We start from the raw sequence: 56362 nt of genomic DNA on the forward strand, positions 1-56362 counted from the left end.
GCCACCGTTCTCGGCTCCTGGCAATATGAAGGCGGCGGCGCCTTCCATTCGAACAGCGATATTTTCCGCATGAACAGCGCCGAACTGACCGGCCGGTCGATGAGGGATGCCGATATCCGCATGCTCGACCAGTCGCAGATCGGCCGGGTGCTGACCGGTGATGCGGTGGCGCTCCGTCATCGCGGCCCGGTGACGGCGATGCTGATCCAGAACACCAATCCCGCCAACATCGCCCCCGAGCAGCGCCTCGTCAGACGCGGCTTTGCCCGCAACGACCTCTTCGTCGCCGTCCACGAGCAGTTCATGACCGAAACGGCTGAGATCGCCGATATCGTCATTCCGGCGACGATGTTCGTCGAGCATGACGATATCTACCGGGCCGGCGGCCAGAACCATATCCTGCTGGGGCCGAAGCTGGTCGAGCCGCCGCCGACTGTGCGCACCAATCTCTTTGTCATCGAGGAACTGGCCAAACGCCTCGGCGTCGCCGATCGTCCCGGCTTCGGCTTCACCGCCCGCGAGATGGTCGACCGCATTCTCGAATCGAGCGGCCTGCCGGATTATGAGCATTTCCTCGAACACAAATGGTTCGATCGCCAGCCCGCCTTCGAGGAGGCGCATTATCTGAACGGCTTTGCCCATCCGGATGGCAAGTTCCACTTTCGCCCGGACTGGATCAATCAGCCGGCGCCGAACAAGCCGCCGGCCGCTATCGGGGTGCTCGGGCCGCATGCCGAGCTTCCGGCCTTCCCTGATCAGGTCGATGTCATCGAAGTCACCGATCCCGAGCATCCTTTCCGGCTGGCCACGTCGCCCGCCCGCAACTTCCTGAATTCGAGCTTCTCCGAGACCAAGACCTCTCGCCAAAAGGAAGGGCGCCCCGAGGTGATGATCAATCCCGCCGACGCCGAAGCCAATGGCATCGCCCATGGCGATCTCGTTCGCATTGGCAATAGCCGCGGCGATCTGCGCATCCACGCCCGCATCACCACCGAAGTGAAATCCGGCGTCCTGATCGCCGAGGGGCTTTGGCCGAACAAGGCGCATGTCGATGGCGAGGGCATCAATGTCTTGACCGGCGCCGACCCCGTCGCACCCTATGGCGGGGCGGCCGTGCACGACAACAAGGTCTGGCTTCGCAAGGACGCAGCATGATGCAGCCGACATCACGCGTGAAGATCGCCGGCGAGCAAACTCTGTCGAATGGGTGGACGCGGCTCGCCAGCTACCTGCTCGATTATATCGACCGCAAGGGCGCAACCCAGCGGTTGAAGCGGGAAGTCTATCACCGCACGCCCGCCGCCTGCATCCTGCTTTATGATCCCAGGCGCGACCTTGTCGTGCTCGTCCGCCAGTTTCGCCTCCCTGTTCATCTCAACGGCGATCCCGCCTGGACAATCGAGGTGCCGGCCGGCCTTCTCGATGATGATCATCCCGAGGCGGCGATCCGTCGCGAGGCGATGGAGGAGACCGGTTATCGCCTGCGCGACGCGCGCTTCCTGTTCAAATCCTATACCTCGCCGGGCGCCGTCACCGAGGTCGTCCACTTCTTCGCAGCCCTCATCGACACCGCCGACCGCGTGGCGGAAGGCGGCGGTCTGGACGAAGAGCACGAGGATATCGAGGTCCTTGAAGTCCCGCTCGACGCCGCCGCGGCAATGATCGAAACCGGCGAGATCTTCGACGCCAAGACGATCATGCTCTTGCAATGGGCGCTTTTGAACAGGGGCAAACTTCGTTAGCGGGTAAGGCGATCGAGACCTGGTTCGTCAAGTTACTTCGGGCGGATCGACATGATCCGCGACCCGTTTAGTTTTCCCCGCGAACTCGCATCATCTGCTGAAAGGCGCGCTGCTTCAGTGCAGGTACCGCATTGATGATGCGCATTACGCCGCGCGTGACAGCGAGTTGAAGTCTGCCGACAATCGGCCGATGGACCAGGTCGCTGGCATCCATCTGCTTTTTCGATTCTCGGATCGCTTCGGTACTGTAGCGAAGCATCTCGACTTCGTAGGCATGTATGGCTTGGACAAGCGGTTTTCGCCCTTGGTTCGCTTCAACCAGCATGTGTCCGAGCAGTGCGGCATCGCGAAGCGCGGTATTGGCGCCCGCGCCTCGTCCTGGCGTCATCGTATGGACGGCGTCACCGAGCAGAGTGACATTCGAACTCGCCCAAGGCGTCAGCGGGACGGCGGTTCTCATCCTGATATCGTGGATCGTCGAGGGCTCCGTCATCTGAATGAGCGCATGTAAGTGCGGATGCCAGTCCCGGGTGAGTTTCAAGCCCAGTTCTCTCAATTGTTCGCCGCTCAGACCGGTCGGGTCCCGCGGCCAGTTCTGCCGAGCTCCCCATACCCCCCAACCGACGCTGTCCTCGTCGAGTGCTTCGACGAAGTCCGGCCAACGAGCAATAAAACCTGGGTCGCTTCTAGTGCCGGCGAACTCGAGCGAGTGAATGATTGCGCCGAAGCCCATCGGCGCCATGATCAGCGACATGCCTTGAAACATTTTGTCCGACAGCAGAGCTTTCGTCGCGTCCGTCATCGGAATTTTGCCCCCGAGCGACACGATCCCCGTGTCTTCCAGACGCGCTTCCGGCAGACGTTGCTTGCGTACAGTCGAATTCGTGCCGTCAGCGCCCACCAGCACATCTCCCGTCGCGAGACTTCCATCCTGAAAGCAAGCTATGACCGACCCGTCGGCGCTGTTTGTGTAACTTTGAAGCGTCTTCCCGAAGAAGACGTCGTCTTCAAGTCCTCTGAGCAGAACCCGCCTCAGCGTCTTTCGAATGACGTTCTTTTCACCGTCGAGAGCGTTCGGGCCTGCATCATCGATATCGAAGCTCAGGACTTCGCCCAGTTGTTCAGTGAGCATGTTGAAATAGCGTGGCGACCTGGCGCAGGTGGCGACATAGAGATCGTAGAGTTCGCCGGGGACACAGGCTTTTAGCGCACGGCTTCCAGCCGGGCTGATGCCGACGCGATAACCACCACTGTCGGTGCTCGGCGCAAAGTCGCGCTCATATACCGCTATGCAAACCCCAGCCTGCTTAAGCAGATGTGCGAGCGCCAAACCGCCGGTCCCGGCGCCGATAATCAAAACCTTCATGGTGTTGGTCCTAGTCGAGTTTGGGGGCGATGGAGAATTTGGCGGCGATCTGTCTCAGCCACTCCTCTGTCCAGGTGATACGCTGGGCGCTGAGGTCCCCGACAATGCCACTGACCCAGGATAATTCGGCTGCGTGGATAGCTCGGAGATATTCCATCTCGAGAAGGAAGAGCCTGGGAACAGCCTGAGCTTCCTGCAAGACGTCGTCGATCCTGCGAAGTTCCGACTCGATGGCTTTTGCTCTGAGCTCAAGCTGGCTCGTCACATCATCAGGCGTAAGCAGCGGAAGAAATGACATCGCCGCGGGGAATTCCGGATATTCTCGCGTCAGGGTTGACAATATCGCCCGCATCCATTCCAGCGCGATTTCGCGGCCCTTCTCGTTTATCTCGTACACGGTTCGCTCTGGACGCTTGTCGTCCTGGACTGTTTTCCGCGGGATGATCAAGCCCTCGCGTTCGAGCCGCTGGATTGTTTGATAAAGGCTCGCCCTCTGCGTGACATTGATCACTTCGTCCTTGCCGCGCTCCTTGATGAGCCGCTGCATTCGGTAAGGATGCATTGGCTCTTCCATGAGCATTGCAAGGACGGCGAGCGCGACTGGAGAGCGTTTGATAGACGTCATAGTAATAATACTACTAGTTTATTTATAACTAGTCAATTCGAAGGCTCCAGGTCGCTGGATTCGAGACTCGCGCTGTTTGAAACGATGGTCGTGAATCCGCGCGGCGAGCGCATTCAACCAATTCCAAAGCGCAAGTTTCCGCTTTAAGGTGATCGCGCTCGAAATTTCATACGACTGTCACGAAGCGGTTTTATCCGCTGCGGCTTGTCAATCATCGGATGCGGTCAGGAGAAAGCCCATGTGGCTCAGCAATTTCACCCTCGTTCTCCCAAACGAGGTGGTGAGTGAAGGTGCCGTGCGTGTTGAGGATGGCGTCATCGCTGAGATCAGGCCGGAGCCGGTCGCCGCCGCTGCTGTCGATGGCGGAGGACGGCTGCTGATGCCCGCATTCGTCGATCTGCACGGCGACATGATCGAGCGCGAGATCGCCCCGCGGCCGAACGCGACGATGCCGATCGATTTCGGCATCCACGAACTCGACAAGAAGCTTGCCGCCGCCGGTGTCACGACCGCCTTTGCCGCCGTCTCTTTTGCGACCGAGAGCGTCTACGGCCATGTCCGTTCGCTGGAAACCACCTCGGCGGTGATCGAGGGCATCAACCGCCTGCGTGATGATCTGCTGATCGACCACCGCGTCCATGCCCGCTACGAAATCACCAATGTCGGTGCAGCCCCGGCACTCGAGCGCCTGCTGAATGCCGACCAGATCGACATGGTCTCGCTGACCGACCACACGCCGGGCCAGGGCCAGTACAACAATCTGCAGAGCTACATCCTCAGCATTTCCGAGCGCCGCGCCATTTCCGAGGACATGGCGGCGGAGATCGTCGCCAAGCGTATCGCCATGCGCAACAATCCCGAGATCGAGGCCAAGCTGAAGGAAATCGTCGCGCTGTCGCTGAGGCACAAGCTGTCGCTTGCCTCGCATGACGATGACAGCGTCGAAAAAGTCGCCGAGATGCATGATCTCGGCGTCACCATCAGCGAGTTTCCGGTCACGGCACCTGCGGCGGAAGAGGCGCGCCGCCGTGGCCTCTGGACGCTGATGGGCGCGCCGAACGCGCTGCGCGGCCAGTCGATGTCGGGCAATCTCAGTGCCCTCGATGCCGCCAGGGCCGGCCTGCTCAGCGTCATCGCCGCCGACTATCATCCGGCCGCCTTCGTGCCCGGCATCTTCAAGCTTGCCGACATGGTGGAAGGCGGCCTGCCGGCAGCCGTTGCCATGGCGACCGGCAATGCGGCCCGCTCGGCCGGTCTGTCGGATCGTGGCGAGATCGCCCTTGGTCAGCGCGCCGATCTCGTCGTGGTCGAACCGGGCGATATCAACCGCATCCGCGCCACTTTCCGCGCCGGCCGCTTCGTCTACAGCGACGGCACGCTGCATCCGCTGCGGGCTTTGGCGGCTTAGCTGCACGTCTGAGCGTCGAAGTAATCCCTCCACCACAGAATGACGAGATCCCGGCTAAACAGGTTTCTCGTCGACGGTACCCCGACTATCACATAACTCCGGAACAAGACTGCCGACGATGCGAAGTCAAGATGTCATCTGAGCCAAGATTGCTGCACAAGGAGTGGGGGCTGCTGCCGCTCGTTTTAAGTGGAATCGCGACAATATGTGTAATTGTCATGTCAATTTACTACGATAACCAATATGGTATCCCGAATGTTTATATAGGCGATAAATATATACAATGCGAAAAATCGGCCGCCTCCTTATTGAATGCGATTTTATTTGTATATAAATATCCAGGATTTGTTCTGATATTTATTTCTTTGATTTCTGTTGTTTTTTGTTATATCTACGATAGAGGTATTTTTGTTTTCGTTATAATATATTTTGTAATATTCAACTATCCATTTGCTACGATATTGAGTGGATCCAAGATTGTTTTAAGTCAAGCTTCGGTAGAGACGCTGTGTGAGAGGGGAGGTTACGGCTCGGTCGCGATTCACCTTCCTCTATTGTTTTTGTCCTCTTACGTAATCATTGGAAATATTGTTCTGGTGGCCAAGCGATGGCTCAGAAGGAGAATCAAGAATACCTGATACCACAGGATGGAATCAGTTGGCTGACCTCTGTGATTATTTTGAAGTCATAGCGGCAGGCGCTGCTCAATTCTTTCCGCAAGCTCCGGTGTTGAGACAGGAAGGGAAGACCTGAGAAAGTTACCGGCTTTCAGAAAATAGCGCAGCAATCTAAGCGCGGTCGCCGATCAGCGAAATCAGCTGTGCCTTGGGTGCGGCGGTCGAGGCCTCCGCGCCGACCGCCTTGCCGCCTTCCATCGTCACCCGGCCTTCGGCAAACAGCCGCAGCGCCTGCGGATAGATTTGATGTTCGATGGTGAGCACACGCGCGGCAAGGCTTTCGGCTGTGTCGCCCGAGAGAACCGGTACGGCCGCCTGGCCGATCACCGGCCCTTCATCCATGCCCTCGGTGACGAAATGCACCGTGCAGCCCGCGATCCGCATCCCGGCGTCGATCGCCCGCTGATGCGTATGCAGGCCGGGAAACAGTGGCAGCAGGGAAGGGTGGATGTTGAGCATCCGGCCTTCGTAACGCTGGATGAAGGTTGCCGTCAGTAGCCGCATGTAGCCTGCCAGGCACAGAATGTCGGGCGAAAGCTCGTCGAGCGCCGAAAAGATCGCCGCTTCATGCGCGTCCTTGCTGGCGTAGTCCTTGCGGGGGAAAGCGAAGGTGGCGATGCCTTCGGCATCAGCCTTGGCAAGCCCGCCGGCATCCGCCTTGTCGGAAATCACCCCGACGATCTCGGCCGGATAGTCGGCGGCCTTCGCCGCCGCAACCAACGCCATCATGTTGGAGCCGCTGCCTGATATGAAGACGACGACGCGTTTGCGCGGTGCGCTCATATCGCAAGCGTGCCCTTGTAGACCGTGCCGGCAGCGCCTTCGTCGCGGGCGATCATGCGGCCGAGCGTGATCACAGTCTCGCCCTCGGCTTCGAGGGCGGCCGAAACGGCCGCGACGTTCTCGACGGCAACGACGGCGATCATGCCGACGCCGCAATTGAAGGTGCGCAGCATTTCCCTGGATTCGACGCCGCCCGTCTTGGCGAGCCACGAAAACACCGGCGGCACCTTGACGGCGTCAAGATCGATCTCGGCCGCCAGATGCTTCGGCAGGACGCGCGGAATGTTTTCCGGGAAACCGCCGCCGGTGATGTGCGCCAGCGCCTTGATGGCGCCGGTCTCGCGGATCGCCTTCAGAAGCGGCTTCACATAGATGCGGGTCGGTTCGAGCAGGGCTTCGCCGAGCAGGCGGCCTTCGGCAAAAGGTGCGGCGGCATTCCAGTCGAGGCCGGACAGTTCGACGATCTTGCGCACCAGCGAGAAGCCGTTGGAATGGACGCCGGAGGAGGCGAGGCCGAGGATCACGTCACCCTCGGCGATATCGCCCGAGGGCAGCAGCTTGCCGCGTTCGGCAGCACCCACGGCAAAACCGGCGAGATCGTAGTCGCCGGAGGAATACATGCCGGGCATCTCGGCGGTCTCGCCGCCGATCAGCGCGCAGCCGGCCTCGCGGCAGCCGGCGGCAATACCGCCGACGATGGCTGCGCCCTGGTCGGGGTCGAGCTTGCCGGTCGCGAAATAATCGAGGAAGAACAGAGGCTCGGCGCCCTGCACGACGAGATCGTTGACGCACATGGCGACGAGGTCGATGCCGACGCTGTCGTGATAGTCGGCATCGATGGCGATCTTCAGCTTGGTGCCGACCCCGTCATTGGCGGCGACCAGAACCGGATCGGTGAAGCCCGCCGCCTTGAGGTCGAAGAGCCCGCCGAAGCCGCCGATCTCGCCATCGGCGCCGGGACGGCGCGTCGAACGCACTGCCGGCTTGATCTTCTCGACGAGGAGGTTGCCGGCATCGATATCGACGCCTGCATCGCTATATGTCAGGCCGTTTTTCCCAGACTGGCTCATGCTGGTCTCCGATGGCTATTTCAGGCGGCAAACGTGCCGCGTCATCTGCCGGTCGCAATTGCATGACAGGGGCGTTTATGCAAGCGTTGCATGGCAAAAGCCCCCAATTTCCCGCGTCTTCCTCCACCCTTTCCGGGATTTGACGAGACAGGGTTGACCATCTTTGCGCCTGCATCCTATGTGCTGAATGGCCGCTTCGGATCGGATGCGGCGTTTGGCGGCGGCGAGCAATCAACGGGGAAGCGATGCCACAGCATGTCAGCGGCAACAGTCTCAAGCGTCAGATCTTCTTCTGGCTGGCAGTGCTCGTCTTCTTCATCGTCTTTCTCTACGTCTTCAGCTCGATCCTGCTGCCGTTCATCGCCGGCATGGCGATCGCCTATTTCCTCGATCCGGTGGCCGATCGGCTGGAGCGTCTCGGCCTCAGCCGGATGATGGCGACCATCGGCATTCTGGTCGCCTTCGTCATCGTCTTCGCCTTAGCGCTGATGATCCTCATCCCCGTGCTCATCAGCCAGTTCAACGATTTCGCTCAGCGTCTGCCGGGTTATATCAGCCAGTTGCAGCAGTTCATCACGCAGGCGCAGAACTCGCTGCTGCCGGACTGGGTCGAGAACCAGATGGGCGCGATCAAGGACAATCTCTCCGGCATCCTGTCGGAGGGCATGGGGTTCCTCACCGGGCTCTTCGCGCAGATCTGGAATTCCGGCAAGGCGATCGTCGACGTCCTATCGCTGCTCGTCGTCACCCCCGTCGTCGCCTTCTATATCCTGCTCGACTGGGACCGCATGGTTGCCAAGGTCGATCAGTGGATCCCGCGCGATTATGTCAGCGATGTCCGCCAGATCGCCAAGGAGATCGACCAGGCGATCGCGGGCTTCATCCGCGGCCAGGGCTCGCTCTGCCTTATCCTCGGCATCTATTATGCCGTCGGCCTTTCTCTCGTCGGGTTGAATTTCGGCCTGCTGATCGGCCTCTTCGCCGGCATGATCAGTTTCATTCCCTATGTCGGCTCGATGGTTGGCCTCGTCCTCGCCATCGGCGTGGCGCTCGTGCAGTTCTGGCCGGATTATCCCTGGATCGGGCTGGTGCTCGTCGTCTTCTTCAGCGGCCAGTTCCTGGAAGGCAACATTCTGCAGCCGAAGCTCGTCGGTTCCAGCGTCGGCCTGCATCCGGTCTGGCTGATGTTTGCGCTTTTTGCCTTCGGCGCGCTCTTCGGTTTCGTCGGTCTTTTGGTCGCCGTGCCGGCCGCCGCGGCCGTCGGCGTCCTTGTTCGCTTCGCGCTTTCACGCTACCTTCAGAGCGATCTTTATTTTGGCGGGTCATCAAGCGGCCGCGCCCGGAAGACGAAATCAGTTCCCAATGAATGACGTCAAGAACGCTGATCCGAAGCGCAAGGCCGGAGAGCAGTTGCCGCTGGTCTTTTCGCACGATGCCGCAAGCGGGCGCGACGACCTCCTGATCTCGGAGCGTCTCGCCGCCGCCGTTTCGATCGTCGATGCCTGGCCCGCATGGCCATCGCCGGTCGTCGTGCTCGCCGGCCCGGTCGGCTCGGGTAAATCGCATCTTGCCCGCATCTGGCGGGACTTGAGCGGCGCCGTCGACATCCATCCCGAGCTCGGCTCGGATGCCGCCGTTGCCGCCGCCGCCGGCCCGGTGCTGTTCGAGGACGCCGATCGCCTCGGCTTCGATGACAACGCGCTCTTCCACGTCATCAACAGCGTGCGCGAAAACGGCACCAGCCTGTTGATCACCAGCCGTCTCTGGCCGATGTCATGGCCGGTTTCGCTGCCCGATCTGCGCTCACGCCTGAAAGCGGCAACCGTCGTCGAGATCGGCGAACCCGATGAGGCGCTGTTGTCGCAGGTGATCGTCAAGCTCTTCGCCGACCGGCAGCTTTATATAGATGACAAACTCGTGCTCTATATCGTCAACCGGATGGAGCGGTCGCTGAACGCGGCCCAGACGATCGTCGAAAGGCTTGACCGGCTGGCCCTGTCGCGGGGCACGAAAATCACCCGGTCTCTTGCTGCCGAAGTATTGAATGAATTGGGAAATTCGGAACCGGCCGATTGACTGTCACAGTTCCGTCGTCAAACTGATATAATTGCCTTTGGCGATTGAGAACGGGGTAAGCGGACAATGGATAGTGCAGTCGCAGAACATCAAGAACTCGCTCCCGAGATCAACGACAACACTCCCCCGCTGGAAGAGCTGCTCAAGAGCCCCGAGCGCTTCATCAACCGAGAATTCTCCTGGCTGCAGTTCAACCGCCGTGTCCTCGAAGAAACGCTAAATACCGAGCATCCGCTGCTCGAGCGCGTCCGCTTCTTGTCGATCTCAGCCGCCAACCTCGATGAATTCTTCATGGTGCGTGTCGCCGGCCTCGAGGGCCAGGTGCGCCAGAACATCGCCATCCGCAGCCCCGACGGCAAGACGCCGGCCGAGCAGCTCGACTCGATCCTGCAGGAGATCGACCATCTGCAGATGGAGCAGCAGGCCTCGCTCGCCGTCCTGCAGCAATATCTCGCCAAGGAAGACATCCTGATCGTGCGCCCCGGCGCCTTGAGCGATGCCGACCGCCAGTGGCTGGCCGCCGAATTCGAGCAGGCGATCTTCCCGGTCCTGACGCCGCTGTCGATCGATCCGGCCCATCCGTTCCCCTTCATTCCGAATCTCGGCTTCTCGATCGGCCTGCAGCTCGTCAGCAAGAACGGCCGCGAGCCGATGACGGCGCTGCTGCGCCTGCCGGTGGCGCTCGACCGCTTCGTTCGTCTGCCGGATGATGGAAACACGATCCGCTACATTACGCTGGAAGATGTCGCCAACATCTTCATCCATCGGCTCTACCCGGGTTACGAGGTGCAGGGTTCCGGTACGTTCCGCGTCATCCGCGACAGCGATATCGAAGTCGAGGAAGAGGCCGAGGATCTCGTCCGCTTTTTCGAAACGGCGCTGAAGCGCCGCCGCCGCGGTAAGGTCATCCGCATCGAGACCGACTCGGAAATGCCGGCCTCGCTGCGCCAGTTCGTCGTTCAGGCCCTCAATATCCCGGACAATCGCGTCGCCGTTCTGCCGGGTCTTTTGGCGTTGAACACCCTGTCCGAGATCACCAAGGCGCCGCGCGAGGATCTCAGGTTTGCCCCCTACAACGCGCGATTTCCCGAGCGCGTCCGCGAACATGCCGGCGACTGCTTTGCCGCCATCCGCGAAAAGGACATGGTCGTCCATCACCCCTACGAATCTTTCGACGTGGTGGTCCAGTTTCTTCTCCAGGCTGCGCGCGATCCTGACGTCCTGGCGATAAAGCAGACGCTTTACCGTACCTCCAACGACAGCCCGATCGTCCGCGCCCTGATCGACGCCGCCGAAGCCGGCAAGTCGGTGACGGCGCTGGTCGAGCTCAAGGCCCGCTTCGACGAAGAGGCGAACATCCGCTGGGCGCGCGATCTCGAACGCGCCGGCGTGCAGGTCGTCTTCGGTTTCATCGAGCTCAAGACCCACGCCAAGATGTCGATGGTCGTCCGGCGCGAGGAAGGCAAGCTGCGCACCTATTGCCACCTCGGAACGGGCAACTACCACCCGATCACCGCGAAGATTTATACCGACCTTTCCTATTTTACCTGCAATCCCGTCATCGCCCATGACATGGCGAATATCTTCAACTTCATCACCGGCTACGGCGAGCCCGAACAGGGCATGCAGCTCGCCATCTCGCCCTATACGATGCGCCCGCGCATCCTGCGCCACATCGAGGAGGAGATCCAGCATGCCAGGAACGGCGCGCCGGCCGCGATCTGGATGAAGATGAACGCTCTTGTCGATCCCGACATCATCGATGCGCTCTATCGCGCCAGCCATGCCGGCGTCGAGATCGATCTGGTGGTGCGCGGCATCTGCTGCCTGCGCCCGCAGGTGCCCGGCCTTTCAGAGAAGATCCGCGTCAAGTCGATCGTCGGCCGCTTCCTCGAACACAGCCGCATCTTCTGCTTCGGCAACGGCCACGGCCTGCCGTCCGATAAGGCGCTGGTTTACATCGGTTCGGCCGACATGATGCCGCGAAACCTCGATCGCCGCGTCGAAACCATGGTTCCGCTGACGAATCCGACCGTTCACGAGCAAGTCTTGTCACAGATTATGCTCGGCAACGTGATTGACAATCAACAAAGCTACGAGATATTGCCCGACGGTACGTCGCGACGCATGGAAGTGCGCAGGGGCGAAGAACCGTTCAATGCGCAGCAGTATTTCATGACCAATCCGAGCCTGTCGGGCCGTGGTGAAGCTCTGAAGTCCAGTGCGCCGAAGCTGATCGCCGGCCTGCTCGAAGGCCGCAACAACAAGTAAAACTGGACCTAAATGGTTGAATCTGAAGCCCAGGGGCGCCTTCCGGGGATCGCCCCGGTCTCCGTCGTCGATATTGGATCGAATTCCATTCGTCTAGTCGTCTACGAAGGCATGTCCCGTTCGCCGACCGTCCTGTTCAACGAAAAGGTCCTCTGCGGCCTTGGCAAGGGCGTCGCCCTTACCGGCAAGATGGATGAAGACAGCGTCGCGCGGGCTTTGGCGGCGCTGCATCGTTTCAAGGCTCTGTCCGACCAGGCGCGCGCCGCCACCATGTATGTGCTGGCAACGGCAGCCGCGCGCGAGGCGAGCAACGGTCCCGATTTCATCCACCAGGCAGAAACCATCCTGAACCGCAAGGTCCGCGTGCTTTCGGGCGAGGAAGAGGCGAAATTCGCCTCGCTCGGCATCATCAGCGGTTTCTACAATCCTGACGGCATTGCCGGCGACCTTGGCGGCGGCTCGCTGGAGCTGATCGATATCAAGGGTAAGGAATTCGGCAAGGGCATCACTCTGCCGCTCGGCGGCCTGCGCCTGTCGGAATATGCCGGCGGTTCGCTCTCCAAGGCCCAGAGCTTTGCCCGCAAGCAGTTGAAGACGGCAAAGCTGCTGTCGAAAGGCGAGGGGCGTACCTTCTACGCCGTGGGCGGCACCTGGCGAAACATCGCCAAGCTGCACATGGAAATCACCCATTATCCGCTGCACATGATGCAGGGCTATGAGGTGTCGCTCGAAGCGATGATGCTGTTCCTCGACCAGGTGGTGGCCGCGCGCGACTCCAGGGAGCCGGCGCTGCAGGCCGTTTCCAAGCACCGCCGGTCGCTGCTGCCCTTCGGCGCCGTCGCCATGAAGGAAGTGCTGAGCGCGATGAAGCCGTCGATGATTTCCTTCTCGGCGCAAGGTGTGCGCGAGGGATATCTCTATTCGCTGCTGTCGGAGGCCGAGCGCCGCGCCGATCCGCTGCTTGCCGCTGCCGGCGAGCTGGCGATCCTGCGTGCCCGCTCGCCGGAGCATGCTCGCGAGCTGGCCGAATGGACCGGCCGCATGATGCCCCTCTTCGGCATCCAGGAAACCGAAGAGGAAAGCCGCTACCGTCAGGCCGCCTGTCTGCTTGCCGATATCAGCTGGCGCGCCCATCCTGACTATCGAGGGCTGCAGGCGCTGAACGTCATCGCTCACTCTTCCTTCGTCGGCATCAGTCATCCCGGCCGCGCCTTTATCGCGCTTTCCAACTATTACCGTTTCGAAGGCCTGCATGACGACGGCGCCACCGGCCCGCTGGCCCAGATCGCCACGCCTCAGCTCATCGAGCGCGCCAAGCTGCTCGGCGGCATGCTGCGTGTCGTCTACCTCTTCTCGGCCTCGATGCCCGGCATCGTCAAGAACCTGACCTTCCGCAAATCGCCGAACCCGGACCTCGACCTCGAATTCGTCGTGCCTCCCGAGTACCGCGATTTCGCCGGCGAACGCCTGGACGGCCGCCTGCAGCAGCTGTCGCGACTGACGAACAAGCGGCTGGCGTTTTTGTTCGAGTAGGTCTGATTTGCGGCGTTGTGCCGTACCAGCCCCCCTCTGCCCTGCCGGGCATCTCCCCCACAGGTGGGGAGATCACAAGTGGCTTGAACTTCGTGCCCCTCCACCTTTTCGCCTTGCTGGACGCTCATTGTTTGGGGAAACCAGTGACCCCAGCCAATCTCCCCACTTGTGGGGGAGATGCCCGGCAGGGCAGAGGGGGGTATCACACGGCATGCCGCCAAATATCGACCGTCATAAACCAAAAGGGTGGCACCTCCGCGCCACCCTCCATATTCCTTATCAAACCCGAATTACTTCGCGTTCAAAAACTCGCCAACCTCAAGCAGGCTGAACTCGTTATTGTCGGCCTTGTCGACGGCGCGGCCGGCCGAGAAGGGCAGGTTGTTGTCGTTGCCGATGATGATATGCGTGGCGTCGACGCGGTCGACGTTTTCGATCGTCACGAACGGCATGTCGTAGACGCCGTCCTTGCTGCCGGCCTTCTTCTTGTTGTCAGGGTCCTGGATGTTGAGGAGGTCGATATAGCCGATCTTGCGGACGGCCTTGCCGACATTGGCATCGTTGAACTCGATCTTGTAGACGCGCTTCAGTTCGGCCGGAGCCTCGAAGCAATCCGGCTTCGGCTGCTTCGGGTCGGCGCAGGCCTTGCCCTTGGTGCCGGCGCCGCTGTCGCGCTCGATGACGAGTGCGGTCGTGTCGTCGAGCATGTTGAAGTCGCCGATCGACACGCCCTTGTCTTCGAACGGATAGAGCCAGCTGCGGCCGGTCCACTTCTTGGTGGCGACGTCGAATTCGATGACGCGGATGGCGGTGTGGCCATCGACCGTTTCCATGGTGCCGTCATCCTTGTAGATGGCGCCTTCGAGCAGGCCGTAGAGCTTGGAGCCATCCTTCGACATGGCGAGGCCTTCGAAGCCGCCGGAGCGCTTCAGGTTGAAGACCGGCATCTTTGCGGCCGGGTTGCCCGGCAGCTGGATCAGCGGATTGTCGGGCGAAAGCACCGGCTTGCCGTCGAGCGTCGTCGGGATGACGTCGGTCAGGCGGCCTGACGTGTCGAATTTCAGGATGTAGGGACCGAATTCGTCGCCGAGCCAGAAGCCGTCGGCAACCGGCTGGATCGATTCGATGTCGAAGTCGGCGCCGGTGAGGTAGCGCGTGTCGGTGCCTTCGAGCACGATCGGGAACGGAGCGATCTTGTTGGGATCGGAGAGGAAGAGGTTCTTGACGACTTCAGCCTTGTTGGCGGCCCAGTCGAACGTCATCTGGTGCAGGAAAAGCATGGAGTCCGACGAGTTGGCCTTCGAGCCGAAGCCGTTGTCGGAGAGCGTCCAGAAGGTGCCGTCGGTCATCGTCTTGATGCCGGAAAAACCCTGGATCGGCTGGCCGTTGAAGGGAAGCTTCAGATCGGTGATGCGGGCGCCGTCCTTGCCGGGAACGGTGCCGAGCGCTTCGGTGCGCTTGCGGTCCGCCGTCGTGAACTTGCCGGAATGCTTGAGGAATTCGGGGGCATCGGCCGGTGCCGGAACCATGGTGTTGGCAGGCAGGATCGCCTGGCCGGCGAGCTTGGCCGGAAACTGCTGCTGGTCGGCCGCAGCGGAGGTCGCGACCAGGATGAAAAGCGATACGGAAGCAAAAAGGACGGTCTTCATAATATCCCCGTGGAACGGATGCGAATGCTTTCCGCTTAGCAGGGCTTTGATGTCAGCGAATTGACGGTTGGGTGAAGCTTTGGTGACGTGCGGCCGAACCGCTGCTCAGCCGTGCAGAATGACGGCGGGCGTGTTCAGGACGGTCACCGCGCGTGAGGAAAGCGCCATGACGCCAAGCGCCTGGCCGCGGCCCCTGACGGCATGGGTGCCGAGATCTTCGCAGGAGATGTTGTCGGGAAACTCCATGCGCCGGGCAAGCTCGGCGGAGATCAGCACCGGCCGGTTCAGACTGCGGCAGAGGGTTTCCAGCCGGGCGGTGGTGTTCACCGTATCGCCGAAATAGCTGATTTTGTGATGGTCGACGCCGACTTCGGCGGTGATGATCTCGCCGCCGTGAAGGGCGGCGCGCAGCTTCGGCACCTGGCCGTAATTTTTCCGCCAGCCGGCGGCATTGGCGTCGATATCGGCGAGGATGTCGAAGATGCAGCGCACGCAGCGCGCATTCTTGACACCACGGGCAAGCGGCCAGGTGATGATCGCGGCATCCCCGACATAGTCGTTGATCATGCCCTTGTGACGCCTGACGGGCTCGGCGAAGGTCGCAAACAGCGAGCTCAGCAGCTGCTGCGCCCTGAGGTCACCGTGCTTTTCGGCAAAGGCCGTCGAATCGACGAGATCGATGAACAGGAAGACACGTTCTTCCCTGACCGGATTGCGGTAGCGGCTGACGAGCATGCTGAGGAAAACGTCGCGGCCGAGCAGTTCTCGCACACGCAGGACGAAGATCATCAAGGCGCAGACCGCCAGCGCATAGAGGAAGACCTCGAACGGCATGATGACGAGATCGAGGAGCGACGGCGGCTTCAGCATGCCGACCGACCAGAGCAGCAGGCCCGCGCAGGCAAAGCCGATGCTCATCAGGATCTCATAGATCACCAGCTCGGTGATGATGAAGGCGAAAGTCGGCAGCTTCTGGATGCGCCTGTAGAGCGTGCGCAACAGCACCTTACGCTCGAAAGCGATGATCGGCATGCCGATGAAAAGCGCGAAGATCGCTCCGATGACGGGCGTCTGGTTGGAATAGAACATGGAATCATAGATGACGCCGCTGGCCGCGAGGACGATCGCGATCAGGATCCAATTCTGCGTCGGAGATATTTCCCGCATGCCGCCTCTGCGCCGTGATGTTTCACCCAGCCATTGTTTCCGGCCGGAACCAACCGTCAAGCGAATTCGAAACGACGGCGCCGCGTCGTTCGGACGCGTGAAGCACGATGCAGCACTTGGAAGTGCTGCATAATCTATCCAACCTCAGAGGCTGACGGTTTCGACCTTCCGGTCGACGAAGCGCAGAGCGATGTCGCCCTGGATCAGCCGCAGCGCCGGCTCGCCGAAAAGATCGCGCCGCCAGCCGCTGAGGGCCGCGACATCGGCCTTTTCGCCCTCGGCGGCGATCCTGTCGAGATCCTCGCTGTTGGCGATCACCTTCGGCGCGACGCCGTGTTTTTCCGAAATCAGCTTCAACAGCACCTTGAGCAGTTCGACGGCAGCAGCGGCCCCTTCGGGCGCCTGCGCCTGGCGTGGTGCGTGCGGCATATCGGCCTTCGGAAGAGCAAGCGCCGCGTTGACGGCCTCGATGACAGCGGCGCCGGAAGTCGAGCGCTCCCAGCCTTTCGGAATGGTGCGCAGACGGCCCAGCGCCTCGGTATCCTTGGGCTGCTGCTGGGCGATCTCGTAGATCGCATCGTCCTTCAGCACGCGCGACCGCGGCACGTTGCGGGCGCGTGCCTCGCGTTCGCGCCAGGCGGCGACATATTTCAGGATCGCCAGCTCCTGCGGCTTGCGCAGACGCATCTTCAACCGCTGCCAGGCATCGTCGGGATGCATGTCGTAAGTCTCGCGCGCCTCGAGAATATCCATTTCCTCCGAGAGCCAGGAGGTGCGGCCTTCGCGATCGAGCTCCGCCTTCAGCGACAGGTAGACGTCGCGCAGGTGGGTGACGTCGGCCAATGCATATTCCAGTTGCTTGTCGGAGAGCGGCCGGCGGCTCCAGTCGGTGAAGCGCGACGACTTGTCGATATGGACACTCTTGATTCGGCTGACCAGTTGATCATAGGAGACGCTGTCGCCGAAGCCGCAGACCATGGCGGCGACCTGCGTGTCGAAGATCGGATGCGGAATGAGATTGCCGCGATTGAAGATGATTTCGATATCCTGGCGCGCCGCGTGAAAGACCTTCAGCACCTTCGGGTCGGCCATCAGCTCGAAGAAGGGGGCGAGATCGATGCCCTTGGCCAGCGGATCGACGAGAACTTCGGTCGTCGGGCTTGCCATCTGGATCAGGCAGAGCTCCGGCCAGAAGGTCGTCTCGCGCAGGAATTCGGTGTCGATGGTGATGAAGTCGGACTTGGCCAGCTCTTTGCAGGCGGCCGCCAAATCGGCGGTGGTTTCGATCATATCATTTCATTCGCAAGGAAAAGGTCGGTTGAACCTTCCTTCTCCTTTCGGTTCGATATGTCAATACAACAGCATACGCTTCGAGCATTGCTGGCGAAGAATCACGTCCAAACTGAGGCAAGGGCGAACCACGGCGCGACGCGCGGCCACGATCGTGAAGGCGCGCGGTCTCAGCTCACCCTGAGATAACTCGTCATCCCCGTCTTCTGATGCTCGATGATATGGCAATGCAGCAGCCAGTCGCCGGGATTGTCGGCGACGAAGGCGAGCTGCACCTTCTCGTCCGGTTGGATGAGATAGGTATCGGAGGTGAGCGGCATCACCTCCCGCGTCGAGGAGGAGATCACCGTGAAGCTCATCCCGTGCAGATGGATCGGATGCGTATGCGGCGTGGTGTTCTCCAGATTGAAGACATAGCTCCTGCCGAGCTTCAATTCCGCAAGCGGCGCCGTCGGATCGGGCGTGTCGCCCGGCCACGGCACCTTGTTGATGGCCCAGAAACTGTAGCCGAGCGTGCCGCAGATGCTTTCGACGGCGGCATTCTCGGCGGTGGCGCTCAGCACCAGCGGGATCTGTTCGGCGGTGGAAAGATCGGCCTTCGGCACCGGATTTTCGACAAGCGGCCCGAGATCGCCGATATCGCGCTTCAATGATGATCCGACCGCGCGCAGGCTGGCGATCGTCTTCGGCGTCGTGCCGCGGATATCTTCCAGCGTCGCGACCGCGCCTTCGCTATCCGGCATGCGCACGGCAAGATCGAGCCGTTGACCCGGCCCGATCTGCAGGAGGTCGAGGGGAAAACGCGTCGGCACCGGATTGCCGTCGATCGCAATCACCGTCGCATCGGCGCCTTCCATCTTCAGCGAGAAGATCCGCGTCACGTCGGTGATCGCGATGCGCAGCCGCACCAGCCCGCCGGCCGGCGCGTCATATTGCGGTTCCTGGTGCCAGTTGGCTGTGCGCACCGTGCCGTAGGTGCCGGTCTTGGCCGCGTCGCGCGGCCGGAAGGGAGCGATGAATTGCCCGTCGCCGCCGAGCCGCCAGTCACGCAGGTTCAGCACCACTTCGGCATCGAACCCCGGATCGGCTGGGTCCTCGACGACGATGACGCCGGTCATGCCGTGCCCCATCTGCGTCAGCGTGTTGCAATGCGGATGATACCAGAAGGTGCCGGCATCGGGTGGCGTGAAGGCATAATCGAAGCTGTCGCCGGTATAGATGTAGGGCTGCGTCATGAACGGTACGCCGTCCATGCGGTTGTCGATGCGAAGCCCGTGCCAGTGGATCGTGGTCGGCTCGTCGAGCCCGTTTTTCAGCCGCGCCGCATAAGGGCGTCCCTTGGTCATCCTCAAAACCGGCGGCATGCCGTCGTGGCCCCAGCTCATGATATCCTTGGTCGGTCCCGCCTCGGTCAGCATGGCCTCGGTCTTTACCGCCGTCAGCAACTGCGGCTCGGGAGCTGCCTCGGCAAGCCCGAATTTGCCGGCAATGCCAATGCCGGCGCCATAAGCGCCCGCGACGGCGGATGCCTTCAAGAGGTTGCGGCGGGTAAGCAGAGGCATGCGGACGCTCCACGGTGAGAATGCCGATCCTTTTAAAGTTGACCGGTAGCTTCAGCAATACGGCAAGCGCGGCCAAACTGCCGCAGCATGGCGGCCGCCGCCTCGCCATAAACGCGTGTCAAACGCCCGGCCGCGTGCGCCAAGCCTTGACAAATCGGAGCGTCCATGCGCTTTTCCGCCCGATTTTCTTGTCGGCGCTTGAGGGTCTTGAAACCCTTGCTGCCGTCTCAGTACATGCCAGGATTTGACATCATGCATCGCTATCGCAGCCACACATGCGCCGCACTCCGCAAGACGGATGTCGGCTCGACCGTCCGCATTTCCGGCTGGGTCCACCGCGTTCGCGACCATGGCGGCGTTCTCTTCATCGACCTTCGCGACCATTACGGCATTACCCAGGTCGTCGCCGATCCCGACAGCCCGGCCTTCAAGATGGCGGAAACCGTGCGCGGTGAATGGGTCATCCGCATCGACGGTCTCGTCAAGGCCCGCACCGAAGACACCGTCAACAAGACCATGGCGACCGGTGAGATCGAGCTCTACGCGCAGGAGATCGAAGTCCTCTCCGCCGCCAAGGAATTGCCGCTGCCGGTCTTCGGTGAGCCGGACTATCCCGAGGACGTCCGCCTCAAGTATCGTTTCCTCGATCTTCGCCGCGAAACGCTGCACCGGAACATCGTCAAGCGCACCCAGGTCATCTCCGCCATGCGCCGCGAAATGGGCAATGTCGGCTTCACCGAATATACGACGCCGATCCTGACGGCGTCCTCGCCGGAAGGCGCGCGCGACTTCCTCGTGCCCTCGCGCATTCATCCCGGCACTTTCTACGCGCTGCCGCAGGCGCCGCAGCAGTACAAGCAGCTGCTGATGGTCGCAGGCTTCGACCGCTACTTCCAGATCGCGCCGTGCTTCCGCGATGAAGACCCGCGGGCCGACCGCCTGCCGGGCGAATTCTACCAGCTCGACCTCGAAATGAGCTTCGTGACCCAGGAAGATGTCTGGAACACGATGGGTCCGTTGATGACCAACATTTTCGAGGAATTCGCCGAAGGCAAGCCGGTCACCAAGGAATGGCCGCGCATCCCCTATGACGAGGCGATCCGCAAGTATGGTTCGGACAAGCCGGACCTGCGCAACCCGATCGTCATGGAAGCGGTGACCGAACATTTTGCCGGCTCCGGCTTCAAGGTCTTCGCCGGCATGATCGCCTCCAACCCGAAGGTTGAGATCTGGGCGATCCCGGCAAAGACCGGCGGCTCGCGCGCCTTCTGCGACCGCATGAACGCCTGGGCACAGAGCCAGGGCCAGCCCGGCCTCGGCTACATCTTCTGGCGCAGTGAGAACGACAAGCTCGAAGGCGCAGGTCCGCTTGCCAAGAACATCGGCGAGGAACGCACCGATGCGATCCGCACCCAGCTCGGTCTCGGAGATGGTGACGCCTGCTTCTTCGTCGCCGGCGAGCCGGAAAAGTTCTACAAGTTCGCCGGCGAGGCTCGCACCAAGGCTGGCGAAGAACTGAACCTCGTCGACCGCGACCGCTTCGAACTGTGCTGGATCGTCGACTTCCCCTTCTTCGAGTGGAGCGAGGAAGACAAGAAGGTCGACTTCGCCCACAACCCGTTCTCGATGCCGCAGGGTGGCCTTGACGCGCTGCAGAACCAGGATCCGTTGACGATCAAGGCGTTCCAGTATGACGCCGTCTGCAACGGCTTCGAAATCGCCTCGGGCTCGATCCGCAACCAGTCGCCGGAAACCATGGTCGCCGCCTTCGAGAAGGTCGGCCTCAGCCAGCAGGATGTCGAAGATCGTTTCGGCGGTCTCTACCGTGCCTTCCAGTATGGCGCGCCCCCGCATGGCGGCGCTGCCTTCGGCATCGATCGCATCGTCATGCTGCTCGTCGGCGCGAAGAACCTGCGCGAAATCTCGCTGTTCCCGATGAACCAGCAGGCCCAGGACCTCTTGATGGGGGCGCCGAGCCCGGCAACGCCGACGCAGCTGCGCGAGCTCTCGATCCGGCCGATCCCGCCGGTCAAGAAAGACTGAGATCTCTGATCCCAAATGCAAAAAGCCCGGCGGCACAACCGCCGGGCTTTTTGCTTGTTTCACTCGCTCACAATGCCGCGTAGATCGCCTCGCGAAGATCGACGGTGAACTTGCCCCACATGCCCTCCAGCGTCGTGTTGGTCAGCGCCACGACGGTCAGCCCGTTGACCGGGTCGATGAACCAGCTATGGCCGTAGACGCCGCCCCATTTCAGCGTGCCCTTGGGGAAAGGGACGCCTGCCTCGGCCGGATTGGTGATAACGGACCAGCCGAAACCGAAGCCGGAACCGGGCTCGTGCCGCTGCCGGCGCCCGCCGGCCTGGTCGGTCGTCATCATCCGGACGGTTTCGCTCGAGAGCAGCGGTGCGCCACCCCTGCGGATGATGTCGAGGATGGCGAGCACGTCACCTGCCGTTCCCGCCATGCCGGCGCCGCCCGAATGATAGGAGGCGGGGTCGAAGATGCGGTTCGGCGCGAAGCGGATGGGACCCATCAGCGACATCACCACCGCATTCTCGCCCATCAGCGCCGGTTCCGGTGAAGCATCCATATAAGCCGCCGCCAGCCGGCTGCGGTCGCGAACCGAAAACGCGGTATCGGCAAGACCGAGCGGTTTCGTCACCAGATCAGCGACCGCGTCGCCGAGCGGCACGCCGGTTTCCGCCTCGATGACACCGCCCAGAACATCCATGGCGAGGGAATATTGCCAGTCGCTGCCCGGGGTGAAGCGCAGCGGCGCGCTGGCGATCCGCCGCAGGTTCTCGGCCAGCGGCAGTCCCGGTTCGTCGAGGCCGTCGGAAACGCCGGCGCTGATATAAGGGCCGCCGTCCTCTTCGGAGAAGCTGTAGCCGAGGCCTGCTGTATGGGTCAGCAGGTGGCGGATGCGAATGGTTGCTTCGGCGCCGTCGGGCAGCCTTGGACGGAAGTCCGGCAGCCATTGCGTCACCGCGTCGTCGAGCCCGATTCTTCCCTGCTCGACGAGCCGCATCGCGGCGATGGTGACGATCGGCTTGGTGATGGAGGCGAGCCTGAAGATCGTGTCCTCGTGCATGGCCAGACCGTTTTCGCGATCGGCAAGGCCGGCGGCGCGGCGATGGACGATCTCTCCGTCGCGGGCGACAAGCACCACCGTTCCAACCAGCCGTTTTTCGGTGAGCGCGCTTGTGATTGCCGCATCAACCGCTGCGGCAAGGGATGAATTCCTGTCGGCATCCGCCGTTTCGAGGGGAAGACTCATCAGATTAAATCTCCTATAATCACAATGACCGTTCCTGAATACAGCAAGGCGCCTCGAATTTCTAGAGTGATCATTGTGAAAAATACTCCAGACGTAGAAAAAACCGCCGCCCGACGACGCGGCCGCCCGCCGGCCTTCGACCGCGAGACCGTTCTCTCGGCGGCGCGCGAGACCTTCTGGGCGCATGGATATGAGGGCGCCTCGATCGCCGATCTCACCGCCGCCATGGGCATCACGCCGCAAAGCCTCTATGCCGCCTTCCACTCGAAGGCCGATCTCTATCGCGCGGCGCTCGAGCAATATCGCGGCCTGGGCGCCGACACCTTTTCCGCGCTCGGCGAGCCGATCGACACCGTCTCCGCCTTCGAGCGCATATTGCGGGGCTCGGCGGCGATCTTCTCGGCACCGGAGCATCCGAAAGGCTGCATGATCTCGACGGCGGCGCTGAACTGCGCCAGCGAAAACGAAGCGATCGTCGACCATGTTGCGGCGATGCGTCGTCGGTCGCTCGATGCTTTCACCGCGAGGATCGAGCGCGGCATCCGCGAAGGCGATATCAAGGCCGGGACGAACCCTCGCGCACTCGCACGGTTCCTCGGCGCCATCATTCAGGGCATGTCGGTGCAGGCGAGGGACGGGGCGCCTCGTGAAGAACTGCTTGATATCGCAGCCCACGCGATCGCCGAGGTCGCCCGCCACCGCGCCTGAAAACGAAAAGGCCCGGCAGTCCGTGAACTGGCCCCGAAAGTTGGACATCAACCTTTGGGGCGCAGTTCACTGCTGCCGGGCCTTTCATCGCAAGATCGAAACGATCAGTCGTTGGCGGTAACCTTGACGCCGAGTACCTGCGGCAGTGTGTTCGGGGCGCCCATGGCGGCGCCCACGATCGTCGGGAAAGGCACCGGCTTTTCAGGCGCGGCCTTGACCGTCAGGCTCTTCGGGTCGTCGAGGAAGGTGTTGACGGCGGCCGAAACGGCGTTCTGCAGTTCCGGGATATTGAGCTGCGCCAGCATGATCGGCGTCATCGCCTTCAGCGAATCCGCCATCTGCTTGCCGGACATGTTCTGCTGCGAACCGGCATAATCCAGCGCGCGCTTGGTGATCGAGGCATCTTCGAAGCGCACCTGTGCGGCCTCGAAGGACAGCTGCTGCATCAGGCCAAGCATGGCAAGGCCGAGCGCCTGCTGCGACTGTTCCTTGTTTGGATTGGCTTCGGATTCCTTCATCGCATCCTGCATCGATTTCATGAAGGCCATCGTGTAGCCGGAGATCTTGAAACCGAGATTGAGCTTGCCGACGTTGGTGAAATCGAGGGCGAATTCCGAAATGTCGATCGTGCCGGGGGCAAGTTCCCAGGCGCCCTTCATGGTGATGTCGCCCTGGACGTGCTGCAGGGCGAGCTTCTCGATCGCATCCTTGCTCTGCGCATCCTGGGTCTTGGTCAGATCGGCCTTCATGCTTTTGAAGGCGCCGTCGAAATCGAAGCCGGATTCGTCCTCGCGCAGCGTCAGGTTCATATTGCTTTCGAGCACCGAGAACACTTCCGCGCCGTCCTTGACCACCTTCAGCGGGCCGGTATGGGCACTTTCGTAGAGCATCATGGTATCGAGCGTGTCGCCGCCCGCCGTTGCCGGGATCGAAATGCCGCCGAGCGTCAGCTCCTGCGCCGTCACCGTGACTCCGTCTTCCGTTTTGTTGATATCGGGGAAGGCGGCCTCTTCGATGTAATAGCCGCCATCCTCGTCTTCTTCGACGCCGGAAAGGGTGACTTCGCCGATGGGCAGGCTCTCGCCGCCGGTCGGCTTGACGGTGACATTCTTCAAGGTCACGGTCGTGCCGTCGATGTCGATGTTCTCAGCCGCAATCGTCCCGCCCTGAGCGGCATAGGCGGCATTGAGCTTCTTCAGCAAATCGGTGCCGTCGAGAGCGAAAGCCGAACCGGCGAGCGAGAAAAAGGCGGCGCCCGACAGCATCAGCCGCGTTGTCCGGGAAATATTCATGGGGTGATTCCTCTGGTGGCGTGTGGCGGTTGGAAATCTGCAGTTACGCTACTACGGATTGGGCCCGCTTTATATTTGCGGACTTCTAAATTTCCGTTGAAAGGAACGGCAAACGAAGTCCAAATTACGGCGGAACGTTTGTCTCATCCTTACAGTGCCGCGCGTCTTTCAGACGCGCAAAGGACACTGTAACACTTTCAATCCTCGCATCGTGCTCTGCGAAAATCCATTCCGATTTTCGGAGAGCACGATGCGTTGGAGATGTCATTCCCAAGACTTCATCCACAGCTGCAATGGCCCGGATTCCTTGCCCGCCGGCCGCTTCTGGGCTAGTCAGGACCTATGGGACAAGAGATTTTGCCGCCTTCCGGCGGAGACGACGACAACATCCAGCCGGTCGACCTCAAGGCGGCGCTCGAGCAGCGTTACCTTGCCTATGCGCTGTCGACCATCATGCACCGCGCTTTGCCTGACGTGCGCGACGGGCTGAAGCCCGTCCATCGCCGCATCGTCTATGCGATGAACGAGATGGGGCTGAGGCCGAATACAGCCTTCAGGAAATGCGCCAAGATCGTCGGCGAAGTGATGGGTAACTACCATCCGCACGGCGACCAGTCGATCTACGATGCGCTTGCCCGTCTCGCCCAGGATTTCTCGCAGCGCTACACGCTGGTCAACGGCCAGGGCAATTTCGGCAATATCGACGGCGACAGCCCCGCCGCCATGCGTTACACCGAATCGAAGATGACGGCGGTCTCCGAACTGCTGCTCGAAGGCATCGATCAGGATGCCGTCGATTTCCGTGACACTTACGACGAATCGAATACCGAGCCGGTCGTCCTTCCCGGCGCCTTCCCGAACCTGCTCGCCAACGGCTCGTCGGGCATCGCTGTGGGCATGGCGACCTCGATCCCGTCGCACAATGCCCACGAGCTTTGCGACGCCGCCCTGCATCTGATCAAGCATCCGGATGCAACCGTCGAAAAGCTCGTCGAATTCATTCCCGGCCCGGATTTCCCGACCGGTGGCATCATCATCGACAATCGCGACAGCATCATCGAGAGCTACCGTACCGGCCGCGGCGGTTTCCGCGTGCGGGCGAAATGGCAGACGGAAGATCTCGGCCGCGGCGGCTACCAGATCGTCATCACCGAAATTCCCTTCCAGGTGCAGAAATCGCGGCTGATCGAGAAGATCGCCGAGCTGCTGATCGCCCGCAAGCTGCCGTTGCTGGAGGATATCCGCGACGAATCGGCCGAGGACATCCGTGTCGTGCTGGTGCCGAAGACCCGCAGCGTCGATCCGACGATCCTGATGGAATCGATGTTCAAGCTGACGGAGCTCGAGAGCCGATTCCCGCTCAACATGAACGTGCTCTCCATGGGCCGCATCCCGCGGGTCATGGCGCTGAACGAGGTGCTGAAGGAGTGGCTGGACCACCGCCGCGAAGTTCTGCAGCGCCGCTCGCGCTTCCGTCTGGCGGCGATCGACAGGCGCCTCGAAATTCTCGGTGGTCTTCTGGTCGCCTATCTCAACATCGACGAGGTCATCCGCATCATCCGCGAGGAGGATGAGCCGAAGCCGGTGATGATGGCGCGCTGGGATCTGACCGACAATCAGGTCGAGGCGATCCTCAACATGCGGCTGCGCGCCTTGCGCAAGCTCGAAGAGTTCGAGATCCGCAAGGAATTCGACGAACTCACCAAGGAAAAGGGTGAGATCGAGACACTGCTTGCCTCCGACGAAAAGCAGTGGCAGACGGTCGCCTGGGAAATCGGCGAAGTGAAGAAGAAATTCGCCAAGGCGACCGAGGTCGGCCGCCGCCGCACGCAGTTTGCCGATGCGCCTGAGGCCGACGAGGAAGCAATCCAGCAGGCGATGATCGAGAAGGAACCGATCACCGTCGTCATTTCCGAAAAGGGTTGGATCCGCGCGCTGAAGGGCCATATCGCCGATACGGCGACGCTGACCTTCAAGGAAGGCGACGGCTTGAAGATAGCCTTCCCGGCGCAGACGACGGACAAGATCCTGATCGTCACGACCGGCGGCAAGGCCTTCACGCTCGGCGGCGACAAGTTGCCCGGCGGTCGCGGTCACGGCGAGCCGCTGCGCATCATGGTCGACATGGATAACGATCAGGCGGTGTTGACCGCTTTCGTCCACGATCCCGCGCGCAAGCAGCTGATTGTCTCCACAGCCGGCAACGGCTTCGTCGTTCCGGAGGCAGAGCTGGTCGCCAATACGCGCAAGGGCAAGCAGATCATGAACGTCGCGCTGCCCGAGGAAACGCAACTGCTCGTGCCCGTCAGCGGCGACCATGTCGCCGTCGTCGGCGAAAACCGCAAGCTGCTGGTCTTCCCGCTGGCGCAGGTGCCGGAGATGTCGCGCGGCAAGGGCGTCCGTCTGCAGCGTTACAAGGATGGCGGCATTTCCGACGTCCGCTGCTTTGCGATATCAGACGGCCTTATCTGGGAAGACAGTGCCGGCCGTACCTTCACGAAGAACAAGGACGAGCTTGCCGAATGGCTGGCCGACCGCGCCACTGCCGGTCGCACCGTGCCGAAGGGCTTTCCGCGCAGCGGTAAATTCGCCGGCTGAGGCATAAATTCCGCGCTCGTCTCTTGGCGGGCGCGGCAACTCCTCTATCTCATTGCTGTTACCAAAAATATGAGAGGCCGGCTCCGGAGGCGGACGGAATGGTCGCAGGCCGCGCACGGGAGGAGTGTGCGCGCATTACCGGAGGAAAATTGATGCCCGCCAGCACAATTAAAGTGCATGTCAGCCACACCTACAGGGCCCCGCCCGCCGTCGTCTACGACGCCTGGCTTAACCCCGAAATCGCCCGCCGCTTCCTGTTCGCGACCGATGACGGTCACGTCATCCGCGCCGATATCGATCCGCATGTCGGCGGCCGTTTCTTCGTCGTCGACCGCCGCCCGACCGGCGACGCCTTCCACCAGGGAGTCTTCCTGGAGCTGAAGCGCCCACGACGCATGGTCTTCAGCTTCTCCGTCGAGGAGCATGATCACAATTGCGACCGCGTCGAAATCGAGATCGAGCCTCTCGGCGGCGGCAGCCGCCTGACGTTGACCCACGAAATGTGCGCCGAATGGGCCGAACACGAGGAAAAGACCCGGCAAGGCTGGGCGCATGTGATCGAGGGGCTTGGCAGGGAACTGGAGCAGCAGCAGTTCAAGGCGACGGGTTGAGCGCTATGCTGAAATCCCGAAGGAAGCGGGTCGCGCCTTCCTCGTCGATCTCGCCGGCGGCGACGTCGAGTACAAATGCAATGACCTGCGCGTTATCGGCATTGATGACGTAGCGGTTGATATAGAAACGTAAACGCCGCGAGATAGCCGGTACGCTTGTTTCCATCCTTGAATGGGTGGTTTCTAACAATGGCGTAGAGATAGGCTGCGGCGAATACGAAGATATCGGTTTCGCCATGTGCCGACCTTGTCGAGCGGCCGTGCCAAACTGGTTTCCAATGCGTTGGCATCCCGCAGGCCAGACAGACCGCCGTGCTCGGCGATCTGCGCGTCATGCATATTTTCAATCGCCTGGCGGCTTAGCCATTTAAGCCGTATCATTTTGCGAGTTCGCGGAGCGCCACTCGATATTTTTCCATGCCGATGCGGGCTGCCCGCACTTGCTCGGCAAGGTCCGCCGATTCCGGCACGAGCCGAATATTGCCCTCGACCTCTCGCAATTCGAGGCTGTCGCCGCTGCTCAAGCCCAGCCGCTGCAGTACCTCTTTAGGGATAATAACGCCCTCGGAATTGCCGACCTTGCGGATTGTGCCCTTCATCATTTTATCCCCTGTAATAACGGAGTTACAACATGGTCCGATCCGGCGGCAACGTCCTATTCCGCTGGTTGCCTGATGCTCTTCTCCCGCACCATCCAGAAGCAATGCCCGGCGATCGCCGTCACCAGGATGCCGCCGCCGACCAGCGTCATCGTCGCCGGCGTTTCGGCGAAGATCAGCCAAACCCAGATCGGCGCGAGCACGGTTTCCAGCAGATAGAACATGCCGACTTCAGGCGCGGAAAGATAACGCGGCCCCGTTGCAAGGCACCAGAAGGCGACCGGCATCATGATGGCGCCATTCAAGAGGATCCAGCCGGGATGGGCGATGGAAAATCCCAAGGGGAGAGCTTGCGCGAGGCCGAGGGCGGCCGGCAGGATGGCGGCAAGCAGCGGCACGAAGCCCATTTCCCGGCGCGAGCCACGTCCGATGGTGATGGCTGCGGCAAGAATAAGCGCGCTGAGAAGCGCCATGGCGTCGCCAAAAATATGGCCGCTCGTAAGCCCCTCGCGCACGATCAGCCCGACGCCGAAGATCATGAACAGCATGGCGATCAGCGTCGCGGCCTGCGGCTTCTCCTTCAGGAAAATCCAGGAAAGCAGGGCAGCGAACATCGGGTTGAAGGCGACGATGAAGACGACATTGGCTGTGGCCGTATTGAAGACTGAAAGCACGAAGGTGAGGGAGGAGAGGCCGTAAAGCAGGCCGGCGAATAGGCCTGCTCGCCCAGGAATGAGGACCGGCCATTTGCCCGAGGCAAGGCGCATTGCTCCAAGGATGACGAGCGTCGCAAGAATCGTTGCTGCGCTTCGTATTCCCAGGATCGACCAGATGTCGCCATTGCCAAGACGGACGAGCGGGATATCCATCGAAAGCGCCAGCCCGCCGATCGCCGTCAGCAGCAGACCCTTCCGATGATCGGAAAGAGCGGTGGGGAACATTTAGAGCCTTTCCTGGTCAGCTTGAAGCATTCTGCCGGAGCAGGTTTTCGTCAGGGCAGAGGCGATTGGCGAAGGGCATACCTCTTGGTACGGTCGAGCCGATCGCCTCTGATCCTGGCGGAAAGATGCCCGGCCCTTCGGGTTGGCTGAAACGGGCCGGCTGATCGACCGGCCGGCTTGGCCGTAGAGCTGGGCTACGACGCGCGCCGGCCGGTCGACCATCCGACTCCGTTTGAGCCAACAGAATGCTTCAAGCTGACCAGGAAAGGCTCTAATCGTGGGTGCTTTCGGGCATGGAGGCGGGATCGAAGCGTTCCCAGCCGCGCGGCGTCAGATGCTCCTGCGGCTGGAAGCGCGTCTTGTAGTCCATTTTCCGCGACCCTTGAACCCAGTAGCCGAGATAGACGTGCGGCAGTCCCAGCGCTTTCGTGCGCCTGATATGGTCGAGAATCATGAAGGTGCCGAGCGAACGCCGATCGAGCGCCGGATTGAAATAGGAATAGACCATCGACAGCCCGTCGCTCATCGTATCGGTCAGCGCTGCGGCAAGCAGCTCGCCCTTCGGCCGCTGCTCCAGTCCGGAGCCTTCCTCGCGCCGGCGGTATTCGATGATTCTCGTATTCACATGCGTGTCTTCCACCATGATCGCATAGTCGAGCACGGTCATGTCGGACATGCCGCCCTGCTGGTGGCGAAAATCGAGATAACGCCGGAAGAGCGAATATTGCTCGCTGGAAGGCTGGGCGGGGAATTCAGTGGCGATGACGTCGGAATTGGCGGCAAGCACCCGCTTCATCGATTTCGTCGGCTCGAATTCCTGGGCGAGAATGCGCACGGAAACGCAGGCGCGACAGGATTCGCAGGCCGGGCGGTAGGCGATGTTCTGCGAGCGGCGGAAACCGCCCTGCGTCAGGATGTCGTTCATCTCGGCGGCACGCGGGCCGACCAGATGGGTGAACACCTTGCGCTCCATCTCATGCGGCAAATATGGACACGCAGCCGGAGCCGTCAGATAAAACTGCGGGGATGGCGTGGTCTGCGTATTCATTTGTCGCGGAAATTTCCTTGTCGAGACAGTGCCGTTTTCAGACAGCATGACCTAAGAATAGAAAACGTCAACAGCGGGGCGGGTTTCGCCCTTCATTTCAGTCTTCTAATTTTAGATATGGAGCGTCCGAAGTTCCCGGCAAAGGCAAGGCGGAGACTTTATTTCGTCTCCGCCCTCCAAAAAAGCCCAAAGTTGCAATGAGGCTCTGAGCCAGGGTCTCAGGCTGTGCGTACCGTTGCCGTGCCGACCAGCAGGTCGTGGACGAGACGGCTGCGCTCGATGAACAGGCCGGCCAGCAGGATGAGCGGCGTCAGCACCGAGTTGAGGATCCAGAACAGCGCCAGATGCACGATCGCCGTCATGAAATCCATCGGCCGCCCATCGACGCGCACGATTGCGATTCCCATGGCGCGCATGCCGAGCGAGGCCTGGCTCGGTCCGCCCACCGTCAGGCCGAAATAAATGCCGGCGACGATGACGAAGAGGGCAGGGTAGAGAAAGAAGCCGAGCCCCAGCGTGACGATCGACAGGAAGAACAGTACGATCGCCGCGGGAATGCAGAGCAGCGCCACGATGACGTAATCGAGGATGAAGGCGAGGACACGGCGGCTCAACACGCCGCTATAGGCGCGCCAGTCCTCCGGTGCGGCATAAAGCGGATTGGGGTTGTAGCTCATCTCAATCTCCTGCGGAAAAACGATGCCGCTGATATGGTATCGGCCGGGCAAAATGCAATAATCTGCCCCCAAATCGCCAATCTGCTTGAAATCACCGCTTCGCGAGAATCTTCGCCACCTCGACCGCGAAATAGGTGAGGATGCCGTCGCATCCTGCCCGCTTGAACGACAGCAGCGTTTCGAGCATCGCCCGCTCGCCGTCGATCCAGCCGTTCATCGCCGCAGCCTTGATCTGCGTATATTCGCCGGAAACCTGGTAGGCGAAGGTCGGCAAGCCGAAGGCCTCCTTTATCCGCCAGCAGATATCGAGATAGGGCAGGCCGGGCTTGACCATCAGCATGTCGGCGCCTTCCTCGACGTCGAGGGCCGCGTCGCGGATTGCCTCGGTGCCGTTGGCGGGGTCGAGATAATAGGTCTTCTTGTCGCCTTTCAGCAGCCCGCCCGTCGAGATCGCCTCGCGATAGGGACCGTAGAAGGCGGAGGCGAACTTCGTCGCATAGCTCATGATGCCGACGTTCTGGTGGCCGGCCGCATCGAGCGCCATGCGGATCGCGCCGATACGCCCATCCATCATCTCCGACGGTGCGATGATGTCTGCGCCGGCATCCGCCTGCATCACGGCGGCGCGCGCCACCTGGTCGACCGTTTCGTCATTGACGATTTCGCCGCCTCTGAGAATACCGTCATGGCCGTGGCTGGTGAAGGGATCGAGCGCGACGTCGGTGATGACGCCGATATTAGGCACCGCCTTCTTGATCGCTGCCGTCGCCTGGTTGATCAGATTGTTGGCTTCGAGACTGTTCGAGCCGGTCTCGTCGCGCAATTCCATCTCGATATTCGGAAAGGTGGCAAGTGCCGGAATGCCGAGGCCGGCCGCTTCACGCGCGGCTTCCACGGCTTTGTCGATGCTCATCCGGTTGACGCCGGGCATGGCCGGGATCGGATCGACGATGCCGGAACCCGGGACGATGAAGATCGGCCAGATCAGGTCGTCGACCGTCAGCCGGTTCTCCTGCACCAGCCGGCGTGTCCAATCCGCCTTGCGGTTGCGCCGCATGCGGCGATGGCCGGTGATCTCGTCGACGAGATGAGTTCTGTCCTGCATGATATCTGTCCCAAGCCCATTCCATTTATCCGAGCGCTCATTATCATGGCGCCCGGAAAATCCAAACCGGACGATTGGCCGCGGCGGAAAACCTCCGGCGCATAACCGCGAAATTTGGAGTCGATTTTCAGGGTTATGCGCCAACGCAATGTGATAGAGCGTCCTCAGCCCGTCTTGTCTGATGCGCGGGCGCCTTTGTGAAGATGCAACCCCAAACCGATGTCTGCGCTATGGAAACCGATTCCCCGACGATACCGAAACGCACGCTGGCGGATATCCTCTTCATTCTCTTCCTGAGGCTGGTTGCCGTCTCCTGCTTCTGGTTCGGCCTGCAATATTGGGCGATGCTCGTCGGCTATTCGCTGGTCGGCGCCGGCCGCTTCGATCTTTTGAGCCTGCCATGGAAGGTGGCGAGCACCAGTCTCGCGGTGCTTTTCCCCGTTGCCTCCCTCGGTCTCTGGCTCACCGTTTCCTGGGGACCGGTGATCTGGGTGCTCGCTGCCGGCGGGCAGATCCTGATGTATGGCCTGCTGCCCGATATTTTCGGCCCCAACCAGCTGATCATCCTGCTGCATGTCATGGTCGCCGTCGTTTACTGGATTTTCCGCCTGCTGCTGTGGCTGGAAAAGCGCCGGCATCGCCGCCAGGTAAGCGTTGATTTACCCTGAGACAACGTGGAGTTACCGGTAAGGCTCCGTTAAGCCTGCGGTTTAAGTCGAATTTTATATGTATTCGATAGGGTCTCACTCAAGGCGGGAAGAAAACACACCGCCAAACAAACAGTGAGGCAGTCAATATGAATACGAAAATCAAGCCGCAGGCGGTATCGACCTTCCGTGACCAGCAGGATCATGACATCCGTGATCTTTACATGGAATCCCTTCATCTCGTTGAACGTCTGCACCGTCGTCTTCTCGACGTCATCAAGGACGAATTCGACCGTCAGGGTCGCAGCGACGTCAACGCCATTCAGGCGCTGCTCCTTTTCAACATCGGCAATTCCGAGCTGACCGCCGGCGAACTGCGCTCGCGTGGCTACTATCTCGGCTCCAACGTTTCCTACAACGTCAAGAAGCTGGTCGATCTCGGCTTCATCAACCACCAGCGCTCGCGCATCGACCGCCGATCGGTCCGCATCAGCCTGACCGAAACTGGCCAGGACATCGCCGAAACGGTGGCCAAGCTCTACGAACGCCACATCGCCTCGATCGACAAGGTCGGCGGCATCGGCACCGACGAGTTCACGCAGATGAACAAGCTGCTCCAGCGTCTGGACCGCTTCTGGAACGATCAGATCCTCTATCGTCTCTAAAACCCGGACCTCCTTTCAGGGTTGCAGAAAATCGGACGTGTTCCCTGCACGTCCGATTTGCCGTTTGATCCGCGTGGCATCTTTGCAACGCATGGCTGACAAGCGCAAAGCCCGGTATTCAAGCCGTTTTTTAGCCGTTATTAACCGGCACGGTTTACCCCGTCATATGGTTCGTTGCGTCGTGTTCCCGGCAGCCGACAGTCCTTCTGCCGACCTGGCAACACGAATTGGCCATATTGGTGTGGCAGCGGAAGGCTTAACAACCGGCGCTTTCAATGGACCGATCAGAGTTCAGGCTTTCTCATCGCAATCTTGTGATGGGGGAGGCGGAGTTTTTTGATACGCCGGGACAACGAATGGACAGGGATCTGCGTTAAAGCGCAGTGATTTCGCAAAGAGCCGCGGCTTGTTCTTATGGCGGCATTGAGTGGTTGGGACTATGTCGAAGAAAAACGGAATTGAAGCTCTCTCTCGCCGCGCTTTCCTTGCGTCCGCGGCAACGGTTGGCGCCAGCGCGATCGCGGCGCCGGCATTTGCGCAATCGGCGCTCGATACGCTGATCAACGCGCCGCGCCGCGGCAACTGGGACGACCAGTTCGACGCCAAGGCGGCGTCGCGCACGGCGACCGCCATGGTTTCCAACACGCCGATCCTCGGGCCCCAATCGGTCGCGAGCGCCCAGCAGGCAATCATGCAGTATCAGCAGATCGCCGCAGCCGGCGGCTGGCCCGAGGTCAATCCCGGTGACCAGCGCCTGCAACTCGGCGTCAGCTCTCCCGCCGTCCAGGCGCTGCGCCAGCGTCTCGCGATCACCGGCGATCTGCCGCGCGAGGCCGGCCTGTCCAACGCCTTCGATTCCTATGTCGACGGCGCCGTCAAGCGCTTCCAGGCGCGTCACGGACTGCCGGCCGATGGCGTTCTCGGCGAATTCACCCTGAAGGCGATGAACATCCCCGCCGATGTTCGCCTGCAGCAGCTGAACACCAATGTCGTCCGTCTGCAGACCTTCCCCGAGGACTTGGGCCGCCGTCACCTGATGGTCAATATTCCGGCGGCCTATGTCGAGGCCGTCGAAGACGGCAGTGTCGCGACGCGTCACACCGCGGTCGTCGGCCGCTTGAGCCGCCCGACGCATCTGGTCAATTCGAAGATCTATGAGGTCATCCTCAATCCTTACTGGACGGCGCCGCGCTCGATCGTCGAGAAGGACATCATGCCGCTGATGCGCAAGGATCCGACCTATCTCGAAAAGAACGCCATCCGTCTGATCGACGGCAAGGGCAACGAAGTCGCCCCCGAAACCGTCGACTGGAACGGCGAGGCGCCGAACCTGATGTTCCGACAGGACCCCGGCAAGATCAACGCCATGGCGTCGACGAAGATCAACTTCTACAACAAGAACGGCGAGTACATGCACGACACGCCGCAGCAGGGCCTGTTCAACAAGCTGATGCGCTTCGAATCCTCGGGCTGCGTCCGCGTGCAGAACGTGCGCGACCTGACCAACTGGTTGCTGCGCGAGACCCCCGGCTGGAGCCGCCAGCAGATGGAGCAGGTGATCGCCACCGGCGTCAACACGCCGATCAAACTCGCGGCGGAAGTTCCGGTTTACTTTGTCTATATCTCTGCCTGGGGCATGCCCGACGGCATCGTCCAGTTCCGTGACGACATCTATCAGATGGACGGCAATGCCGAGCTGGCGCTCGACACCACGGCTGGCATGGAACAGCCGGTTCAGTAAGCGGCAAGCTCTGCATCGCAATTTGAGAACCGCGCTTTCGGGCGCGGTTTTTTTATGCCGGGAGGGGCTCTCCATAAAATGGCCGCCAGGCATCGGCGCGGCGCGGCCGGAAAAGAGCGTGAGCGCGCGCTTTGCTCAGCAAATGTCGTTCTTCGTATTGCCCTTGCCACAGCGGAAGGCTAATACCTCAGCGCATTCCAGTTGAGGAGCCCGCCCATGACCAATGCTTCCACCGAATCCTTCTTCAATCGCTCGCTTGCGGACGTCGATCCGGACATTTTCAGCGCGATCGGAAAGGAGCTCGGTCGCCAACGGCACGAGATCGAACTGATCGCTTCTGAGAACATCGTCTCCCGCGCCGTGTTGGAAGCCCAGGGCTCCATCATGACCAACAAATATGCCGAGGGTTATCCCGGCAAGCGTTATTACGGCGGCTGCCAGTTCGTCGATATCGCCGAGGAACTGGCGATCGAGCGCGCCAAGAAGCTGTTCGGCGTCAATTTCGCCAACGTCCAGCCGAATTCCGGTTCGCAGATGAACCAGGCCGTGTTCCTGGCGCTCCTGCAGCCCGGCGACACTTTCATGGGTCTCGACCTGAATTCGGGCGGCCATCTCACGCATGGTTCGCCGGTCAACATGTCCGGCAAGTGGTTCAACGTCGTTTCCTACGGCGTGCGCGAAGGCGATAACCTGCTCGACATGGATGAGGTCGCCCGCAAGGCCGAAGAAACCAAGCCGAAGCTCATCATCGCCGGCGGCACTGCCTATTCCCGCATCTGGGACTGGAAGCGCTTCCGCGAGATCGCCGACAGCGTCGGCGCCTATCTGATGGTCGACATGGCCCATATTGCCGGCCTCGTCGCCGGTGGCGTTCATCCGTCGCCGTTCCCGCATTGCCATGTCGCGACGACGACGACCCACAAGTCGCTGCGCGGCCCGCGCGGCGGCGTCATCCTCACCAATGACGAGGATCTGGCCAAGAAGTTCAATTCGGCCGTTTTCCCCGGCCTGCAGGGTGGTCCGCTGATGCACATCATCGCCGCCAAGGCCGTTGCCTTCGGCGAGGCACTGCAGCCGGAATTCAAGGATTATGCCGCTCAGGTCGTCAAGAATGCCAAGGCGCTCGCTGAAACGCTGATATCAGGCGGCCTCGACGTCGTCTCCGGCGGCACCGACAACCACCTGATGCTGGTCGACCTGCGCAAGAAGAACGCCACCGGCAAGCGCGCCGAGGCAGCGCTCGGCCGTGCCTACGTCACCTGCAACAAGAATGGCATTCCCTTCGATCCGGAAAAGCCCTTCGTCACCTCGGGTGTGCGCCTGGGCGCACCGGCCGGCACCACCCGTGGCTTCAAGGAAGCGGAATTCCGCGAAATCGGCAATCTCATTGTCGAGGTTCTCGACGGCCTGAAGGTCGCCAATTCCGATGAAGGCAATGCCGCCGTCGAAGCCGCCGTGCGCGGCAAGGTGGTCAATCTCACCGACCGCTTCCCCATGTATGGCTACATGGGATAAGGAGTAGGGATGCGCTGCCCCTATTGCGGTTCGGAAGATACTCAGGTCAAGGATTCGCGCCCGGCGGAGGACAACACCTCCATCCGCCGGCGGCGCATCTGTCCGGATTGCGGCGGTCGCTTCACCACCTTCGAGCGCGTGCAGCTGCGCGAGCTGATGGTCATCAAGAAGACCGGCCGCAAGGTGCCATTCGACCGCGACAAGCTGGTGCGCTCTTTCGAGGTGGCGCTACGCAAGCGCCCGGTCGAGCGGGATCGCATCGAGCGCGCCGTCTCCGGCATCGTCCGCCGGCTTGAAAGCTCCGGCGAAACCGAGATCTCTTCCGAGCAGATCGGCCTGCAGGTGCTGGAGGCGATGAAGAGCCTCGATGATGTCGGCTTCGTGCGCTACGCCTCGGTCTATCGGGATTTCTCGCTTGCCGAGGATTTCGAGAAGGTCATTTCGGAAATCAACGCCAAGATTGCCCGCGACCCGCTGGACAGGTGAGCCATGAGCATCACGCCGCATGACGAACGTTTCATGGCGGCGGCGATCCGCCTGTCGCGCTGGCATCTCGGCCGCACCGCTACCAACCCCTCCGTCGGATGCGTGATCGTCAGGGATGGCGTCATCGTCGGCCGGGCGGTGACGGCGCTCGGGGGCCGCCCGCATGCCGAGACGCAGGCGCTGGCTGAAGCCGGCGCGCTCGCCCGCGGCGCCACCGCCTATGTGACGCTCGAACCTTGCTCGCATCACGGCAAGACGCCGCCCTGTTCCGAGGCGCTGATCGCCTCTGGCGTTGGCCGCGTCGTCATCAGCGTCACCGATCCAGATCCGCGTGTCTCGGGCCGCGGCATCGCCATGCTGCGTGAAGCCGGCATACAGGTGGATGCCGGTGCTCTGGAGGAAGAGGGCCGGCGTTCGCTTGCCGCCTATCTCACCCGCCAGACGAAGAACCGGCCCTATGTGACTCTCAAGCTTGCCGTTTCCGCCGACGGCATGGTCGGCCGTCAGGGGGAGGGACAGGTAGCAATCACCGGCCCGCTCGCCCGCGCGCAGGTGCATGCGCTGCGCGCCGAAACCGATGCGATCCTCGTCGGCATCGGCACGGCGATTGCGGACGATCCGCTGCTGACGGTGCGAACACCAGGTCTCGAAGCCCAGTCCCCGATCCGCATCGTTCTCGATCCCACCCTGGCATTGCCGCTGACCAGCAAGCTCGCCCTGACGGCGCGGGACGTGCCTGTCATCGTGGTGGCGAGTGAGGAAGTGTGGCCTTTGTCGGCGGATGCGGAGGGGCTACCCCCCTCTATCCTGCCGGACACCTCCCCAGCTGTGGGGGGTCCGAAGGACGGGTCGAGACCTGTGGCTCGGCCCCGGTACTCCGGCAGGGCAGAAGGCGGTACCCCACCCACAGACGCTACCGACATGGACTCGCGCCGCGCCGCACTCGAAGCCGCTGGCGTCGAGATCGTCTATTGCAATCCTTACCATCCGGAAATCCTGCTGCCGGCACTCGCAACACGCGGTATTTCCTCGCTTCTGGTCGAGGGCGGCGCAAAGACGGCGCGGCTTTTCCTCGAGGCTGGCCTCGTCGACCGTATCCAGCTTTATCAGGCGCCTGTCGTTATCGGCCAGCGCGGTATTGAATCGCCGCTTGATGCAACCGACATACCATCGGGTTTTGCCCATAGGGGCACGCGGATGTTCGGCGAAGATCGCCTGGACGAATATGAAAGAGGGTTTTGATGTTCACCGGAATAGTCACCGATGTCGGCACGGTCGAATCCGTTTCCCCGTTGAAGGAAGGCATCCGCCTGCGGGTCGCGACCGCCTATGATCCCGCGACCATCGACATGGGCGCCTCGATCTCGCATGCCGGCATCTGCCTGACCGTCACCGCCCTGCCGGCCGAAGGCAGCAACGGCCGCTGGTATGAGGTCGAGGCCTGGGAGGAGGCGCTGCGGCTGACGACGATCGGCACCTGGCGGGAAGGCAGCCGCATCAATCTCGAACGGTCGCTGAAGATCGGCGACGAGCTCGGCGGCCATATCGTTTCCGGCCATGTCGACGGCAAGGCGGAAATCCTCTCGGTGACATCGGAGGGCGATGCCACGCGCTACCGCCTGCGTGCGCCCGAACACCTGGCGAAATTCGTCGCCCCCAAGGGTTCGATTGCGCTCGACGGCACCTCGCTGACGGTCAATGCGGTCGATGGCACGGATTTCGACGTGCTGCTGATCCGCCATACGCTCGAAGTCACCACCTGGGGCGACCGCAAGGCCGGCGATTTCGTTAATTTCGAGGTCGATACCATGGCGCGTTACGCCGCCCGGCTGGCCGAATTCCCCAGCGCCTCAGCCTGAAATGTGCCCCTCACCCTAACCTGCCGGGGTCGAGCCACTCGTCTCGCCCCGTCCTTCGGACCCCCGTAAAAGCGGGGCGAGGGGACGTGCCATGCGAGACGCCGGCGAGGTACGGAGAGGTCGCCGCATATTCCCTTCGCCTGCGAGCGGAGAGAAGGTGCCGGCAGGCGGATGAGGGGCGGCTCTAACGCGAAAACTGAATAATCTCGCCATTGTATTGCGTCCGCGCCGTCTCGCGAAAACCGAGCTTGGCTGCCACCCGCAACGAAGCCTCATTCTCGGGGCTGATGATGCAGCTCATTGGTTTTCCTGGGAAATGCACCTCCGCCCAGCCGATCAGGATTGCCAGCGCCTCGGTGGCATAACCGCGGCCGTGTGCTAAGGGCATCAGCGCCCAGCCGACTTCCATCGTCCCTTCGATCGACGGTTCCATCTCGCGGCGGGCTTCGAGGAAGCCCGCTTCGCCGATGAACCGGCCGCTCTCTTTTTCGATGATCGCCAGAAAGCCGAAGCCCATATGATGCCACATGCCGGCGAGGCGCAGCATGCGGCTCCAGCTCTGCTCGCGCGTCGATGGCACGCCGGTGATGAAGCGAACGACGTCCTCGTCCGCCCACAGCGCTGCATGCGCCTCGAAATCGTCGAGGCGGTGAGGGCGCAGCGTCAGCCGCGCCGTTTCGAAAGTCGGAATGTCGGTCACATCAGATCCTTATGGAAATCGCGCCCTCAGGCGCCGGGCTCGCCGTCCCAATAATCGAGATCACCTTCCGGCCGTCCGATGTGGCGGAAGCGCCCGGCTTTTGTGCCGTCCCTGTTGGTCTTGGCAAGGAACTTTCCGGAATCGGGATATTCGACGATCTCGGTCTTCGCCATCGTCGAGATGCCGAGATACACAAGCGTCGTCGTGCCGGTGTTGATGATTTGGTGCGCCGTTTCCGGCCCGCCAGCCGGCGCGCCGAGCACGTCGCCCGCCCTGATCGGATGGCGCGCGTCGCCGAAGCGGTATTCGCCGGTGCCTGCGATTATATGGAAGAGTTCGTCTTCGACATGATGATTGTGGAAGGGACAGCCCGACTTGCCTGGCGGCACCTCGTTGTAGCTGACGCCGAGTCCGGCGAGGCCGAGAAGCGTGCCGAACGAGGTGTCGACGCTTTCATAGAACTCGCCCTGTTTCCAATGGTCGAGCTTAAGATCGGCGGTATTGATCACCGCCTTCGGTTCCATCGCCATGATGTTCTCCTGTTGCAGGAAGAGAAACTATCATCGCGCCGGAAAATTCAATGCCTATCTCGGAAATCCCCGGCATGGGCGGAGAGGAGACCGCCGCCCATGCTGTGAGCGCCGCGCATGGAATGGAACACGCTAGGGACGCTCGATCACTTCAACCCACGCATACCCCCGAAGCTCGATTCCGATCTCGGGGGTATGCGCTGGAGCGTCAGCGGACGTAGAAGGTCAAGCTTCCGTCGGCTGCCTGCTCGGCGTTGACGATGTTGCGGACGTCGACGCCTTCATTGTTGAGCCGGTGGGCCAGCGATCTGTTGGCGTCGATCGAGGCCTGGATGCCGCGAACGGCCTGACCGGAGCGTTCCGGCGCCGAGCGCGGACCGGTCGTTTCGTCGTCGAGATTGCGCCAGTTATGGACCTGCTCGACATTGAAATCATTGCCGTGGAAGGTCCGGAGTGTCTGTTCGATGCCCTGGGCCGTGTTCATTCCAAGGCTTTCGGCCCGGCTGACGCCGGCAAATGCGAGCGAGGAGAGGGCTGCGGCGAGGGTGATGGAGACAACGCGCTTCATGATGGTATCCTTTCATCTGCTTTGACGGTCGACTGTCGTTGCAGGGGATCGTCTGCGTCACGACATGGAATTGGCGTTGCCATCTTCGCGATTCAATGGGTTAAGCCACTGAAAATCCATTAAGAATTGTTCATGAAAACCGCCTTCGAATTGCCGTTTTCAAGGCATCCGGGAAAGCTGATTTGAAAGGCTTGCCCAGCAGTGCAGGCAGGACGCGGCTATCCCCTTGCAGATATTTCTTCTTTGGCATTGGGGCATCGGGCGAAATTGCTTGCCATTCGGACGAAGGCATGTTTTGACCGCGGGCTGCCGAGTGGGAAATGTCCCGCCAACCGAAGGTGAACCATGCCGAGAGAGACCGCTCCCCATATTTTGATCGTTGAGGCCCGCTTCTACGACGACATGGCCGACGCCCTGCTCGAAGGCGCGACCTTCGCATTGCAAGAAGCCGGCGCCACCTTCGAGGTGGTCACCGTTCCCGGCGCACTGGAAATTCCGGCGGCGATTGCCATGTCGCTCGATGGAGACGACAATGGCGGCACGCATTATGACGGCTATGTCGCCCTCGGCATGGTCATTCGCGGCGAGACCTATCACTTCGATATCGTGTCGAACGAATCCTCGCGCGCCTTGATGGATCTTGCGGTCAGCGAGTCCCTTGCCATCGGCAACGGCATCCTGACCGTCGAAAACGATGAACAGGCATGGGCGCGCGCGCGCCGCTCGGATAAGGATAAGGGCGGATTTGCCGCTCGTGCAGCTCTGACGATGATCGAGCTGAAGCAGAAACTGGGTGCATAACGAATGAACGACGACAAGACGGAACGGCCGGTCAAGACTGCAAACCAGCGGGGCGCTGCCCGTCTTGCTGCCGTTCAGGCACTTTATCAAATGGATGTCGGCGGCACCGGCGTTCTGGAAATCGTCGCCGAATACGAGGCGCACCGTCTTGGCCAGGAACTCGACGGCGCGACCTATCTGAAGGCCGATGCCGCCTGGTTCCGTTCCATCGTCTCCGGCGTCGTGCGCGATCAGGTCCGTCTCGATCCGCTGATTGCCGCGGCCCTGCAGGATGATTGGGCCTTGTCGCGCCTCGACAGCACCGTGCGCGCCATTCTGCGCGCCGGCGTCTTCGAAATCACCGACCGCAAGGACGTTCCCGTGGCGGTCATCGTCACCGAATATGTCGAGATCGCCCAGGCCTTCTTCGACGACGACGAGCCGAAGCTCGTCAACGCCGTGCTCGACCGCATCGCCAAGCAGGTCCGCGGCGAGGCGAAGAAATAACTCCTTAGCCGCCAAACAATCTCCCTGCGTCTTTCTTCGCACTGCAATGGTTTTCGCCCGTTGCGGTCTTGACGCAACGTGATCGACCACGCAATCTCCGCACCGCTTAGCTGTGGCATTTCTGTGGAGAGGAAGGCGATTCGGCGGCGTATCTGCCGGAGAAGGAGTGATCTCCGGCCTATGGGAGGAACGAGCGAAATGACCATTCTTTTATGCGTAATCGCATGCGGTCTGCTCTCGGTGGTCTATGCCGCCTGGGCAACCCGGTCGGTGCTTGCCGCCGATCAGGGCAATAGCCGCATGCAGGAGATCGCGGGTTACATCCGCGAAGGCGCTCAAGCCTATCTGACGCGCCAGTACAGAACCATTGCCCTTGTCGGCGTTGTTGTTTTCATCGCAGCCTGGCTGCTTCTTTCCGCCACGGCCGCCATCGGTTTCCTGATTGGCGCCGTACTATCAGGCGCCGCCGGTTTCATCGGCATGCATGTCTCCGTCCGCGCCAATGTGCGCACCGCCCAGGCAGCCTCCATCAGCCTTTCCGCTGGCCTCGACATCGCCTTCAAGTCGGGTGCGATCACCGGCATGCTGGTGGCCGGTCTGGCGCTGCTCGGCGTCTCCATCTACTACACGATTTTGACCATCGGGCTCGGCCATGAGAGCGGCTCGCGCGAAGTCATCGATGCGCTGGTGGCGCTCGGCTTCGGCGCTTCGCTTATCTCGATCTTCGCCCGTCTCGGTGGCGGTATCTTCACCAAGGGCGCCGACGTCGGCGGCGACCTCGTCGGCAAGGTGGAAGCCGGCATTCCCGAAGACGATCCGCGCAACCCGGCAACGATTGCCGATAATGTCGGCGACAATGTCGGCGACTGCGCCGGCATGGCCGCCGACCTCTTCGAGACCTATGCGGTCTCGGTCGTCGCCACCATGGTTCTCGCCGCCATCTTCTTTGCCGGCGCGCCGATCCTCCAGTCTGCGATGGTCTATCCGCTGGCGATCTGCGGTGCCTGCATCATCACCTCGATCATCGGCACCTTCTTCGTCAAGCTCGGTGCGAACGGCTCGATCATGGGCGCTCTTTACAAGGGTCTCATCGTCACCGGCCTGCTGTCGATCGTCGGTCTCGGCGCTGCCACCTCGCTGACCATCGGCTGGGGCTCGATCGGCTCCGTCGGCGGCGCCGATATCTCGGGCGCGCACCTCTTCTTCTGCGGCGTCATCGGCCTCGTCGTCACCGCACTGATCGTGGTGATTACCGAATATTATACCGGCACCGGCAAGCGCCCGGTCGTCTCGATCGCCCAGGCCTCGGTCACCGGTCACGGCACCAACGTCATCCAGGGCCTGGCCGTCTCGCTGGAATCGACGGCACTGCCGGCGATTGTCATCGTCGGCGGCATTCTCGCCACCTACCAGCTCGGCGGCCTGTTCGGCACCGGCATTGCGGTCACGGCGATGCTGGGCATTGCCGGGATGATCGTCGCGCTCGACGCCTTCGGACCGGTGACGGACAATGCCGGCGGTATCGCCGAAATGTCGCATCTGCCGCCGGAGGTGCGCAAATCCACCGACGCGCTCGATGCTGTCGGCAATACGACCAAAGCCGTCACCAAGGGTTATGCCATCGGTTCCGCCGGTCTCGGCGCACTGGTTCTCTTCGCCGCCTACTCCTACGACCTCAAATATTTTGCGGCGAATGGCGACAAGTTCCCTTATTTCGCGGGCATAGGCGCAATTTCGTTCGATCTTTCCAACCCCTACGTCGTGGCGGGATTGATCTTCGGAGGTCTCGTTCCCTACCTCTTCGGCGGCATTGCCATGACCGCCGTCGGCCGTGCGGCCGGCGCGATCGTCGAGGAAGTCCGCCGTCAGTTCAAGGAAAAGCCCGGCATCATGCAGGGCACGGAAAAGCCGGATTACGGCAGGGCCGTCGACCTTCTGACCAAGGCCGCCATCCGCGAGATGATCGTGCCGTCGCTGCTGCCGGTGCTGGCGCCGATCGTCGTCTATTTCGGCGTGCTTCTCATCTCCGGCTCCAAGGCTTCCGCCTTTGCCGCCCTCGGCGCATCGCTGCTCGGCGTCATCATCAACGGCCTCTTCGTCGCCATCTCGATGACATCGGGTGGTGGCGCCTGGGACAATGCCAAGAAGAGCTTCGAGGACGGTTTCGTCGACAAGGACGGCGTGCGTCACATGAAGGGTTCGGATGCGCACAAGGCCTCCGTCACCGGCGACACGGTCGGCGATCCCTACAAGGATACCGCCGGCCCCGCCGTCAACCCGGCGATCAAGATCACCAATATCGTCGCACTTCTGCTGCTCGCCGTTCTCGCTGGCTAGACGGGATCAGAGACCATTAAAAAACCCGCCGGAGCGATCCGGCGGGTTTTTCGTATGAGGTATGTCCGATCAGCGCAGGCTGCTTGGGTTCTGCGGCGTACCGCCGGCGCCGCCGCCGAACAGGCTGCGGGCAGCACTTGCGGCGCTGCCGCCGGAGAGCATCTGCTGCAGGAAGGTGAGTTCCTTGCCGCCGGTCGGCGTAACGCGTCCGATCGTGTCGAACACCTTGCCGTCCTGCAGCGTATAGTTGGCGCGGCGGCTGACGACGTTGTCCTTGTCGAAATAGATTGCCAGAACGCTCTGGTCGACGACCTTCAGCTTCTGGAAGGCGACGGCACGCGTGCGTCGCTGCGAGATATAATAGAAGACTTCGCCGTCGAAGGTCGCCGTCGTCGACGGGGTGCCGAGCGACAGCAGCACCTGCTCGCGGCTTGAGCCCTCCGGAACGAGGTTCAGCGACTGCTGGTCGGCGACATAACCGCCGTTGAGCACGGTGCTGGTCTGGCAGCCGGAAAGAGCTGATGTGGAGGCGATTATGAAGGCAATGGCCGCACTGCTGAAGAATTTCATGTCAGACTTGAAATACCGTTTCTTCAACGACATCTACTCCCTTGAGTGTCGATAGCAGCCATTTTGGGCCTTGCACGCTTTCCTCCTGCAAAACCATTGTGGCCATTCCGAGTCGAATGTCCCGAATTCGCTTCGTAGACGCATTGAAGGCATTGTCCCGAAACTGGCCACGATCAGCATTGCAATTCGCGCCTGCTTCGGTAAACCAGCTTTCGAAATCATGCAACAAGGCCAGACGCCAGCCGGCATGAAGAATGAGGCATTTCCGGAAAAAACAATGATCTTCGGGCTCTTCCGTAAGAAAAACAACAATCAGGCGATCGTCGACAGGCAATATGCGGCCTTGGCGGCGGCCGCGCGCATGCCGGAACTCTACGAGCAGCTCAATGTGCCCGATACGGTCATGGGCCGTTTCGAGATGCTGTCGATCACCATGATTCTGTTTTTTCGCCGCACGCGCGCTTCCGCCACCAGCGGTCAGGAGATCGCCCAGGAGATCGTCGACGCCTTCTTCCAGGATATCGACTATTCGATCCGCGAGCTCGGCATCGGCGACAACAGCGTGCCGAAGCGCATGAAGAAGCTTGCCGGCATGTTTTACGGCCGGCTCGAAGCCTATTCGAAGGCGATGGACACCGGCGATGCCGAAGCCCTGGCTCTTGCTCTTCAACGCAATATCTACCCCGAAACCGAAGCGCCGGCCGATATGTCCGGCCTCGCCGGATGGATGATCACCGCGGAAGCGCATCTGTCCTCTCTAGCCGAAGAGGTGATCGCCACCGGCTCGGCAACGCTTCCGCCGGTCGCCAGCCCACCGGTTGCCTGAAGGAGGAAACGATGAAGAACGATCGGGACGATGTTCCCTTCTCCTATCACGTCAAGGTCGGCCATATTTCGGCCAACCCCGTCGAGGTCCATGTCGAGGCCGACGCCGGCGAACTCACGGCGCTTGCCAAGACCTGGAACGTCGTCTCCGTGGACGATCTCAGCGCCGATCTGCAGATTGCCCGCTGGAAGCGCGACGGCGTGCGCATCAAGGGCCGCGTGCAGGCGAAGATCGTCCAGTCCTGCGTCGTGACGCTGGAACCGGTCGAATCCGCCATCGATGAGAGTTTCGAGCAGATCTTCGTGCCGGAGGGCTCCAAGCTTGCCCGCCAGCCCGGCAACGACGCCGGCGAGATGCTGCTCGATCCCGACGGTCCCGATCTGCCCGAAACCTTTGTCGGCGACACGATCGATGCCGGCGAGGTGGTTGCAGAATTCGCCGCTCTGGCGATTGATCCCTATCCGCGCAAGGAGGGTATCGAATTCTCAGGTCATATCGAGGATAGCGGCGAGGACGATAAAAAGCCCTCCGCTTTCGCGGTCCTCAAGGACTGGAAAAAGGACTGAAGCGTCTCTGGCATTTGACACAATTCAGTTGTAAGCGACGCCAAAACCGGTATTTTGGCCGAAATTTCGCCCCTCGGCGAAAAGAAGGATCAGGGACGCGTGATCAGAATATCTCTCGACCTCATGGGTGGCGACTTTGGTCCCCAGGTTGTCATCCCCGGCGCCGCCAAGGCGCTGGATCGGCATCCGGATATTTCCTTCGTTTTCTACGGTCTCAAGGAACAGTGCGATCCGGTTCTCGCCAAGTTTCCGAAACTCAAAGAAAAATCGCTCTTTCACGACTGCGAACTTGCCGTTGCTATGGATGAGAAGCCGAGCCAGGCGCTGCGCCGCGGCCGCTATATCTCCACCATGTGGCGTTCGATCGAGGCGGTGAAGACGGGGGAGGCCGATGTCGCGGTCTCGGCCGGCAATACCGGGGCGCTGATGGCGATGGCGAAGTTCTGTCTGCGCACCATGGCCAATATCGAGCGCCCGGCGATCGCTGCAATCTGGCCGACGCTGAAGGGTGAGAGCATCGTCCTGGACGTCGGTGCGACGATCGGCGCCGATGCGCAGCAGCTGATGGATTTCGCCCTGATGGGTGGCGCCATGGCGCGCGCGCTGTTCGAAGTCGAACGCCCGACGATCGGCCTTCTGAACGTCGGTGTCGAGGAGATGAAGGGCCAGGAGGAGGTCAAGGAGGCCGGCCGGCTGTTGCGCGAGGCCAATATCGATTCGCTCGAATATTCCGGCTTTGTCGAGGGCAACGACCTTGGCAAGGGCACGGTCGACGTGGTCGTCACCGAAGGATTCTCCGGCAACATCGCACTCAAGACCGCCGAAGGCACCGCCAAGCAGATCGGCGAGTATCTGCGTGCCGCCATGTCGCGCACGCTGCTCGCCCGCATCGGCTACCTCTTTGCCAAAAGCGCCTTCGACATGCTTCGTGAGAAGCTCGATCCGAGCAAGGTCAATGGCGGCGTGTTTCTCGGCCTGAACGGTATCGTCATCAAGAGCCATGGCGGAGCGAATGCCGAAGGCATCGCAGCCGCAATCGAAGTCGGCTACGACATGGCCAAGAACGGCCTCAATCAGAAAATAGAAAACGATCTTAAGAAATATCATGCCAAACGGCTGCCCCCAATGGGCCCGGAAGCGGCATGAGCGATAGGGTTCAGTCAAATATGATCCGTTCAGTGGTTCGCGGGTTTGGAGCCGCACTTCCGAAGCGCGTGATGACCAATGGTGACATGGAGGCGATCGTCGACACATCCGACGAATGGATCGTCCAGCGCACCGGCATCCGCCAGCGTTATATCGCCGGTGATGACGAAACGACGGCGTCGCTCGGCGAGGCCGCCGCACGTGCAGCCCTTGCCAATTGCGGCCTGACGCCCGCCGATATCGATCTCATCATCTGCGCCACCTCGACGCCGGACAACACCTTTCCGGCAACGTCGGTCAACATCCAGAACCGTCTCGGCATGAGCCACGGCTTCGCCTTCGACGTCCAGGCCGTCTGCACCGGTTTCGTCTATGCGGTCACCACAGCAGATGCCTACATCCGCGGCGGACTTGCCAAGCGCGTTCTCGTCATCGGCGCCGAAACTTTTTCGCGCATTCTCGACTGGAACGACCGCACCACCTGCGTGCTTTTCGGCGATGGCGCCGGCGCGATCATACTTGAAGCGACCGAAGGCGAGGGCACCGTTGCCGACCGCGGCGTGCTGACCGCGCATCTGCGTTCCGACGGCTCGCATAAGGAAAAGCTGTATGTCGATGGCGGACCGTCGACGACCGGCACTGTCGGCAAGCTGCGCATGGAAGGCCGTGAGGTCTTCAAATATGCCGTCGGGATGATCACCGATGTCATTCAGGCGGCTTTCGATTCGACCGGCACCACCGCCGATGACCTCGACTGGCTGGTGCCGCACCAGGCCAATCGACGCATCATCGATGGTTCGGCGAAGAAGCTGAACATCGACGCGGCGAAAGTCGTCGTAACCGTCGACCTGCACGGCAACACGTCGGCCGCCTCGATCCCGCTCGCACTGGCGACCGCTGCCGGCGACGGCCGCATCAAGAAGGGCGACCTGGTGATGCTCGAAGCGATGGGCGGCGGCTTTACCTGGGGCGCCGTTCTGCTGCGCTGGTAGGCAGGAATCCTAAAAAACTGGCGGCGAACAAGAGCTTGACCGTAAGGCGCAAGACAAATACTCTTCGTGCGATTTCACAAAATAGTTTGTAGTGGGCGGGGAAACCATGACCGGAAAAACAGTGACGCGAGCAGACCTGGCGGAATCCGTTTTCCGAAAGGTCGGGCTTTCCCGGACCGAATCTGCCGAACTCGTCGAAACCGTCATCGACGAGATCTGCAATGCCATCGTGCGCGGTGAAACCGTCAAGCTTTCCTCCTTTGCCACTTTCCAGGTGCGCGACAAGAACGAGCGGATCGGCCGCAACCCGAAGACCGGCGAGGAGGTTCCGATTTCCCCGCGCCGGGTCATGACCTTCAAGGCGTCGAACGTGTTGAAGACGCGCATTCTCAAGGCGCATGTCGCTCGCAAGATCAAGCTGAAGCCGCAGAATCCGGCTCCCTGATCATCGGCTTCCCGTTTCTAAGCAGCGTTTTTTTGCTTTCGCACTGTCCAACGTTGTGCGCAACGTCGAGACATGACTTGAATTGTCGACGCCAAACCGTTGAAATATGATGAGTCGCCGTTGGATCGAGCCGCGAGGTCGCGTAGCAGTATGACGTTGGACAAGAGCCCCGATGCCTTTCGCACCATCAGCGAAGTCGCAGACGATCTTGATCTGCCGCAGCATGTGCTGCGCTTCTGGGAAACGCGTTTTCCCCAGATAAAGCCGATGAAGCGCGGCGGCGGCCGTCGTTATTACCGGCCGGAGGACGTGGATCTCCTCAAGGGCATCCGGCATCTGCTCTATGATCACGGCTATACGATCAAGGGTGTGCAGAAGCTTCTGAAGACCAACGGCAACAAGTTCGTCATATCGGTCGGCCACGGCGATCTCGCCAGCGTCGAGGCGCTTGCTTCGGGCGTGCAGGATGCCGGTGCCGGCGAACCGCGCGTCGGCATGGCCGACGAAGATCAGATCGTCGGCCGCGCCAAGCCGCCGATCACCCGCCGATTCTTCAATTTCGTCGCTGGAGACGACGAGCAGGAAGTTTCGATCGGCAAGTCGAGCGTCGGCAAGGAAGACAGGGCGCTGCTGCAGGAGGCGCTCTACGATCTGCTGGAATGCAAGCGCCTGCTCGACCAGGTGCGCTGAACCGCTTCAGGCTTCTGTCAGCCGCTTCATCGCCTGTTCGAGTTCGCTGAGCTGGAAGGGTTTTTGCAGCACGGGCAATGTGCTGGGGCTGCTGCCATCAGGCGCGGTGCCGTATCCCGTCGCGTAGAGATAGGGTTTGCCGCGTTCGTCGAGCAGCTTTGCGACCGGCAGTGAACTCTGCCCGGCCAGCGAGACGTCGAGTATGGCAGCGTCGAACTCCGTATCCCTGGCGGTTGCCAGCGCCCGCTCCAGATCGGGCGCGCTGGCGCAGACCCGGTAACCCAGATCGGCGAGCATGTCCTCGAGCAGCATGGCAATCAGCGCGTCGTCTTCGACGATGAATATGTCTTTCATGATCCGGTTCACCCATTGCCCCTTGCTAGAGCGCCGTGCGTCCTTTCGGATGCACAAAGGACGCTCCGACACTTTAAACCTACGCATCATGCTTTCCAAAAATCGATTCTGATTTTCGGAAAGCATGATGCGTAGGCATGATGGTTTATGTGGACCGCTTGCACGGCTCGTCAAGACGTCGTGCCCGGCAGTGTGAGAAACAGCATATTGCCGGTTGAAATTCGATGTGCAAAAGCTGGGATGCCGGCCGCGCAACGGCCACTTGCTGCATAATTCCTGAAATCCGAATCGATTTCGGTATAAAATTATGCAGAAATCCAAAGTGTTACAGCGTCTTTTGCGCGTCTGAAAAGACATGGCGGTGCTGTAAGAAGGGGTGTCGGATGGATTTGTTGAGTGCCACGGATTGGCTGCGTCACAGGCCGGGTTTTACCTATCCGCTTGCCGTTGCCTTCGTTGGCCTGACGTTTCTTTTGAGGCTTGCCGCCAGCGACTATCTCTCCGGCTTTCCCTTCCTGAGCTTCCTTCCGGCGATATTGCTCGCAAGTTTCATCGGCGGCGCCGGGCCGGGCCTTGTCGCGGCCATGCTTGCCGCTTTCATCGTCCAGCAATTTTTCGTCGAGCCGCACAATATCTTCTGGCCGGTCAGCGCCGGTCAATGGGTCGGTCTTTCCACTTATCTCATCAATGCCGCGATCATCGTCGGCCTGATGGAGATGATCATTATCGCCCATGAGCGGCAGAGCCGCCTTCGCAACGAGCTCAACAGCTTCAACACGCGCCTCGAAGAGACGGTGGTCCAGCGCACGGCCGAGCTCAGGCACGAGATGGAAGAGAATGCTGCCGCTCAGGCGCAGGTCCGCCAGCTGCAGAAGATGGAGACGATCGGACAGCTGACCGGTGGCGTCGCTCACGATTTCAACAACATGCTGGCGATCATCATCGGTAACCTCGATCTCGCCCAGCGGCGTCTGACCGGCAACGAGGATCCCCGGCTGCTGAATTCCATCCAGAACGCCAAAGACGGCGCGCAGAGGGCGGCCGTACTGACCGCGCGCCTTCTCGCCTTCTCGCGCCAGCAGCCGCTCGCACCTGAAGTGATCGACCTCAACAAGCTGGTCGGCGGCATGTCCGAGCTGCTGCGGCGCACACTCGGCGAGCAGATCCGGATCGAGACCGTGCTTGCCGGCGGCCTCTGGCCAAGCTTTGCCGATCTGAGCCAGCTCGAGAACGCTATTCTGAACCTGGCCGTCAACGCTCGCGATGCCATGCCGGGCGGCGGAAATCTGACGATCGAGACCGCCAATACCGAACTCGACGAGCGCTATTCGCGCATGCATTCGGAGGTGGAGGCCGGCCAGTATGTGATGATCAGCATCACCGATACCGGCACCGGCATGTCGCCGGAGGTGATCGAGCGCGCCTTCGACCCGTTCTACACGACCAAGGGACCCGGCAAGGGCACCGGTCTCGGCCTCAGCCAGGTTTACGGCTACATCAAGCAGAGCGGCGGCCACATCAAGATCTATTCGGAAATCGACAGGGGCACGACGGTGAAGATCTATCTTCCGCGTCATGTCGGCGCGACGGACGCCCGCTTGAGCGCCGCTGGCGCCCAGCCGCTTCCTCAGGGCAGCGTCAACGATACGATCCTGGTGGTGGAGGATGATGAGAACGTCCGCACCATGACCGCAGAAAGCCTGCATGAACTCGGTTACACCGTATTGCAGGCGGCAAGCGGCATGGAGGCGCTTTTGCTTCTGGAGGAGAATGCGGCAGTCGACCTGATCTTCACCGATATCGTCATGCCGCAGATGAGCGGACGCCAGCTTGCCGATGTCGTCCAGGAAAAATGGCCGGCGATCCGGATCCTCTACACGACGGGCTACACCCGCAATGCCATCGTCCACAACGGCGTGCTTGATCACGGCGTTTCCCTGCTCGCCAAGCCCTTCAGCCTGGAGCAGCTCGCCCACAAGATTCGTGAACTTCTGAATGTGCCGGTGAGGATGGAAGATGAGCGGACGTGAAGCCGCTAGAGCATAATGCCGAAAAGCGTGCGCGGTTTTCGCACGACATCATGCTCTACTCTTTAATTTAGAACAGGATTCAGATTTTAGGCCGGCCGGGCCTAAAATCATCCTGTTCTAGAAGGCCGCACGTCCACAGTTAGATCAGATTATTCCAGGACCTGGATTATGCGGTGCGTCTCCGGCTCGACGATCACGCGCCGCTCGTTGACGACGGTGTAGCCGTAGCCGTCGACGTTGGGCACGGTATGCACCTCGACGGTATCGGGCAGTGTCGCGCCGACCACGATATCGCCGTCATAGACGACGGAGGGCGTGGTTTGCTCCATCACATAGGTGCGCACTTCGCCGGGCAATACCACGGAGCCGGTCGGTGCGGGATCGGTAACGATGACGGTGCTCTGCGCGAAGGCGGCGGAGCTGATGGTCAGCATGGCGGCTGCAGCCAGCATGATCTTGCGCATGGGATATTCTCCTTTTCCTACCCAGACATCAACGCAACGCCGGCCATGCGGCATAGTTCCCCACTGGCTTTTGCCGGACGGAGGACACGCGCAATGAGAGCGGTTGAGGTGTTGCGAAACTGGTTTGTGCATCATACGGTTGAGCTGTCCGAATAACGTCCAGTGTGATTCCCTCCGGTGATATCAGCGGCTCGTTCATTTTTACTCTTCGTTAACCATGCTGGCGGTTTATGTCGGATGAACGGCCGGGTGGTCGTTGATTCGAAGGTCCGTCGCGTTTCGGTTCGCGAATGGATATCTGGAAAGACGATTGCGGCGGCTCGAAACATGCGTTTGCGGAAGACGATATCGCTGATGGCCGTGGCGGGCGTGATGGCCGGCTGCACGTCGGCCGGCGGTGTGCATCACCCTTCCGGGCCGGAAACCGTGGCGCCTGAAAAGGCGCTGGTCCTGCCGCCGCCGGGCGGCCCGTCGATCGTCAGCGTCGTCGAGCGCAAACGCGGCAACGGCGTCGAGCAGACGATCTCGCTGTTTACCTCATCCGCCGTGCCCGGTCAGAATTTCCTCAAGGTCCAGTTCCTTGGCGCTTCCGGCGCCAATCCCGGCACCGGCAATACCGGCTTCAGCATGATCAACGAGAGCGGCATTACCCGCGAGGTGGCCCGCTCGGCCCCCGGTGTGCCGATGGCGACCTCGGCGACCTTCCTGCAAAACGCTTATGGGCCCTTCGGCTATGCCGCCGGCCGCAGCCGCGCCGGCGACACCTGCATCTATGCCTGGCAGCAGATCCGCTCCAGTGCCGCCGCCAATACCCAGGCGCGCAATTTCGGCATGATCCAGCTGCGTCTGCGTCTCTGCGATGCGAGTGCTACCGAGCGTCAGCTGCTCGGCATTGTCTACGGCTACACCGTATCAGGCACGTTCGACGGCGAGATCTGGAATCCTTACGGCAATCCGCCGCCCGCCGATGGTGCGCTCGGGCGCAGCGGCGCGCCGATCTATCCCGACGAGGGTGGTTATCGTGCCAGTCCGATGCCGATCGGCTATGAGCCGGCGCCCGCGATTGTCAGCCGGCCGCGGGCAACGCCTGTTCGCAAGACCCAGACCTCGCAACCGGCTCAAGGCGCAGCACCTATGCCCGCGCCCATTGGCCCGCGCGTGCCGCTGCCGGGCGAGGCGCCACAGACGAGCGCAAAGCCGGATGCGGCGCCTGCGGCGAACCAACAATCGGCAAGGGCGATCGGCGTCACCGTGCCTTCGCCGGACTGTATAGGCGACGCGGCCATGACGGCCGCCTGCCGGAAATAGTGAGCATGCCAGGGGCGCCGGAAGGCGTCCTGGTTGAGCAACTTCGAAGGAACGACGATGCGCAAAGCCCGCAGTGTCATCATATGGGCCGTGGTTTCGCTCTGCCTGATCGTGCTGATCACGCTGCCGGTCAACCTGCAGACCCAGCTCATCACCAGCATCACCGTAGTAACCGTCATGGCGGTGATCAAGGTCTTGAAGGGCGAGGGGACGTGGCGCCTCGTGGCGCTTGCCTTCGGCACTTCGATCGTGCTGCGTTATGTCTATTGGCGCACCACCAATACGCTGCCGCCTATGAACCAGCCCGAGAATTTCATTCCCGGCCTGCTGCTCTATCTCGCCGAAATGTATAGCGTCGCGATGCTGGCGCTCAGCCTTTTCATCGTCGCCACACCGCTGCCGCCGCGCCCCTCGCGTGCCGCCAATCCCGGGCGTCTGCCGCATGTCGATGTCTTCGTACCGTCCTATAACGAGGATGCCGGTCTTCTCGGAAACACGCTCGCCGCCGCCAAGGCCATGGATTATCCGGCCGAGAAGCTGCATGTCTGGCTGCTCGACGACGGCGGCACCTTGCAGAAGCGCAATTCCGGCAAGCTGCTCGAAGCCCAGGCGGCTGCCGCCCGCCATATCGAGCTGAAGCAACTCTGTCAGGATCTCGACGTCAGCTACCTCACGCGCGACCGCAACGAGCACGCCAAGGCCGGCAATCTCAACAACGGCATGAAACATTCGACCGGCGAACTCATCGCCGTCTTCGATGCCGACCACGCGCCGGCCCGCGATTTCCTGCTCGAGACCGTCGGTTATTTCGAAGACGATCCGAAGCTCTTCCTCGTTCAGACCCCGCACTTCTTCATCAATCCTGATCCGCTGGAGCGCAATCTGCGCACCTTCGACAAGATGCCGAGCGAGAACGAGATGTTCTACGGCATCATCCAGCGCGGCCTCGATAAATGGAACGCCGCCTTCTTCTGCGGCTCGGCCGCGGTTCTGAGCCGCAAGGCGCTCGAATCCCAGAACGGCTTTTCCGGCATCAGCATCACCGAGGATTGCGAGACGGCGCTGGCGCTTCATGGCAGCGGCTGGAACAGCATCTATGTCGACAAGCCGCTGATCGCCGGCCTGCAGCCGGCCACCTTCGCAAGCTTCATCGGTCAGCGCAGCCGCTGGGCGCAGGGCATGATGCAGATCCTGCGCTTCCGCTTCCCGCTTCTGAAGCGCGGCCTGACGATCCCGCAGCGCTTCTGCTACATGTCGTCTACGCTTTTCTGGCTCTTCCCGTTCCCGCGGACGATCTTCCTGTTTGCGCCGCTCTTCTACCTGTTCTTCGATCTGGAGATCTTCACCGCCTCCGGCGGCGAGTTCCTTGCCTATACGCTGGCCTACATGCTCGTGAACCTGATGATGCAGAACTACCTCTACGGGTCGTTCCGCTGGCCCTGGATTTCCGAGCTCTACGAATATGTCCAGACCGTGCACCTGCTGCCGGCCGTGGTTTCCGTCATGCTCAATCCGAGGAAGCCGACCTTCAAGGTCACCGCCAAGGATGAATCGATCGCCGTCAGCCGTCTGTCGGAGATCAGCCGTCCGTTCTTCGTCATCTTTGCGGTACAGATCGTCGCGCTCATCATCACCATCTACCGAATCTATGCCGAGCCTTATAAGGCCGACGTCACGCTCGTCGTCGGCGGCTGGAACCTCATCAACCTGATTATGGCCGGTTGCGCGCTGGGTGTCGTGTCGGAACGCGGCGAGCGCGCCTTGTCCCGCCGCGTCCGGGTCAACCGGCGCTGCGAATTTGGCGCCAACGGCAAGTGGTACGCGGCTTCGATCGAGGACGTTTCCGTCCACGGTGCGAGGCTTCACATCTTCAACAAGCAACTCGACGAGATGCTGGTCGGAGCACTCGGCGAAATCCGCTTCCGACCCTATAGCGGCGCCGATCTGGAAACCCTGCCGCTCATCGTCCGCAACATCGAGCCGTCGGGCGACATCAGCAATGTCGGCTGCCAGTACGTGCCGAAAAGCGCGCTCGACCATCGCCTGATCGCCGACCTGATGTTTGCCAATTCCGGTCAGTGGACCGAGTTTCAGGCCTCGCGCCGCCGCAATCCCGGCCTGATCCGCGGCACCATCTGGTTCCTCGGCCTGTCGTTCTACCAGACGAGCCGCGGCCTCATTTACTTCTTCCGCAGCATGCGGCCGGAGCGGGAAGCCCAGCAGCGGGCGGCAAAGGTCAATGCCGGATGAGAAGGATCGTCGCCGCCTCGCTTCTCCTGCTGAATGCCTCCGCCTTTGCCCAGGCGCAGACGGCGCCCTTCGACATGTCCGGCGAGCGGCCACCCGGGGCATCCGTTACCCCGAGATTGACGCCACCCACGCCGCCGACAGCCCCTGCACCCGCTCCCGGCACGCCTCCGGTTTCCGTAACACCCGCACCTGCAACGCCGGCCGCTCCTGCTCCCGCAGCCGTTCCTCCGACGATTGTCGTCCAGCCGCAACTGGCAGCACCCGCGCTCCAGCCAGCCTCGGCGGCAAATACCGCAGCGCCGCCGCGC

General features: G+C 61.3%; 52 protein-coding genes and 1 pseudogene (2 of these 53 running past the window's edge). 31 read left to right on the forward strand and 22 right to left on the reverse strand.

The features are described 5' to 3' along the window. Together FHT79_RS20220 and FHT79_RS20225 are read left to right on the forward strand one after the other, a co-directional pair. Positions 1-1155 carry the 3' portion of a molybdopterin oxidoreductase family protein gene (locus tag FHT79_RS20220; protein WP_097595077.1) on the forward strand. Its footprint begins 1050 nt before the window's first position, so the window shows 1155 of its 2205 coding nt (coding positions 1051-2205); its start codon lies beyond the left edge, outside the window; its stop codon occupies positions 1153-1155. Beyond that, positions 1152-1742: an NUDIX domain-containing protein gene (locus FHT79_RS20225; protein ID WP_097595078.1), complete on the forward strand. Its 591-nt coding sequence runs from the start codon at positions 1152-1154 to the stop codon at positions 1740-1742. The genes FHT79_RS20220 and FHT79_RS20225 overlap by 4 nt, the downstream gene beginning before the upstream one ends. 67 nt (positions 1743-1809) lie before the next feature. On the opposite strand, the gene FHT79_RS20230 is transcribed toward FHT79_RS20225, so the two are convergent. Continuing rightward, complete coding sequence (locus tag FHT79_RS20230; protein ID WP_048338663.1) at positions 1810-3108, reverse strand: NAD(P)/FAD-dependent oxidoreductase; 1299 nt, start codon at positions 3106-3108, stop codon at positions 1810-1812. A 10-nt stretch (positions 3109-3118) separates the two neighbouring features. Continuing rightward, positions 3119-3733 (reverse strand): PadR family transcriptional regulator, encoded by a 615-nt coding sequence (locus tag FHT79_RS20235; RefSeq protein ID WP_179874685.1) that lies wholly within the window; start codon positions 3731-3733, stop codon positions 3119-3121. Between the two features lie 238 nt (positions 3734-3971). On the opposite strand from FHT79_RS20235, the gene FHT79_RS20240 reads away from it, so the two are divergent. Beyond that, on the forward strand, positions 3972-5141 hold the full coding sequence (locus tag FHT79_RS20240; protein WP_097595079.1) for an alpha-D-ribose 1-methylphosphonate 5-triphosphate diphosphatase: 1170 nt from the start codon (positions 3972-3974) through the stop codon (positions 5139-5141). Between the two features lie 788 nt (positions 5142-5929). Here FHT79_RS20240 and purN read toward each other — a convergent pair. Then, positions 5930-6601, reverse strand: a complete 672-nt coding sequence (gene purN / locus FHT79_RS20245) for a phosphoribosylglycinamide formyltransferase (protein WP_025570223.1) — start codon at positions 6599-6601, stop codon at positions 5930-5932. Beyond that, a complete protein-coding gene (purM, locus tag FHT79_RS20250; RefSeq protein ID WP_047616365.1) occupies positions 6598-7671 on the reverse strand; it encodes a phosphoribosylformylglycinamidine cyclo-ligase in 1074 nt (357 codons plus the stop codon). The genes purN and purM overlap by 4 nt, the downstream gene beginning before the upstream one ends. Positions 7672-7916: 245 nt before the next feature. On the opposite strand from purM, the gene FHT79_RS20255 reads away from it, so the two are divergent. The 4 genes from FHT79_RS20255 (at position 7917) to ppx (ending at position 13551) form a co-directional block, all read left to right on the forward strand. Then, a complete protein-coding gene (locus tag FHT79_RS20255) occupies positions 7917-9041 on the forward strand; it encodes an AI-2E family transporter (protein WP_047616367.1) in 1125 nt (374 codons plus the stop codon). Beyond that, positions 9034-9747 (forward strand): DnaA regulatory inactivator HdaA, encoded by a 714-nt coding sequence (gene hdaA, locus FHT79_RS20260; RefSeq protein WP_025570229.1) that lies wholly within the window; start codon positions 9034-9036, stop codon positions 9745-9747. Before FHT79_RS20255 ends, hdaA begins: the two co-directional genes overlap by 8 nt. A 66-nt stretch (positions 9748-9813) precedes the next feature. Continuing rightward, positions 9814-12018 carry an RNA degradosome polyphosphate kinase gene (locus tag FHT79_RS20265; RefSeq protein ID WP_047616369.1) on the forward strand — a complete coding sequence of 735 codons (2205 nt, stop codon included), beginning with the start codon at positions 9814-9816 and terminating at the stop codon, positions 12016-12018. 12 nt (positions 12019-12030) lie between these two features. Continuing rightward, positions 12031-13551 carry an exopolyphosphatase gene (gene ppx / locus FHT79_RS20270; RefSeq protein ID WP_047616371.1) on the forward strand — a complete coding sequence of 507 codons (1521 nt, stop codon included), beginning with the start codon at positions 12031-12033 and terminating at the stop codon, positions 13549-13551. Positions 13552-13841: 290 nt separating this feature from the next. Here the strand turns inward: ppx and FHT79_RS20275 are convergent, their stop codons facing one another. The 4 genes from FHT79_RS20275 to FHT79_RS20290 all read right to left on the reverse strand — a co-directional run bounded on the left by FHT79_RS20275 (position 13842) and on the right by FHT79_RS20290 (position 19219). Beyond that, positions 13842-15200: an esterase-like activity of phytase family protein gene (locus FHT79_RS20275; RefSeq protein WP_097595081.1), complete on the reverse strand. Its 1359-nt coding sequence runs from the start codon at positions 15198-15200 to the stop codon at positions 13842-13844. A gap of 105 nt (positions 15201-15305) precedes the next feature. Next, positions 15306-16367 carry an adenylate/guanylate cyclase domain-containing protein gene (locus FHT79_RS20280; RefSeq protein ID WP_025570680.1) on the reverse strand — a complete coding sequence of 354 codons (1062 nt, stop codon included), beginning with the start codon at positions 16365-16367 and terminating at the stop codon, positions 15306-15308. Positions 16368-16511: 144 nt separating this feature from the next. After that, positions 16512-17657, reverse strand: coding sequence for a ribonuclease D (rnd, locus tag FHT79_RS20285; RefSeq protein ID WP_047616378.1), 1146 nt, complete (start codon positions 17655-17657; stop codon positions 16512-16514). Positions 17658-17827: 170 nt separating this feature from the next. Then, on the reverse strand, positions 17828-19219 hold the full coding sequence (locus FHT79_RS20290) for a multicopper oxidase family protein (RefSeq protein WP_097595082.1): 1392 nt from the start codon (positions 19217-19219) through the stop codon (positions 17828-17830). Positions 19220-19471: 252 nt separating this feature from the next. Between FHT79_RS20290 and aspS the strand changes: the two genes are divergently transcribed. Further along, positions 19472-21262: an aspartate--tRNA ligase gene (gene aspS, locus FHT79_RS20295; RefSeq protein ID WP_047616382.1), complete on the forward strand. Its 1791-nt coding sequence runs from the start codon at positions 19472-19474 to the stop codon at positions 21260-21262. Between the two features lie 67 nt (positions 21263-21329). Here aspS and FHT79_RS20300 read toward each other — a convergent pair whose 3' ends face one another. Continuing rightward, complete coding sequence (locus FHT79_RS20300) at positions 21330-22499, reverse strand: serine hydrolase domain-containing protein (protein ID WP_097595084.1); 1170 nt, start codon at positions 22497-22499, stop codon at positions 21330-21332. A gap of 66 nt (positions 22500-22565) precedes the next feature. Here FHT79_RS20300 and FHT79_RS20305 point away from each other — a divergent pair, with 66 nt between their 5' ends. Then, entirely contained in the window at positions 22566-23207 is a 642-nt protein-coding gene (locus FHT79_RS20305) for a TetR/AcrR family transcriptional regulator (RefSeq protein WP_080759969.1), read from the forward strand. A 104-nt stretch (positions 23208-23311) separates the two neighbouring features. On the opposite strand, the gene FHT79_RS20310 is transcribed toward FHT79_RS20305, so the two are convergent. Next, positions 23312-24499: a membrane protein gene (locus FHT79_RS20310; RefSeq protein ID WP_047616388.1), complete on the reverse strand. Its 1188-nt coding sequence runs from the start codon at positions 24497-24499 to the stop codon at positions 23312-23314. Positions 24500-24841: 342 nt separating this feature from the next. On the opposite strand from FHT79_RS20310, the gene parC reads away from it, so the two are divergent. Together parC and FHT79_RS20320 are read left to right on the forward strand one after the other, a co-directional pair. Then, a complete protein-coding gene (parC, locus tag FHT79_RS20315; RefSeq protein ID WP_047616389.1) occupies positions 24842-27097 on the forward strand; it encodes a DNA topoisomerase IV subunit A in 2256 nt (751 codons plus the stop codon). Between the two features lie 152 nt (positions 27098-27249). Further along, complete coding sequence (locus tag FHT79_RS20320) at positions 27250-27708, forward strand: SRPBCC domain-containing protein (RefSeq protein WP_047616391.1); 459 nt, start codon at positions 27250-27252, stop codon at positions 27706-27708. Here the strand turns inward: FHT79_RS20320 and FHT79_RS20325 are convergent. From FHT79_RS20325 to hemB, 6 genes and pseudogenes are all read right to left on the reverse strand, one after another. Beyond that, positions 27692-28089: pseudogene (locus FHT79_RS20325) on the reverse strand (type II toxin-antitoxin system death-on-curing family toxin). The gene FHT79_RS20320 and the pseudogene FHT79_RS20325 overlap by 17 nt on opposite strands. Beyond that, entirely contained in the window at positions 28086-28307 is a 222-nt protein-coding gene (locus FHT79_RS20330) for an AbrB/MazE/SpoVT family DNA-binding domain-containing protein (RefSeq protein WP_097595085.1), read from the reverse strand. The pseudogene FHT79_RS20325 and the gene FHT79_RS20330 overlap by 4 nt, the downstream one beginning before the upstream one ends. 56 nt (positions 28308-28363) lie before the next feature. Beyond that, positions 28364-29248, reverse strand: a complete 885-nt coding sequence (locus FHT79_RS20335; protein WP_097595086.1) for a DMT family transporter — start codon at positions 29246-29248, stop codon at positions 28364-28366. A gap of 271 nt (positions 29249-29519) precedes the next feature. Continuing rightward, on the reverse strand, positions 29520-30296 hold the full coding sequence (locus FHT79_RS20340; RefSeq protein WP_047616394.1) for an arginyltransferase: 777 nt from the start codon (positions 30294-30296) through the stop codon (positions 29520-29522). A 218-nt stretch (positions 30297-30514) separates the two neighbouring features. Then, complete coding sequence (locus tag FHT79_RS20345; protein ID WP_047616624.1) at positions 30515-30973, reverse strand: RDD family protein; 459 nt, start codon at positions 30971-30973, stop codon at positions 30515-30517. A gap of 91 nt (positions 30974-31064) precedes the next feature. Further along, positions 31065-32078 carry a porphobilinogen synthase gene (hemB, locus tag FHT79_RS20350; protein ID WP_097595087.1) on the reverse strand — a complete coding sequence of 338 codons (1014 nt, stop codon included), beginning with the start codon at positions 32076-32078 and terminating at the stop codon, positions 31065-31067. Between the two features lie 230 nt (positions 32079-32308). On the opposite strand from hemB, the gene FHT79_RS20355 reads away from it, so the two are divergent. The 7 genes from FHT79_RS20355 to FHT79_RS20385 all read left to right on the forward strand — a co-directional run bounded on the left by FHT79_RS20355 (position 32309) and on the right by FHT79_RS20385 (position 38991). Next, entirely contained in the window at positions 32309-32746 is a 438-nt protein-coding gene (locus FHT79_RS20355) for a DUF6163 family protein (RefSeq protein ID WP_063474274.1), read from the forward strand. Between the two features lie 128 nt (positions 32747-32874). After that, entirely contained in the window at positions 32875-33390 is a 516-nt protein-coding gene (locus tag FHT79_RS20360) for a MarR family winged helix-turn-helix transcriptional regulator (protein ID WP_003547156.1), read from the forward strand. A 439-nt stretch (positions 33391-33829) separates the two neighbouring features. Beyond that, the gene (locus tag FHT79_RS20365) at positions 33830-35131 is read left to right on the forward strand and encodes a L,D-transpeptidase family protein (RefSeq protein ID WP_047616400.1); all 1302 of its coding nucleotides are present in this window, start codon (positions 33830-33832) and stop codon (positions 35129-35131) included. A gap of 216 nt (positions 35132-35347) precedes the next feature. Then, a complete protein-coding gene (gene glyA / locus FHT79_RS20370) occupies positions 35348-36646 on the forward strand; it encodes a serine hydroxymethyltransferase (RefSeq protein WP_018447470.1) in 1299 nt (432 codons plus the stop codon). 9 nt (positions 36647-36655) lie between these two features. Then, positions 36656-37132, forward strand: a complete 477-nt coding sequence (gene nrdR / locus FHT79_RS20375; protein WP_003547190.1) for a transcriptional regulator NrdR — start codon at positions 36656-36658, stop codon at positions 37130-37132. A 3-nt stretch (positions 37133-37135) separates the two neighbouring features. Beyond that, entirely contained in the window at positions 37136-38374 is a 1239-nt protein-coding gene (gene ribD / locus FHT79_RS20380) for a bifunctional diaminohydroxyphosphoribosylaminopyrimidine deaminase/5-amino-6-(5-phosphoribosylamino)uracil reductase RibD (RefSeq protein WP_097595088.1), read from the forward strand. After that, a complete protein-coding gene (locus tag FHT79_RS20385) occupies positions 38374-38991 on the forward strand; it encodes a riboflavin synthase (RefSeq protein WP_047616404.1) in 618 nt (205 codons plus the stop codon). The genes ribD and FHT79_RS20385 overlap by 1 nt, the downstream gene beginning before the upstream one ends. A gap of 184 nt (positions 38992-39175) precedes the next feature. On the opposite strand, the gene FHT79_RS20390 is transcribed toward FHT79_RS20385, so the two are convergent. The 3 genes from FHT79_RS20390 to FHT79_RS20400 all read right to left on the reverse strand — a co-directional run bounded on the left by FHT79_RS20390 (position 39176) and on the right by FHT79_RS20400 (position 40789). Further along, complete coding sequence (locus FHT79_RS20390) at positions 39176-39691, reverse strand: GNAT family N-acetyltransferase (RefSeq protein WP_097595089.1); 516 nt, start codon at positions 39689-39691, stop codon at positions 39176-39178. A gap of 26 nt (positions 39692-39717) precedes the next feature. Next, entirely contained in the window at positions 39718-40221 is a 504-nt protein-coding gene (locus FHT79_RS20395; RefSeq protein ID WP_097543002.1) for a cupin domain-containing protein, read from the reverse strand. A 208-nt stretch (positions 40222-40429) separates the two neighbouring features. Next, positions 40430-40789: a hypothetical protein gene (locus FHT79_RS20400; protein WP_097595090.1), complete on the reverse strand. Its 360-nt coding sequence runs from the start codon at positions 40787-40789 to the stop codon at positions 40430-40432. A gap of 345 nt (positions 40790-41134) precedes the next feature. Between FHT79_RS20400 and ribH the strand changes: the two genes are divergently transcribed. The 3 genes from ribH to FHT79_RS20415 all read left to right on the forward strand — a co-directional run bounded on the left by ribH (position 41135) and on the right by FHT79_RS20415 (position 44413). After that, on the forward strand, positions 41135-41590 hold the full coding sequence (ribH, locus tag FHT79_RS20405; RefSeq protein ID WP_004674116.1) for a 6,7-dimethyl-8-ribityllumazine synthase: 456 nt from the start codon (positions 41135-41137) through the stop codon (positions 41588-41590). A gap of 3 nt (positions 41591-41593) precedes the next feature. Beyond that, positions 41594-42076, forward strand: a complete 483-nt coding sequence (nusB, locus tag FHT79_RS20410; RefSeq protein WP_018241520.1) for a transcription antitermination factor NusB — start codon at positions 41594-41596, stop codon at positions 42074-42076. Between the two features lie 198 nt (positions 42077-42274). Next, positions 42275-44413, forward strand: a complete 2139-nt coding sequence (locus tag FHT79_RS20415; RefSeq protein ID WP_183903995.1) for a sodium-translocating pyrophosphatase — start codon at positions 42275-42277, stop codon at positions 44411-44413. 69 nt (positions 44414-44482) lie between these two features. Here the strand turns inward: FHT79_RS20415 and FHT79_RS20420 are convergent, their stop codons facing one another. Further along, positions 44483-45016: an outer membrane protein assembly factor BamE gene (locus FHT79_RS20420; protein WP_047616416.1), complete on the reverse strand. Its 534-nt coding sequence runs from the start codon at positions 45014-45016 to the stop codon at positions 44483-44485. Positions 45017-45203: 187 nt separating this feature from the next. On the opposite strand from FHT79_RS20420, the gene FHT79_RS20425 reads away from it, so the two are divergent. From FHT79_RS20425 to FHT79_RS20450, 6 genes are all read left to right on the forward strand, one after another. Further along, positions 45204-45809: a ubiquinol-cytochrome C chaperone family protein gene (locus tag FHT79_RS20425; protein WP_183903996.1), complete on the forward strand. Its 606-nt coding sequence runs from the start codon at positions 45204-45206 to the stop codon at positions 45807-45809. 11 nt (positions 45810-45820) lie between these two features. After that, positions 45821-46375 carry a DUF177 domain-containing protein gene (locus FHT79_RS20430; RefSeq protein WP_183903997.1) on the forward strand — a complete coding sequence of 185 codons (555 nt, stop codon included), beginning with the start codon at positions 45821-45823 and terminating at the stop codon, positions 46373-46375. 99 nt (positions 46376-46474) lie between these two features. Next, positions 46475-47521, forward strand: coding sequence for a phosphate acyltransferase PlsX (gene plsX / locus FHT79_RS20435; RefSeq protein WP_047616628.1), 1047 nt, complete (start codon positions 46475-46477; stop codon positions 47519-47521). Positions 47522-47541: 20 nt separating this feature from the next. Then, on the forward strand, positions 47542-48513 hold the full coding sequence (locus FHT79_RS20440; protein WP_183904050.1) for a beta-ketoacyl-ACP synthase III: 972 nt from the start codon (positions 47542-47544) through the stop codon (positions 48511-48513). Between the two features lie 106 nt (positions 48514-48619). Then, positions 48620-48958, forward strand: coding sequence for an integration host factor subunit alpha (locus FHT79_RS20445; RefSeq protein ID WP_047616420.1), 339 nt, complete (start codon positions 48620-48622; stop codon positions 48956-48958). A 150-nt stretch (positions 48959-49108) separates the two neighbouring features. Beyond that, positions 49109-49648: a MerR family transcriptional regulator gene (locus tag FHT79_RS20450; RefSeq protein WP_047616421.1), complete on the forward strand. Its 540-nt coding sequence runs from the start codon at positions 49109-49111 to the stop codon at positions 49646-49648. A gap of 6 nt (positions 49649-49654) precedes the next feature. Here FHT79_RS20450 and FHT79_RS20455 read toward each other — a convergent pair whose 3' ends face one another. Next, positions 49655-50002 carry a response regulator gene (locus tag FHT79_RS20455; RefSeq protein WP_018447482.1) on the reverse strand — a complete coding sequence of 116 codons (348 nt, stop codon included), beginning with the start codon at positions 50000-50002 and terminating at the stop codon, positions 49655-49657. Between the two features lie 383 nt (positions 50003-50385). On the opposite strand from FHT79_RS20455, the gene FHT79_RS20460 reads away from it, so the two are divergent. Next, on the forward strand, positions 50386-52032 hold the full coding sequence (locus FHT79_RS20460; RefSeq protein ID WP_047616423.1) for an ATP-binding protein: 1647 nt from the start codon (positions 50386-50388) through the stop codon (positions 52030-52032). Positions 52033-52181: 149 nt separating this feature from the next. On the opposite strand, the gene FHT79_RS20465 is transcribed toward FHT79_RS20460, so the two are convergent. Then, positions 52182-52496 carry a DUF1236 domain-containing protein gene (locus FHT79_RS20465; RefSeq protein WP_047616425.1) on the reverse strand — a complete coding sequence of 105 codons (315 nt, stop codon included), beginning with the start codon at positions 52494-52496 and terminating at the stop codon, positions 52182-52184. Between the two features lie 327 nt (positions 52497-52823). Here FHT79_RS20465 and bcsN point away from each other — a divergent pair, with 327 nt between their 5' ends. The 3 genes in view from bcsN to FHT79_RS20480 are tightly spaced (at most 57 nt apart) and all read left to right on the forward strand, a layout consistent with a single transcriptional unit that may run on beyond the window. Continuing rightward, a complete protein-coding gene (gene bcsN, locus FHT79_RS20470; RefSeq protein WP_183903998.1) occupies positions 52824-53804 on the forward strand; it encodes a cellulose biosynthesis protein BcsN in 981 nt (326 codons plus the stop codon). 57 nt (positions 53805-53861) lie between these two features. Then, positions 53862-56054: a UDP-forming cellulose synthase catalytic subunit gene (gene bcsA, locus FHT79_RS20475; RefSeq protein ID WP_047616634.1), complete on the forward strand. Its 2193-nt coding sequence runs from the start codon at positions 53862-53864 to the stop codon at positions 56052-56054. Further along, positions 56051-56362, forward strand: partial view of a cellulose biosynthesis cyclic di-GMP-binding regulatory protein BcsB gene (locus tag FHT79_RS20480; protein ID WP_047616426.1) — the start only. Its footprint extends 2151 nt past the window's final position; 312 of the gene's 2463 nt are visible here — the first part of the coding sequence; the start codon lies at positions 56051-56053; its stop codon lies off the right edge, out of view. The genes bcsA and FHT79_RS20480 overlap by 4 nt, the downstream gene beginning before the upstream one ends.

The organism is Rhizobium sp. BK212, from assembly GCF_014197475.1.
Lineage (GTDB): Bacteria > Pseudomonadota > Alphaproteobacteria > Rhizobiales > Rhizobiaceae > Rhizobium > Rhizobium anhuiense.

Bases quoted from the DNA above. Each gene is read 5' to 3' on its own strand.
- FHT79_RS20225 (WP_097595078.1), top strand. From the start codon at position 1,152: ATGATGCAGCCGACATCACGCGTGAAGATCGCCGGCGAGCAAACTCTG.
- FHT79_RS20230 (WP_048338663.1), bottom strand. From the start codon at position 3,108: ATGAAGGTTTTGATTATCGGCGCCGGGACCGGCGGTTTGGCGCTCGCA.
- FHT79_RS20235 (WP_179874685.1), bottom strand. From the start codon at position 3,733: ATGACGTCTATCAAACGCTCTCCAGTCGCGCTCGCCGTCCTTGCAATG.
- FHT79_RS20240 (WP_097595079.1), top strand. From the start codon at position 3,972: ATGTGGCTCAGCAATTTCACCCTCGTTCTCCCAAACGAGGTGGTGAGT.
- purN (WP_025570223.1), bottom strand. From the start codon at position 6,601: ATGAGCGCACCGCGCAAACGCGTCGTCGTCTTCATATCAGGCAGCGGC.
- purM (WP_047616365.1), bottom strand. From the start codon at position 7,671: ATGAGCCAGTCTGGGAAAAACGGCCTGACATATAGCGATGCAGGCGTC.
- FHT79_RS20255 (WP_047616367.1), top strand. From the start codon at position 7,917: ATGCCACAGCATGTCAGCGGCAACAGTCTCAAGCGTCAGATCTTCTTC.
- hdaA (WP_025570229.1), top strand. From the start codon at position 9,034: ATGAATGACGTCAAGAACGCTGATCCGAAGCGCAAGGCCGGAGAGCAG.
- FHT79_RS20265 (WP_047616369.1), top strand. From the start codon at position 9,814: ATGGATAGTGCAGTCGCAGAACATCAAGAACTCGCTCCCGAGATCAAC.
- ppx (WP_047616371.1), top strand. From the start codon at position 12,031: ATGGTTGAATCTGAAGCCCAGGGGCGCCTTCCGGGGATCGCCCCGGTC.
- FHT79_RS20275 (WP_097595081.1), bottom strand. From the start codon at position 15,200: ATGAAGACCGTCCTTTTTGCTTCCGTATCGCTTTTCATCCTGGTCGCG.
- FHT79_RS20280 (WP_025570680.1), bottom strand. From the start codon at position 16,367: ATGCGGGAAATATCTCCGACGCAGAATTGGATCCTGATCGCGATCGTC.
- rnd (WP_047616378.1), bottom strand. From the start codon at position 17,657: ATGATCGAAACCACCGCCGATTTGGCGGCCGCCTGCAAAGAGCTGGCC.
- FHT79_RS20290 (WP_097595082.1), bottom strand. From the start codon at position 19,219: ATGCCTCTGCTTACCCGCCGCAACCTCTTGAAGGCATCCGCCGTCGCG.
- aspS (WP_047616382.1), top strand. From the start codon at position 19,472: ATGCATCGCTATCGCAGCCACACATGCGCCGCACTCCGCAAGACGGAT.
- FHT79_RS20300 (WP_097595084.1), bottom strand. From the start codon at position 22,499: ATGAGTCTTCCCCTCGAAACGGCGGATGCCGACAGGAATTCATCCCTT.
- FHT79_RS20310 (WP_047616388.1), bottom strand. From the start codon at position 24,499: ATGAATATTTCCCGGACAACGCGGCTGATGCTGTCGGGCGCCGCCTTT.
- parC (WP_047616389.1), top strand. From the start codon at position 24,842: ATGGGACAAGAGATTTTGCCGCCTTCCGGCGGAGACGACGACAACATC.
- FHT79_RS20320 (WP_047616391.1), top strand. From the start codon at position 27,250: ATGCCCGCCAGCACAATTAAAGTGCATGTCAGCCACACCTACAGGGCC.
- FHT79_RS20330 (WP_097595085.1), bottom strand. From the start codon at position 28,307: ATGAAGGGCACAATCCGCAAGGTCGGCAATTCCGAGGGCGTTATTATC.
- FHT79_RS20335 (WP_097595086.1), bottom strand. From the start codon at position 29,248: ATGTTCCCCACCGCTCTTTCCGATCATCGGAAGGGTCTGCTGCTGACG.
- FHT79_RS20340 (WP_047616394.1), bottom strand. From the start codon at position 30,296: ATGAATACGCAGACCACGCCATCCCCGCAGTTTTATCTGACGGCTCCG.
- FHT79_RS20345 (WP_047616624.1), bottom strand. From the start codon at position 30,973: ATGAGCTACAACCCCAATCCGCTTTATGCCGCACCGGAGGACTGGCGC.
- hemB (WP_097595087.1), bottom strand. From the start codon at position 32,078: ATGCAGGACAGAACTCATCTCGTCGACGAGATCACCGGCCATCGCCGC.
- FHT79_RS20355 (WP_063474274.1), top strand. From the start codon at position 32,309: ATGGAAACCGATTCCCCGACGATACCGAAACGCACGCTGGCGGATATC.
- FHT79_RS20360 (WP_003547156.1), top strand. From the start codon at position 32,875: ATGAATACGAAAATCAAGCCGCAGGCGGTATCGACCTTCCGTGACCAG.
- FHT79_RS20365 (WP_047616400.1), top strand. From the start codon at position 33,830: ATGTCGAAGAAAAACGGAATTGAAGCTCTCTCTCGCCGCGCTTTCCTT.
- glyA (WP_018447470.1), top strand. From the start codon at position 35,348: ATGACCAATGCTTCCACCGAATCCTTCTTCAATCGCTCGCTTGCGGAC.
- nrdR (WP_003547190.1), top strand. From the start codon at position 36,656: ATGCGCTGCCCCTATTGCGGTTCGGAAGATACTCAGGTCAAGGATTCG.
- ribD (WP_097595088.1), top strand. From the start codon at position 37,136: ATGAGCATCACGCCGCATGACGAACGTTTCATGGCGGCGGCGATCCGC.
- FHT79_RS20385 (WP_047616404.1), top strand. From the start codon at position 38,374: ATGTTCACCGGAATAGTCACCGATGTCGGCACGGTCGAATCCGTTTCC.
- FHT79_RS20395 (WP_097543002.1), bottom strand. From the start codon at position 40,221: ATGGCGATGGAACCGAAGGCGGTGATCAATACCGCCGATCTTAAGCTC.
- FHT79_RS20400 (WP_097595090.1), bottom strand. From the start codon at position 40,789: ATGAAGCGCGTTGTCTCCATCACCCTCGCCGCAGCCCTCTCCTCGCTC.
- ribH (WP_004674116.1), top strand. From the start codon at position 41,135: ATGCCGAGAGAGACCGCTCCCCATATTTTGATCGTTGAGGCCCGCTTC.
- nusB (WP_018241520.1), top strand. From the start codon at position 41,594: ATGAACGACGACAAGACGGAACGGCCGGTCAAGACTGCAAACCAGCGG.
- FHT79_RS20415 (WP_183903995.1), top strand. From the start codon at position 42,275: ATGACCATTCTTTTATGCGTAATCGCATGCGGTCTGCTCTCGGTGGTC.
- FHT79_RS20420 (WP_047616416.1), bottom strand. From the start codon at position 45,016: ATGTCGTTGAAGAAACGGTATTTCAAGTCTGACATGAAATTCTTCAGC.
- FHT79_RS20425 (WP_183903996.1), top strand. From the start codon at position 45,204: ATGCAACAAGGCCAGACGCCAGCCGGCATGAAGAATGAGGCATTTCCG.
- FHT79_RS20430 (WP_183903997.1), top strand. From the start codon at position 45,821: ATGAAGAACGATCGGGACGATGTTCCCTTCTCCTATCACGTCAAGGTC.
- FHT79_RS20440 (WP_183904050.1), top strand. From the start codon at position 47,542: ATGATCCGTTCAGTGGTTCGCGGGTTTGGAGCCGCACTTCCGAAGCGC.
- FHT79_RS20445 (WP_047616420.1), top strand. From the start codon at position 48,620: ATGACCGGAAAAACAGTGACGCGAGCAGACCTGGCGGAATCCGTTTTC.
- FHT79_RS20450 (WP_047616421.1), top strand. From the start codon at position 49,109: ATGACGTTGGACAAGAGCCCCGATGCCTTTCGCACCATCAGCGAAGTC.
- FHT79_RS20455 (WP_018447482.1), bottom strand. From the start codon at position 50,002: ATGAAAGACATATTCATCGTCGAAGACGACGCGCTGATTGCCATGCTG.
- FHT79_RS20460 (WP_047616423.1), top strand. From the start codon at position 50,386: ATGGATTTGTTGAGTGCCACGGATTGGCTGCGTCACAGGCCGGGTTTT.
- FHT79_RS20465 (WP_047616425.1), bottom strand. From the start codon at position 52,496: ATGCGCAAGATCATGCTGGCTGCAGCCGCCATGCTGACCATCAGCTCC.
- bcsN (WP_183903998.1), top strand. From the start codon at position 52,824: ATGCGTTTGCGGAAGACGATATCGCTGATGGCCGTGGCGGGCGTGATG.
- bcsA (WP_047616634.1), top strand. From the start codon at position 53,862: ATGCGCAAAGCCCGCAGTGTCATCATATGGGCCGTGGTTTCGCTCTGC.